This is a genomic window from Rhodococcus sp. MSC1_016 (assembly GCF_023667485.2).
Lineage (GTDB): Bacteria > Actinomycetota > Actinomycetes > Mycobacteriales > Mycobacteriaceae > Rhodococcus_F > Rhodococcus_F oxybenzonivorans.
This window is the reverse complement of the sequence record NZ_JAMOZI020000001.1, coordinates 6,714,189-6,771,859: the sequence shown is the minus strand read 5'-3', so window position 1 is coordinate 6,771,859 and position 57,671 is coordinate 6,714,189. Positions and strand designations below refer to the sequence as shown.

The following is a 57,671-nucleotide window of genomic DNA, read 5'->3' as shown; positions in this document are numbered from 1 at the left end:
CCGGGCCTCCAACACCCTGTCTCGTCGAGTACCCCACCGAGCGGCCCTGTTACAGGCCGCTCCTGTAGTTGGCACTCCCCGAACCCTGACTCGCGCGACCGGATTGGTTCTTCTCGAGTGTTCAAAGTGTTCATGGGACAAGGCGATCTGGAGGATTCCGCCGACGGGCCGGATTCCTGTCGACGTCAGTAGTTGCTCGCTTCTGATTGCCGACTTCTGCCCATAGTGATTCGGTAGGTGTAGTTCTCGGGTAAGTAGTAGTTGACCGCCAGCTCCACTACCTGACCGTCCGAGTCGAGGTACAAGCGATCGGCACGCAACAAGGGGTGCCCGGTGGGGCAGCCGAGATAGTGGGCGATGTCCTCGGCGGCCGGTGCGACCGTGATCGACTGCACAAGATCTGCCACGGGTGACGCCAGATGAGGTTCAAGAAGGCCAATGATCGTCTGCGACCCGATCTCACCTGATTGCATCTCCGTGCCACCGGACAGGTGGCGCGCGTGCGCGTCGGGAAGGTGAACAGTCGTCGTCACGAACACACCACCTGCATGGCGACGTACGTACGTGATCGTGCTGACGAAATCGCTGTCGAGGCGCAGTCTGCTTGCGGCTTCGATGTCAATCCGGCGCCGAAGGGGCGCAACTATTTCGGTGGTGGTATCAGAAGGGAGGTTGGTCAGTGCCTCAATGTGTCCGAGACGGCGAAGGCGCATACTCGCGCCTTCGGAGACGAACGTACCCCGGCCCGGAATTCGGTACACAAGGCCATCCGCTACCAGGTCGTAGAATGCTCGGCGCACCGTCTGCCGACTCACAGCAAATTCTTCGGCAAGGGAAAGTTCAGTGGGAAGCTGTCGGCCACCGTGGAAGTGACCTGCAGCAATTTGCTCGCGCAGCGCAAGAGACACCCGTCGATGTGCTGGCTCATTTCCATTGTTGCGGTCACCCATGCGCCCGCGCCGATTCGTTCAAGTGTCGCGCTGCGGTGTCCATCGCATACCGATCCGTCGAAAAGGTCCAGCCATCAGAATAGCGTTTTTTGAGACGCTATGCCAGTGTGCGGCACACACGACTTACCGCCTCCGGAAATCCGATGCGAGCCACCCTTGCCAAATGGGCGCTGGCCCGCCGCGTACGCTCCCACGGGAATGCACAGCTCGTGACAGCACCGTTCACCGTTGATCGGAGACTGAACGCTCATCGATCTCGCGCGGCTGAGCGGATACCGTCGCGCCAGCCGAATTCGTGACGTCGCTGTGCGGGAGTCGCCGCGCAGATCGGTGAGACGCACCTCTTTCGGGGATCAGAGCAGTGAGCTCACATTCGCTGCTGTGTCGCTCACTTGCTTTCCCCACCAAGACACTCGCTGTTCGTCGAACCGCGTCTCGGGCATCGAGATTCCGATGCCCCCGACAGGGCATCCGTCCTCCCCCAGCACGGCCGCTCCGACAGCGCACACCCCCATACGATTCTGGTTGATACTGACCGCATATCCGACCCTGCGAATCTCGTCGATCTTTTTCCTGATCGACTCAGGATCGGTGTCGGTCTGCGGAGTCAGCTTTTCGATCGGGCTCGACAGCACTCGGTCCACTTCGTCGTCCGGTAGCTGCGCGAGGATGGCCAACCCGCCCGAAGTATGGGGCAGCTGATACGTGGCACCGACCTTGATGAATGTGCGAACCGCCTGATGTGAGTCCATCCGCTCGATCTGCACGACGCGCTCGGCACCATCACGAACCTGTAGCGTGATGGTTTCGTTTGTCAGATCCCGGAGCTCCCGCATGGGTTCGAGCGCGACGGTACGCAGGTCACCCTTGTCCCATCCACGCCTACCCACCGCGAGCGCCCGGGAGGTCAGCTTCCACCTCGTGTATTCGCTACCGTCGCTACGGATCCAACCCGCCGACGCCAATGCCTGCAAAGTGCGCTGAACCGTCGATTTCGGCAGCTGAAGGGTCCGTGACAGTTCCCCGACCCCCACCGGCTGAGCCTCTGCCACAGCTTCGAGTACCCGCAAACCCCGTTCGATGCCCTGCACTTGCAATCCCTTCGACCGCCGTTGAATGAGCGCCGCTGACAGCACTCGTATCGTCTTGTGCCGATTATCGGCACAGCATGTCGAAATGTCCAGCCCTCAGTCCGGCGCGCTCGCGGTTCAGCGGTATCCACCCTCGACTGCGCCAGATCCTCGTGAAGACGAACTGTTCGCAAGGATCTTGAATACTCCAGTTGCCGTGGCTACAACCGCGTTGTCGACGCGCAGATCCGAATCGGCAAAAACGATTGATGCCGTCCGCCGCACTATGCGCGGCGAACTCGTCAGTAGGTCGCCCACCAGAACCGGACTGAGGAAGTTGACGTTCAGCTGCACGGTGGCCATGTTCTGCGTGCCGGATTCATGGAGGGCCGTCGAACCTAGGGCCCGGTCAGCGAAGGCCATGATCAGGCCCCCTTGCACTGCTCCTCGTAGGTTGCGGTGTTGCAGCCCGCACCGCAGCCCGTATTCTCGCCCACCGTTTTCTGTATGGCGGCGGAGTAGTGGACCGATCATCCCGATGAACCCGTCGTCGTGTATCTCCGCCCATGCGGCTTCAGTCACCACAAACCCCTATCCCGTTCCTGCTTCGGTCTCGCCTGCCCAGCGCCTTCTCCTACCCAGCGGGCCGGCTGACTGCAACGGCAGAAATGCCAGATCCGCCTTCGGCGGAGGGTGGCGGGGACACCAGCGGCGGGGGTTGGAGGCGCCCCACCGCCGGCGGCCCCGCAGGTTGCGTCGACTTGACCCTCGCGACCACCACGAGTCCGCTGCCGCGCAACCGGTCAGCGGTGTTACTGCGTAGCCGAGAGGACCTGCGACGGGACTGCCGTGTCGCGAATCTCCCAGAGCACCGGCTTGATGCAGCGGAAAAACTGCTCCGCATCCTCGCTCATCGGAAAGTGGCCGAGGCCGCTCATCGGAATTACCTTCGCACCTTTGATCTGCGCACCGAGTTCCTCGGCCTCCTCGGGCCCTGTAGCGAAATCGTATTCACCATTGAGGATGTAGACTGCGGTCTGCGAGGTGTCGATGTCCTTCGCCGTATCCCGAAGATCATGCTCGACGCTGTAGTACTGCAGATCACCCTTGAACACCGGCGGTGACCCCTGACTGTAGACCCATGTCGTCTCCCGGCGGCCGACCTCCGGCGCAGTCGGTGATGTGAGTGCGTACATCGCTGCCGGCTTCGAGTCATTGCTGATTTCGGGGTGAAACCAGTAGTCGAGGTAGTAGCCCGGCGAATACAAGGCCGCTTCCAGGCCGATCACGGCACGGAACTTCCCGGGGTAATGCAAAGCGAGATCCGGGGCGAGATTGCCGCCCATCGAACTACCCATGTAGACCGCATCCGGGCACTCGAGTGCGTCAGCGAGGGCGACCACGAACTTCATGAAGAAATCCTGGGTCAGGGTGTACTCCTGCTCCCACCAGCGTACCGACAGCGGCGGTAGCGACCGGCCGTGATAGGGCAGATCCCATGCGATCACCCGGAAGTTTGCCGTGATCTCCTCGTCCTCCAGTAGATGGCGATACTGGCGGGCATCGCAGCCTGCGGTGTGCTGCAGCAGCAAGGGAATACCCGAGCCGCTCTCCTCGTAGTAGACCCGATACTCGATGTCGTCGATCGTCAGATGCACATACCGTCCAACTGCTTTGTCGAACTTGGTCGTGGTCATTTCGCCTCCTCGGCAACCCTGGTGTACGAACGCATGAAGTCGAACAGCCGCCGTAGGGCGGCGTAGTAGGCGAAAAACATCTTCATGTCCCCGCCATATCTGAAGTTGTGCCGAGAAATCGCGGAAAAGAGGTCCTGATAGAACGGCCGCGGCACTCGCTGGAAGAACCTGTTCCACTCCTCGGCCGGTGCCGAGACCTCTATGTCGTAATTGCGCGAGACTGTCATGAAGTTGTTGCCCGCCGGCGGTGTCATCGACTCCAGCCGCCCCTCGCGGACCACCAATATGTACGTCTCGTCGCCGATCTCCAAACGGATGATGGCGTCCCAGAAGCGTGCCGCAATCTTGAATTCCGGATCCAAGTTGAGCGCTTCGGTGAACCTATCCGTGTCAACAAATGGCATGAGCCTGTTCCTTTCCAGGGGGAAGTCGCTTGCCCGACCGCGAACCACACCGACCACACGGGAGGCTCGGCGACCACGACGTCCATCCTGTGCCGCTGTGCGGTACGCCGTGTCAGTATCGAGTATGTGCACGGTTTCACAGAAAGTCAATGGAGGTCGAGGTGGAATACCGTCGGTTGCCGTCGCGGCGCCTGGGCAGAGTTCATGGCGGAGATTCAGCACTCGCGCATCTCATGAAGGTGTCGAGCACGCTCAGACGGGTAGATGATTCTTACTTCCATCCAAGGAACCTTTGGCGCAACGCATTCCGTAAAGACGGTTTACATCGTGAGGACCATGCGATAGCGCGCCCGTCCTTCCTCCATCGCGGCATAGGCCTCCGCGGCTCGGGCCAGTGGTCGTTCCTCGATTCGGGCGCGCACTCCCGACAAGACAGCGAATTGCATGGTCTCTTCGACGTCTCGGGCGGTACCGGAGGGGTGGCCGGTCACGGTGATGCCCGGAGTGATCAGCTGAAGGGGGCTGATGGGCAATGGCTCGGGCGTGACGCCGACCACCTTGAGTTCGCCGCGCGGAAGCAGCCCGCCGATCATCTCCCCCATCGCCTTCGAGTTCGCGGCAGTCGCCAGAATGACCGCCACGCCCCCCAGTGCCCGCAGAGCTTGACTGACGTCGCCCTCAGTGGAGTCGATGTAGTGATGGGCGCCGAGTGCACGAGCGTCCTCGCGCTTGTCGGCGCCACGGGCGACAGCGATCGTTTCAAATCCCATCGCCCGTGCGAACTGCACTCCGAGGTGGCCGAGACCGCCGATTCCGAGGATGGCAACCCGGTCACCCGCGACAGCCTTGGATTTCCGTAGCGCGTCGTAAGTTGTGACGCCGGCACAGCTCATCGGCGCTGCCTCAGTTAAGGAAAGTTCACTCGGTATCCGGGCGAGTGCGTTGGCAGGCACTGTCACCGACTCGGCATAGCCTCCGGGGTATTGCCAACTCGGCACCTGCAGCTTCTCGCAGTAGATGAAGGCACCTTGACGGCAGGGGATGCATTGGCCGCAATGTCCCCCGAACCAACCTACCGAGACCCGGTCGCCAACTGTGTAGTCGTCGACCCCGGCACCGAGTTCGGCAATCGTTCCGGCAATCTCGTGCCCAGGGGTGAGAGGCCAGGACATGCCGGGAAATGCGCCGTTGACGAAGGCGTGGTCGGTACCGCAGACTCCGCAGGAAGAGACGGCGATCCGCACGTAATTACGTGGGGGTGAAGTGGTTTCGACATCGACCACCGTCATCGGTTCGCCGGCGGACCGAACGTGAACAGCGTGATGAGTAGGCATGCAGATCCTCACTGTCGGGCCGGGCGCCGCTGTGCGCGATTCCCGGCGTGCTCGTCGGAGAATGATGAGCATTCGAATCCACCCTCGAATTGCGGTAGACGCTGCGACGCCACAATCCGGCGCACCGCGCGACGCCACAGGCAGAACTGAGTGGCCGAGCCCGAGTCTCGAGAGGGGACCCAGGCCGGCATCGTGAGCCATCGAAGCCCATACCTCAGTCAAACGCCTGAGCTGCGCTCCTGACAAGAGTGACAGAGATCAAAACATCCGAGAGTGGGCCGAACCTCCGCGGGCATGAGCTCACAGAACATCGCCGTCGGCCGGTTGCCAGTTGAGAACAAGCTCCACGAGGCCGGGGAAACGTTCATTGAGGTCCTCGAGCCGAACGCGGCTACGGCGCTCGAGACCATGCTGCCGCTGCCGGATGACGCCCGCTTCCCTGAGGGCCTTGAAATGATGGGTGAGGCTCGACTTCGGGCGGTCGAAGCCGAACCAACCGCACGTGTGGTCGTACTCCTCGGAGTCCGTCAGGAGTCGCTTGACGATTGTCAGCCGGAGCGGGTCGGCAAGAACGCCCATCACTCGCTCCAGGCGTAGTGCGGACGTTGCCGGTTCAGGGAGCGGCGGCGGCAGAGCCGCCTCGCTGTCTGTCTTGCGGTAAGTCGGTGCGAGGCGAGTCATAAATCCACCATAGCCGAAGTACGAAACTTGTCGTACTATGAAGTACGAATATTTACGTACTGGTACGGTCAGTATCGAACAGGAGGACCTTCGTATGGAGACATCGATCCCCCGAAGGAAGCTGCAATGGTCCCTGGCGGCCGCAAGCACAGTGACAGCCATATTCGTACTATCGAATGCGCCTACGCCGCTGTACGCGCACTGGCAGGCCGCCTGGGGTTTCAGCTCCGGAACCTTGACCATCGTTTTCGGCGCGTACATGGTTGGATTGATCAGCACGCTCGTCGTCGCCGGTAAACTCGCCGACCGACACGGACGAAAGGTCGTTCTCGTTCCCGGCCTGATTGCCGCAGTAGTGGCGTCCTCACTCTTCCTGTTGGCCACCGACGTCTTATGGTTATTCGCGGCCAGACTCTTGGCGGGTGTCGCAGTGGGCGCGGCCGTCACCGCAGGGATGTCGGCAACGATCGATCTTGCACCTGAACACCGCCGCCGAGCAGGTTCCAAGATCGCCTCTGCAGCTATGGTGTTCGGCGCCGGGCTCGGCCCAATGCTGTCCGGTGCCCTTACACAAGCGGTGGCTACGCCTCAGCTCTGGATATTCGGGATCGTGGTTTCCATATCCTTATTTGCACTAGTCCTCGCAACAAAGCTACCGCTTCAACGCGCCATCGTAGAGCGACGCCCTTCTGATCCCCTCTGGACGTGGCCTTCGGCTCCTCGTCCCAATCGACGCGAACTGGCATGGGGGATCGCAGCCTTCGCCCCAGGAATAACGTCGACGTCCTTCTTTCTGTCCCTGGGTCCAACCGTCCTCGTCACTGGGATCGGCAATCACAGCGCCCTACTCGCCGGGGTGACGGCATGCAGCATGTTCCTGGTGGCAACCGGCATTCAGTTCGCCCTTGCCCGTTTCGATTTCCGGACCCACCTGGCGTTGAGTTCGATAGCCGCGATTGCCTCGATGTCGTCCCTCATAGTGAGCATTACCGTCTCCTCGACACCCGCGGTGTTCGTCATTGCTGCGGGTCTTGCCGGTGCCGCGCAGGGCCTGGGGCAGCTGGCCGCCCTGACGCTGATAAGCACCCGGGTCCCACAACGAAACGGCGCGGAATCCAACGCGGCACTCAACATCGCCGGTTACATCCCGGCTGCTTTACTTCCCGTGGGAACCGGTTACCTCATACAGTTCACCTCCTTCCACTCGGCCGTCACCACCTTCGCTGCAATCGTCATCGTGTGCGCACTCATCGCACTTGTGGCCGTGCGGATCAGTACAGGTCGGCACTCAGATAACGCTGTCCGAGGAAATGTAGCGATCTGCGAACAGGCCGACGACGCGATTCTGGTCTGAGTCGGCATCCATGACGGTCGGTACCGGCGCTGCAGGTGCGAGGTTCTGCTCGTCACTACTCCGGAGGCCGGCCGGCAACCCACGCGGCGATCTGCGTTCGCGACGTGAAGCCGAGCTTGGACAAGATATGTTCGACATGCCCTTGCGCCGTGCGTTGTGCGATGACCAACCGCTCGGCGATCTGTCTATTGGTCAACCCCTCTGCGACGAGGTTCGCCACTTCGCGTTCACGGCGGGTCAATGCGACCGGGGTATCCGACAGAGACGTCTTTGCACCCTGCGACTGCCTGCCGAGGGCGAACGCGACTGCCTCGTCGTCACCCAAATTCCGGCCATACAGAAGTTGCCGTTGGTATTCCCGCTCGGAAAGCGCCCGGCGGGTCCATTGTTCACACTCCCGCTGATAGTGAGTCTTGTCGAGGAAGGTCGAAACCGACCCGCCGATCTCGCGCCACATGCCTTCCGCTGCGCCGAGCAAGGTCGCGGCACGAACTGCATGGCGTTGGTCGGCTTCCACCCAAGCCAAGACTTGGAGGCACCGAGCGACGCCGACCTGGTCATCCACTTGGCTCGACAGCCGCAGACCCTCCTCGAGCACAGCCACAGCACCCGCCAGCTCACCTTCGATCCACAATGCCCATCCGCCGGTCATACATGATCGTCCGCGGTACACGATTTCGCCGTGTTGTTCGGTCAGCGAATACATTTCCTCATGACACTGGTACCCCGTTCGCGCGTCACCTGTCGAGATGCTGCAAAACTCGAGACCTAACAGACTGGCGATACGACAGAAAAGGTAGTTCTCGTCCACTGCAGCGGTGACGGCGTTGTTGAACGAGGCAGCCGCGCGCACCGGGTCGGCGCTGTACAGCGCCAGACATCCGGCGGCGAAATGTGCCAACGCGGGGAGCGAGCTATCGGGGCCTTGATCGGTCCCAGCATCAGCCTCGGCGAGTAGCGCCGCCTCGTCAGCGGTGTCGCCTTGCATGCCGGCGAGAACACTGGACTGGTAAAGAACTTTGGTGCGATCAGCTGTGGGCTGCCTGTCGTGCGCCTGCAGAAGCCGTCCGAACCAGAGGCGGCCTTCGCTGAGGTGTCCCCGGGAGATCCAGTAAGGGAAGAGCGCGGACGCGATGTGTAGACCGGTTTCAGCTCCTTCCGGTGATTCTGAACAGAATCGTAGGATGTCTCGTAGGTTGGGCTGTTCGCGGTCGAGCCGGCGAATACAGTCCAGTTGCCGGGGGCTCACCCAGTCCGTCTCCGCTCCGACGACCAGTTTCTGGTACCAGCAGCGATGCCGTTCCCGCAGAACTGCGAGGCCGCCTAGTCCCTGGAGTTTTTCCCGCCCGTAGTCTCGCAGGGTTTCGAGGAGGCGGTAGCGGACCACCGAACCTGCTTCTTCCTTGATCACGATCGATTTGTCGACCAAGGCTGCAAGCAGGTCGAGTAGATCGGCCGACGCGATGGCGCCGGCACAAATGTCGTCGGCCGCATCGAGTTCGAAGCTGCCGGCGAATATCGTCAACCGCGCCCACAGTTGCTGTTCGTCGGGCGAGCACAGCTCGTAACTCCAATCGATAGACATTCGGAGTGTCTGCTGGCGACTCGGCGCTGCACGACTGCCAAGTTTCAACAACTGAAGTCGATCGGTCAGTCGATCGAGCACTTGCTGCACGGACATCGCTCTCAAGCGCACCGCTGCCAGCTCGATGGAGAGCGGAAGCCCGTCCAGCCGCTGACAAATCGCAGTCACGGCGGACTGGTTCTCGGCCGTCAGTTCGAAGTCGGGTTGAACTGTCGTTGCCCGCTCGACGAAGAGCATGACGGATTCGTATTGTGGTAGCTCTCGAAGCGATGGAACACGCCGGTCATCCGGGACCGAGAGCGGGGGTACGCGCAGCACCACCTCCCCGGCAAGTCCTACAGGCTCGCGACTCGTCGCCAGGATGCGCAGTCCCGGGCACGATCGCAACAGCGTATTTGCCTGTGCAGCCACCGCTTCGAGCAGATGCTCACAATTGTCGAAAACGAGAAGCAGCTGCTTGTCGGCGAGATACTCGGTGAGCGCCGACAGGGCGGAGTTACCCGATTGGTGGCGGCACCCCAGGGCCTCCGAGATGGTATTGGTCACCAGCTGTGCATCCCGCAGCTCCCCCAGCTCGACCAACCAGACTCCGTTCGCAAATCCTCGCCGCGCATCGTGGGCGACCCGAAGAGCAAGCCGCGTCTTGCCGACGCCGCCCATACCTGTGAGTGTGACGATCCTGGAGGCCGCGAGCTGTCGGCGTGTCTCAGCAATCTCGTGTCGGCGACCGACGAAGCCGGTCAAATCAAGGGGAAGGTTTCCAGCACTACCACGCCGCCGCGGCGAAGAGTCAGCACTGTTTCCGACTGCTGAGGCCACTTCTGCAGTATTCGGCGTTGCGTGGCCTGGAAGTGTGCGCCCACTCACCAGCCCGCCGGGCGAGGGAGGACCGACTGAGTCCTGCCGAGAACCGTTTGGAATGGCCATGTCGTCGACACGAAGGCCGTGTCGTGCCTGTGCAGTCTGCAGTTGGTGCCCGAATTCTTCGGCGGTGGCAAACCGGTTCGCCGGGTCGCGAGCCATCGCTCGTTCGACGATCTCCCGGACGTCACCTGGAACCTCCTGATCCTCGAGGCGAGGTACGGGTGCCGTGGTGATGCGAAGAAACTGGGCGACTACTTGCTCACCCTCTTGCCGTTCGAACGGTGCGTGCGCGGTGATGACGCAGAAAAGTGTCGTACCTAAGCTGTAGATGTCGGAAGCCGCGTTAGGGGGACCGCCGGCGAGGACCTCGGGGGCGGTGAAAGCCGGCGAGCCGGTGATAGTACCTTCCACGGTCTGGAAGGCACCGGCGATGTGAGCGATGCCGAAGTCGGTCAGCTGAGGGTCGTCGTAGTCGGTGAGCAGGATGTTCGCTGGCTTGACGTCGCGGTGCAGGACACCGACCCGGTGCGTGGCCTCCAGTGCACCCGCGATCTTCACGCCCAAGCGGAGTGCTTCGGACCAGCCCAGCGGGCCGGATAGTCGAAGCCGGGCCTGGAGTGAGTCTTGTGGATGGTATTGCATCACCAGGTAAGGACGCCCGCTGGCGGTCGAACCGACATTGAGAACGCTGACGATATTCGGGTGTCCTGTGAGGCGTCCCATCGCGCGTTGTTCGCGAAAGAAGCGGGCTCGGTTCTCTTCGTCCAAATGCGCGGTCAGGACCTTCACCGCCACCGTTCGATCCAGCATCGGTTGTCTACAGCGGTACACCACGCCGAATCCACCGCGGCCGATTTCTCGCACGTCCTCGAAGCCGACCGCAGTCAATTCACCTGCGACCGCGTCCAGGTCGGCGCGCTGTGTATCTTGCGATCCAGGTTCCGTCATCGGACTGCTTCAATCCGGAGGCTGACACAGCTTCCTCAGGAAATCCAGCGTACATTCACGCGGGTTCCAGAAGGACCGGTCACCCGATCTGCGATGCTAGGCGAGTTCGTTCCCGCTCCGTCGCAGTTCTACATGCCCAAGGTGCGCCGGGCCGTGAAGTCTCTCGTATGCCGCCTTTTCTGCTTCGTGCTGAGAGGCCTTCTTCGGATTCTCGAGATCGGGCGGTAATCCGTGACGCTCGAGTCGTCGTGCACGATTCTGGGCCATGTAGGACACCGCGTAGAAGAGGGCGAGCAGGAGGCCGAGCAGAATCATCGAGCCGCGCAACCACAAGGGACCGGGAAAAAGCAGGAAGGCGGCGAAGACGGGGATGAACGGCACCATGCTGCGTACGAGGTGCCGTGGAACCGCCCGATCCCCTGTCAGGTCGTTTCGAACCCAGTCCTGCATCGAGTGAGGGAGTTTGCGGCCTAGCGCGTATCCGAGCCATTGGATCGGGCTCGGCCGTGTGCGTTCGGTCTGTCGCGACATCACGAATCCTGTTCACATTGCGCTGAGGTTGATATCGACGCCTGGGCCGTCAGTGGTCCAGCGCTCCCGCTCGAAGCGCGGCTTGATTGATTCGGGTGAGGATCTTGTGGAGTTCTTCGAGTTCGGTCAAGCTGACGCCGAGCTTGTCGATGACGGCCGGCGGAATTTTTTCGGCCTCGGCACGGAGTGCAACTCCGGCATCGGTCAACTCGACGTTCAGTTGCCGCTCGTCGGCCCGGCTGCGGGTCCTCGTGATCAATCCGGAAGCCTCGAGGCGTTTGAGGAGCGGCGAGAGGGTTGGGGAATCGAGTTGCAAGGCTGTGCCAATCTCCTTGACAGCCATCGGCGACTTCCCCCAGAGGGCGAGCATCACCAGGTACTGCGGATGGGTCAACCCCATCGGCTCGAGCAGTGGACGGTAGACGGAGAGAACGGCTCGGTTCGCGATGGCGAGCGCAAAACACACCTGCCGATCGAGCGCGAGCAAGTCGTTACCCGCGATTCGCTGGTCACTGTCCAAGGTCATAAGATCACGATACCAGAATGGTTAGTGCGATAATTAATATTGCACTAACCATTCTGGCCGGTTCACGGGAGTGAATCGATGAGGACGCCCAGCTCCGTGCGAGGCCCCGAGAAGAAGGGCGTCTCCAGCCGAACATGACGACGCGCGTCCGTCGCGCGCAAATCCCGCATCATGTCCACGATTCGACTGGGATCGGACGCCTCGAACGCCAGGATCCATTCGTAGTCACTCAACCCGAAGGAACTCACGGTATTGGCCCGCACGTCCGCGTAGTTGCGGGCCGCACGACCGTGCTCGGCAAGCTGGCGGCGCCGTTCCGGGTCCGGCAGCAGATACCACTCCAGTGACCGATTGAACGGGTACACACAGACGAACCGCCCCGGTTGCTCATCGGCCACGTAGGCGGCGATGTGACTGCGGTTGAATTCGGCGGGCCGGTGAAGCGCGGCCGCACTCCACACCGGGGCGCATGCGCGCCCGAGGGAGCAACGCCGAAAATGCGAGTACGCGCGTTGCAATTCCTCGACGGACTCGGCATGCGTCCAGACCATGAAATCAGCGTCTGCGCGCAGACCCGAGACGTCGTAGATACCGCGGACGGTGACACCCAATTCTGCGAACCCGTCGAAGGCGGCCTGCGCGTCCTCGGCAACGCCGCCCCGCAGGTCCGGAAGTGCACCTGCGGTCACCTTGAAAACCGTGAACATCATATAGCGGACCCGTTGGTTGAGTTCGTTGATGCGAGAGCGCGACACGGCTGATTACTTCTCGACCGGTACGCCGACCAACGAGCCGTATTCGACCCACGAGCCGTCGTAGTTTCGAACTTCGGAATAGCCCAGCAGTTCGTGGAGTACGAACCAGCTGTGTGCCGAACGTTCTCCGATCCTGCAGTAGACGATGATGTCGTTCACCTCGTCGAGACCCGCATCGGCGTAGAGAGCACGGAGATCGTCCTCCCCCAGAAACGTGCCGTCGTCGGCTGCCGTCTTTGACCACGGAACGTTGACAGCCGTCGGAATATGCCCGGCAACCTGCGGTTGTTCTTGCGGGTAATGCGCCGGGGCGAGGATCTTGCCAGAGAATTCGTCGGGAGAGCGGACGTCGACAATGCTTGACCCTCCGATCTGCTCGATAACCTCGTCGCGGTGCGCGCGAATCCCGGACACTGGTTCCGAGGCGACGTAGTTGGTGCCCGGTCGGCTGACGTCGTCGCTCGAGAGCGGGCGTCCGTCGAGTTCCCACTTCTTGCGTCCGCCGTCGAGCAGCCGCACGTCTCGGTGCCCGTATAGCTTGAAGTACCAGTAGGCGTAGGCGGCGAACCAGTTGTTGTTTCCGCCGTACAGAATCACCGTATCGCTGTTCGCGATACCTTTGGCGGACAGAAGCTTTTCGAACGATCGCTTGTCGATGAAGTCGCGGCGGACCGGATCTTGCAGATCGCGCTTCCAGTCGATACGAACAGCGCCGTCGATGTGGTTGATGTCGTATTGCGCGGTGTCCTCGTCCACCTCCACCAGTACGACATCAGGGTCCTGCCCGTGGTCGACGACCCAGTCGGCGTCGACCAGAAAAGTACTTCTGCTCATGTTCATCCTTCACTCGGGCAAATAGGTAGCGCATACATAGTTAGCACACGATCTATTCGTGCGCTATATTTTGGGTCACCTACTTGGAGGACCATCGATGACGACACCGAGAACCCGCCCCACCGCGGTGAAGCCCCTACGAAAAGAGGGGCAGTGGGCACAGGGCGAACGCGAGCCCCTCAACGTGAACGAAAAGGTGAAGCAGGACGACGACGGCCTCAATGTCCGCAAGCGGATCGAGGAGGTGTACTGCCACACCGGTGTCGCCGGCATCGACCCGACTGATCGACGCAGTCGCTTTCGCTGGTGGGGCCTCTACACCCAGCGAGCACCAGGCATCGACGGTGGCCGAACCGCCACCCTGACCCCTGAGGAGCTCGAGGATGAGCACTTCATGCTCCGGATCCGAATCGACGGTGGGGCTCTGACAACCGAGCAGCTAAGGGTCGTCGGCGAAGTCTCCAGGCAATTCGCCCGCGATACAGCGGATTTGACCGACCGTCAAAATGTTCAGCTCCACTGGATTCGAGTGGAGGATTTGCCGGAGATCTGGCGTCGACTCGAAGGTGTCGGCCTGACGACCGCAGAATCCGCGGGGGACACTCCCCGTGTCGTACTCGGTTCACCCATGGCCGGAATCGCTGCCGACGAAGTCCTCGACGCTACGCCGGCCGTACATGAAATCACCCGACGGTTGATCGCCAACCCCGAATACTCCAACCTGCCTCGCAAGTTCAAGACCGCCATCTCCGGACTGCAGGACGTGGTTCACGAGATCAACGATGTCGCGTTCATCGGGGTAGAACACCCGGACTTCGGCCCAGGACTCGACGTCTGGGTCGGCGGTGGACTCTCGACTAATCCTCGGATCGGCGAGCGCCTGGGTGCCTGGGTGCCGCTCGAGGACGTGCCCGACGTGTGGATCGGCATCGTGTCCCTCTTTCGTGACCACGGGTACCGACGCCTGCGGGCGAAGGCGCGGCTCAAGTTTCTGGTGGCGGACTGGGGCGTCGAAAAGTTCCGCAACGTGCTGGAGCAGGAGTACCTCGGACGGCCGATGGCAGACGGGCCCGCACCGGAACCGCTCGACGAACCACGCGACCACGTCGGTATTCAGCGCCAGAAGAATGGTCTCCACGCGGTAGGAATCGCACCCGTCGTCGGCAGGGTCGGCGGAACCATGCTCATCAACCTCGCGGATGCGGCCGAAGCCGCCGGGTCGCGTCGAGTCCGCATCACCCCGATGCAGAAACTGGTAGTACTCGACGTGCCTGACGAGCACATCGGCTCACTGCAATCCGACCTTTACACCCTCGGATTCCCGTCGCGGCCGACGCCGTGGCGACGAAGCACCATGGCATGCACCGGCATCGAATTCTGCAAGTACGGAATCGTCGAGACCAAGGCGCGGGCGGCCACTGTCATCACCGAGGTCGAACAACGCCTGACCGATATCGAGGATCAGCTCGAACACCCGATCACTGTGCATTTCAACGGTTGCCCGAATTCCTGTGCACGGATACAAGTCGCAGACATCGGACTCAAAGGAATGATCGTCACCGACGCCAACTCGAACCAGGTAGAGGGATTCCAGGTGCATCTCGGGGGCAGCCTCGGCTTGGACACAAGCTTCGGGCGCAAGTTGCGTGGCCACAAACTACCTGCGACCGAGGTCGCCGACTACGTCGAACGCGTGGTTCGCCGCTATGTCGCCGATCGCGTCGAAGCAGAGAAGTTCGCGTCCTGGGTGCAGCGTGCCGCCGAATCTGATCTCACATGATTCGGCATCGCGCCGGCATCCTCAAAATGGACGGTTACGTACCCGGGCACGTCGGGCCACTCGCTCGCCAGGTAGCGATGCTTGCCTCGAACGAATCACCCTTCCCCCTGCCGGAGAGGGTGCAGGCAGCGATCCGCTCCAGCATCACGCACACGAACCGCTACCCCGACTTCGCAAGCAGCGACCTGACCGGCGCTCTCGCGCAACGATGGCATCTCCCGGCCGATCACGTCGTCGTCGACAGTGGATCGAGCACCCTGCTGCGCAACATCGTCATCGCCTGCGCCGGCCCCGGAACCGATGTGCTCTACCCGTGGCCGTCCTTCCCGAGTTACGAACACGCGGCGCAATTAGTGGGCGCAACCCCCATTCGAGTCGCGCTCACCTCCGAGTACCGACTTGACCTGAACCGCATCGCCGCCGCAATCACCGACCGCACACGTGTGGTGTTCCTGTGCCTTCCCAATAACCCCACCGGCACGACCGTCGATCATGCCGCCCTCGAATCCTTCTTGGAGGCTGTGCCCGACGATTTGGTCGTCGTGGTCGACGAATGCTACCGCGAGTTCGTCACCGATCCGAACGCGGCCAGCGGTCCCAGACTTCTCGGGCGATTTCCCAACGTTGTCGTCCTGAAGTCACTGTCGAAGTCAGCAGGTTTGGCCGGGCTGCGTATCGGATATGCACTGTCGTCCCCGGAAGTCTGCGCCCTCCTCCGGGCGGTACAGGTTCCCTTCTCCGTCTCGTCTGTCGCCCAGGCTGCTGCCCTCGCATGTCTCGAGCCCGAGGTGACGAGTGCACTCGAATCCCGAATCACCGCAACGGTCTCGGAGCGAAGACGGATTTCTCGTGCGTTGTCGGCCGAGGGAGTCGAGGTCGTTCCCAGCCAGGCCAATTTCTTGTTCCTCCCCCGGCAACACTATGCCATGGCGAAGGTTCGACAGCTGGCGGATCGCAGTGTGCTCGTCCGACAGATCGGACCCGAGGGAATTCGAGTCTCCATAGGCAGCCGGCGCGACAACGACCATCTACTCGCGTGCGTTGACGTTTTGATCGACCGGCAGGCCATGGGCGGTTAGACACCAGATGAGCGCCCCCTTCCGCGGACAATCGCAGTCGAGCCAGAGCGGAATCCAGGGCGGTCTTCTACCGGCGCACAGCCGCGGCATGATGTGCGCCGACGGGCCGACCGCGTCGGTCTAGGGACACCATCCAGGCACTTCCCGCGCCTGGCATTCCGCACCGAAACTGAGACCGCGCGCCTTCGACCGCGCGGGGAGCGCTGCGGCAGAACGGTCGAAGTTTTCGAGCCGTGGCCCCATGGCACCGACCGGACGCGGCACTGAGACTGTCGACCTGTCTCTGATAGACATACCGTGCTAACTAGCGGCACGATTCCACCGCCCCACCTCCCCGTTTCGGATACTTGGGACGAGACCCTCGCACGCCTTGACGCGCACAAAAACACCTTTGCAGTCGCTGTAGCCATGCTGAACGGGGTTGACTCCATCGACGTTCGTACGGCATTCTTATCTGTATCGGAACACTGTGCCGCTAGACGGCACACACGAAGGGTTGAGTCTTATGACTGCTGTAGTTGGCGACGTCGAGTCGCCCGGAAGCGAATATCTCACCGAAGAGCGTCTCGCGATTCAGGCAATGGCACGGGAATTCGCCGCCAAGGAAGTACTGCCGGTGGCGAACGAACTCGACCCGGTCAAGGGCGACATCCCAATGGAACTGCGCCGGAAGATGGCGGATCTGGGATTCTTCGGTGTCCTCATTCCGGAGGAGTACGGCGGACTGGGCCTCGGGGTCTTCGAGTACGCCGTCATCGTCGAGGAACTCGCACGCGCGTGGATGAGTGTGTCGAGTTTGATTGCTCGTGGGCAGCAGTTCACAGCGGGATTCACCGAAGAGCAGCGCCGAAAGTATCTACCGCGCATGGCGACTGGAGATTTCCTCAGCGCGTTTGCTCTTTCCGAGCCCGATGCAGGATCCGATGTGGCCGCTCTGTCGACAAGGGCGTCCAGGGACGCAGACGGGTGGCGGATCAGCGGCCAGAAGATGTGGTGCACGTTCGCCGACGGAGCCGACTACCTCCAGGTTTTTGCGCGTACCGCACCGCTCGATCGGGAACATCGCTCCCGAGGAATCAGTTGCTTCATCATGCCGAAACCTCGCGGGGAGCTGCCTGAGGGCGTCACAGGTACCCCGGTGCGCAAGATCGGTTACCACGGATGGCGAACGTGGGAGCTTTCGTTCGACAACGCATACGCCGCATCCGATGCCCTGGTCGGGCCGGAGGGCGAAGGTTTCAAAGTCGCCATGGGAGACCTGGAGACCGCCCGGGTCCATACCGCCGCACGAGCGATCGGTGTCGCCCGGGGGGCCCTCGAGGACTCGATTGCCTATGTGCAGCAACGTGTTCAGTTTGGCCGGCCAATCGGGGACAACCAGGCAATACGATTCAAGATCGCACACATGGCCACCGAGGTAGAGGCAGCGCGTTCACTGATGTATCGCGTATGCGCGGCAGTCGACGCGGGGAAGTCGAGCCCGGTGGAGGCGTCCATGGTCAAGTACTTCGCGACGGAAATGGCCGAGCGGGTAACCAGCGAGGCACTTCACATTCACGGTGGTGCTGGCTACACCACCGATTTCGCCGTCGAACGGCACTGGCGGGACGCGAAGCTGACAAAAATCTTCGAGGGCACCTCAGAGATCCAGTTGAAGATCATCTCGGACTCGATCCTCGGAAGGCCGGCGCGATGAAATCCCCGACCGAGGGACCACTGAACGATGTGGTGGTGGTCGACCTGACCACAATGCTCGCCGGCCCTTTCGCCACCATGGTTCTGGCGGATCTGGGCGCCGACGTGATCAAGGTCGAACCGCCTCACGGTGATTTCATCCGAGCACAGGGACCGTTCGCACCCGACGACGAATTACGCGCGTTCGGCGGATATTTCCAGAGCGTCAATCGCAACAAACGCGGGGTCGTGCTCGACCTCACCACCGAAGCGGGTCGCTCCTCGCTGCTCGAACTCGTCGCCCACGCCGACGTCGTCGTGGAGAACTTTCGTCACGGGGTCATGGACCGGCTCGGACTGTCGTACGAGCGTCTCCGCGAAGCCAATCCGCACCTGGTGTACGCGGCGATCCGCGGATTCGGTGACGAACGCACCGGCAGCAGCCCGATGCGGGACTGGCCCGCCTACGACATCACCGTCCAAGCTCTCAGTGGCCTGATGGAAATCACAGGTGAACCCGGCCGCCCCCCGATCAAGACGGGTCCCGGGCTCGGTGATACCGTGCCGGCACTGTTTGCGGCTATCGGCGTGCTTTCGGCCGTGCACCGTGCGCGTCGCGACGGGGTGGGTAGTTTCGTTGACGTATCGATGTACGACGCCATGCTGGCAATGTGCGAACGAACCGTGTACCAGCACTCCTACACAGGGGATGTGCCGACGCGTCAAGGAAATAGCCATCCCCTGCTCTGTCCTTTCGATGTTGTCCCCGCCGCTGATGGGTGGGTCAGTATCGCTGCGCCGGGCGATAATCACTGGAAGCAACTCTGCGTGGTAATCGGTCGCCCCGAGTTGGCAACCGACAGTCGCACATCGGACAACGTCAGGCGACTCGCGAATCGTGACTTCACCATGTCTGCGATCACCGAGTGGACCACCACGCGGACCAAGAATCAGATCGTAAAAGCACTGAGCGGCAAGGTGCCTGTCGCGCCGGTCAATACCGTCGAGGACATCTACACCGATCCACATGTACACGCCCGAAACATGCTGGTCGAGGTCGAGCATCCCGGCGTACCCCGTCCGCTGACGATTGCCAATACCCCGATCAAATTCGCGGATGCTCCCCCGACCCGCCTCCGGCGAGCGCCACTGCTCGGCGAGCATACCGACGAAGTGTTGGGCCGGCCCGAGAGCACCACAGCCATCTACCAACTCGAAGAAACAAGATAAGGGAGATTCAATGACGAAAACGCAACGACCGCGGCGGTCCTGCCTCGCCGTCCCCGGCTCGAGCCCGAAGATGATCGAGAAGGCGAAGGGCCTCGACGCTGATCAGGTCTTTCTCGACCTCGAAGATGCCTGCGCACCACTCGCGAAGCCCGGCGCACGAAAAACCATTGTCGCCGCACTCAACGAAGGCGGCTGGGGATCGAAGATCCGCGTAGTGCGAGTCAACGACCTCACCACCCATTGGACCTACCGAGACGTGGTGGAGGTCGTCGAGGGAGCGGGTGAGAACCTCGACTGCATCATGCTTCCCAAGGTGCAGTCCGCAGCACAGATCGCCTGGCTGGACCTGACTTTGACGCAGATCGAAAAGACTATGGGGTTCGAGGTCGGGCGTATCGGCATCGAAGCGCAGATCGAGGATGCCGCCGGACTGATCAACGTCGACGAGATCGCGGCCGCTTCGGCGCGCACCGAAACAATTATCTTCGGACCGGCAGACTTCATGGCAAGCATCAATATGAAGTCACTGGTCATCGGTGAGCAGCCCCCAGGCTACGAGATCGGGGATGCATTCCACTACCCGCTGATGCGGATCTTGATGGCGGCTCGGGCGAACGGGTTACAGGCGATCGACGGTCCCTACGTGCAGATCCGAAACGTCGACGGCTTCCGCCAGGTAGCCGGCCGCGCCGCCGCCCTCGGCTACGACGGAAAATGGGTGCTGCACCCTGGCCAGATCGAGGCGGCCAACCATACCTTCAGTCCCGCACAAGCCGACTACGACCATGCCGAGAACATTCTCGCCGCCTACGAGTGGTTTACCTCTGATCGAGGGGGCCGCAAGGGCGCCGTCATGCTCGGCGACGAGATGATCGATGAAGCTTCCCGCAAGATGGCCCTGGTCATCGCAGGTCAGGGCCGCGCCGCGGGCATGGAACGCCTCGACGTGTGGCAGGCCGAACCCGAAACCGTGAAGACTGGAGTCTGAACATGACAACCATCGAAAAAGAACAGAACATGCAGTTCGGCCGTTACCTGGAGGACTTCGAGGTCGGCGCCATTTACAAGCACTGGCCAGGCAAGACCGTCACCGAGTACGACGACCACTTGTTCTGTCTCCTCACGATGAACCACCATCCCTTGCACATCAACAGTCACTTCGCCGGCGAGACGACCGATTTTGGCCGCAACGTGGTGGTGGGCAACTACATCTACTCGCTGCTGCTCGGCATGTCGGTACAGGATGTCTCCGGCAAGGCGATCGCCAACCTCGAGATCGAATCACTGCGGCACGTCAAACCCACGTTCCACGGTGACACGATCTACGGTGAAACCCAGGTCCTGGAAGTTACCCCCTCGAAGTCGAAGGCGGACCGGGGCGTCGTGTACGTCGAAACCCGTGGCTACAAGCAGGACGGGCAAATCGTGTGCATTTTCAGACGCAAAGTGCTCGTACCCAAGCGAAGCTACGGTGACACACACGGCGGCGATCAACCCGCTCGCCCCGCGCCACACGCGTAGTCGACTACGCGGGATCATTCACACCCTCGTCGTCGGTGACCAACCGGCAAGCTCGATTGTGCCGGACCGATATGGGTATTTTCGTTTCCCCCCGATCGTCCCGGGAGTGGGCTGGGTGTCCACCCGATCAGTGAAGCACCCAGCCCGCCCCATGGACGTTCATACGCCAGCCGCACCGAACCCCGATTCGGCTGTGCTTGACAGAGATCGCTGAGGCGATCGACGCTATAAAGCAGAAACGCTGTGCCGATGTGCGGCCTCACCGAGACGTGACCGGCGGCCACGCGGTGCACACTCGAAGAAGGAAGCACCATGCGAGAACGGTACGGAGCGTTCGTCGGCGGACATGACGAGCCCACCAAGGGTGGGCAGTACTTTTCCACCCGCGACCCCGCAACAGGCGAGGTCATCGCCGAGGTTGCGCTCGGTCAGGCGGAAGACATCGACTCAGCTGTTGCCGTAGCGCAGGGCGCCTTCGCCTCATGGCGTGATACTCCGGCCGCCAACCGCGGTCGTATCCTGCTCGAGATAGCTCGCACACTGCGACTACACGCGGAGGACCTCGCCCGAATCGAAACGCTGGACACTGGTCAGACGCTCTCACAGTCGAAGATAGATATCGAGACCGCCGCACGATACTTCGAGTACTACGGTGGAGCCGCAGACAAGGTCCACGGCGAGACGATCCCACTCGGACCCGACTATCTCTCGTATACCCGTAATGAACCGTTCGGTGTCATCGGTGTCGTCACCCCATGGAACGCGCCGATCAACCAGGCCGCGCGGGCGATTGCCCCGGCGCTCGCGATGGGCAATGTGGTGGTTCTCAAACCCGCGGAAGACACACCACTGTCTGCCCTCGAGATGAGCCGCTTCGCCGTGGAAGCCGGATTACCCGCAGGTATCCTGAATGTCGTCCCCGGGTTTGGCGCCGACGCAGGCGCTGCGCTGACAGGCCACGCCCTCGTCCGCAAGATTGTCTTCACCGGTTCAGTCGAAACTGGCCGGGCCATTATGCAAGCCGCCGCCCGACGACTGATTCCGCTAACCCTCGAGTTGGGCGGTAAGTCGCCCAACATAGTTTTCGGCGACGCCGACCTCGACGCCGCGGCGGCAGGCGCGTGGACTGCCTTCACCACCAAGGCTGGACAGGTGTGTTCTGCCGGCAGCCGGTTACTTGTGCATTCATCAGTGCACGACGAGTTGGTCGACAGGCTCGTCCTTCAAGCGAAGACTACGGTCATTGGACCGGGCATCGAGGACCCCGACATCGGATCCTTGGCCACCCGCGGCCAATTCGACAAGGTCCGCTCCTATCTCGAGCTGGGACCCCGTGAAGGTGCACGCGTCGCGGCAGGTGGAAAAGTGGCCGACATCGGACGGCTCGGCCGCGGGTTGTTCATCGAGCCGACAGTCTTCGTCGACGTCGACAACACCATGCGCGTGGCCCGCGAAGAAATCTTCGGCCCAGTGCTGACCGTGCTCCGATTCGATTCTGACCGAGAGGCAGTCGAAATCGCCAACGACAGCGACTACGGACTTGTCGCGGGCGTGTGGACCCAAGATCTCGGCCGCGCTCACCGTGTCGCCGGTGCCATCGAGGCGGGCCAGGTGTTCATCAACGAGTACTTCGCTGGTGGTGTCGAAACCCCGTTCGGAGGCTATAAAACAAGCGGGTTCGGGAGAGAGAAGGGCTTTGAGGCACTCAAGCACTACTGTCAACTGAAGACAGTCACCGCCCGCCTGTGATGGCGTTCGAAAACACCGCTGCGCCGCGAGCCGGAAAGGTCAGGCGCCGAGAGGACTAACGCCGCCGCCCGTACCGAATGAGCAGTGGAGCCACGGACGTGAGCTCGAATGCGCCTACTTCTCGTGTTGTCGGTTCACCATCTCGGTGATCCAGACCGGCGCGAAGGGTGAGGTGCAGTTCGGGGGCGTCGGGTAATCCTCGAGCACGTGCAGCCGCTCGCCGATGTCGATGGCGCGGGCGCGGTGCTCGGCGTGCTCGATTCCGATCTGCGCCAAGCAGTGATTCATCGCCCACTGCAAGCGATCCGGGGCATCCTTCATCTGCGCTTCGATGATGTCGAGCAGTCCTGCGAGGTCGAGGCCCTCGGGTTTCTTCGCCACGCGATCGGTGGTCAACGCCCACCCGGCACTCGCGACCACCGGATCCGGATCGGCGAACCAGGCCAGGCGCAGTTCCTCGGCGTGCGGGTTCTTCTTCACGACGTAGTTGACGAGCCAGTCGTGCACCTTGGGTGTGCGCGCCTGACGCAACATGGCATCCAATTCGTCACGCTCGAACGCCTTCGGGCGACAGATCAGGATCGCCAGCAGTCTCGCCGCGCTGTCATCGGTCTCCCAGAGCTCGCGGGCGAGTTCCTGCTGGGTCTCGAGCCGCTTGGCAAGTGCTCGCAGTTTGCCGAGGTTCACGCCGTGGTCGTCACCGTGCTTGACGTTCACCTCGCGGGCCCTCGGGTCCTCGAGCTCTGCCAGCTCGGCCAACACCTCGGCCACCGTTGTGGGGTTCGCCGTCGTCCGAGCCAAGTCTCTCTCCTGTCCGTCGCGTGGAAACAGCCTACGACGAGGGGTCGACACGTTGCTGACCTGCACTATCGACGGCTGTAGTGTTGCCGAGGTTGGTGGCGGCCCAGTTGGCGAGCAGGGTCATGGCGTCGGCCGACGGACTGCCGGGTTCGGGACTGTAGAGGGTCAGCACCAGACCGGGGTCGGCGGGCAACGGCATCGTTTCGTAGCCGATGGTGATGTCGCCGACGACGGGATGGTGAAAATTTTTGGATCCGGTGTAGTGCAGGCGCACATTGTGTTTGGCCCAGCGAACCCGGAATTCCTCGCTGCGGATGGACAATTCGCCGACCAGGTCGGAAATGCTGCGATCGTAGGGGTCGCGGCCGGCGTCGGTGCGCAACAGGTTGACCGAGCTGTCGGCCATCAGGTCCCAGTCGGGGTAGAACTCGCGTGCGCGGGGGTCGAGGAAGCAGAACCGCACGAAGTTGACCGGCTGACTGGGGTCGGGATGTAGTGGGTCCGCGTACAGCGGGCTATAGAAGGCGTACGCCAGCTGGTTTCCGCAGACGAGATCGTGGCGGGCGTTGCGCACGAACGCGGGCCCGAGGTAGTTGTCACACAGCCGCTGCACCATCGGCCGGATGGTCTTGGTGCGGCGGGGTCTGCTCCGCTGTGGTCCGGTAGTGACGGCACGGTGCAGGTCGAACAGGTGGGAGCGTTCGGCGTCGTCGAGTTCCAGGGCACGCGCGATGGCGTCGAGCACCGATTCGGAAACCCCCGTGACCTTGCCGCGCTCGATCTGGGTGTAGTAATCCACCGAGAGCCCGGCCAGGGTGGCGACCTCCTGGCGGCGTAGGCCGGGAACACGGCGTTTTGCGGCGTCGTAGACGGGCAGACCGACGTGCTCGGGGGTGATCTTGGCCCGCCGTGACGCCAGGAACTGGCCGATCTCGGCCGCTCGTTCGGTGGACTCCATAGATGCGACGTTACGACCCACGTGCCGGTGATTGCCAGGTTCTAGCGAGAGGGGTGTCGCCGGCACCCCTCTCATCTTCGCCTCCCACAGCGGCCGTGCGCGGCGTTGCATGGATGCCGGAGCGCACAGGTGCTCCGGATCCGAGCAATGTCGAGACAACGAGGTGACATGACCGCGCAGCCGGCAATACGAATGAAGCCGAACACCAGGCTGCCTGTCCTGGTGTACGTGTTGGCGGCCGGGATCTTCCTGATGGGCACCACCGAATTCATGGTCGCCGGACTTCTGCCCGATGTCGCCGCGGATCTGGGTGTGGATATCGCACAGGCCGGATTGCTGGTCACGGCGTTCGCGGTCGGCATGATCGTCGGGCCACCGGTGATGGCGCTGGCCACGCTGCGCTTGCCTACACGGGTCACCCTGGTGGGTGCGCTGGTGGTGTTCGCGGCCGGGCATATGGTGGCCGCGATGAGCGAATCATTTACCGTGGTGACCGCCTCGCGGGTGGGGACTGCGCTGGCCACCGGCGCATTCTGGGCGACCGGTGCGGTGGTGGCGGCCGCGGTCGCCGGGCCAGGAGCCAGCGCGCGTGCGCTGGGGGTGATGTCGGGCGGGCTCAGCCTGGCCGTGGTCGCGGGTGTGCCGCTAGGCACGTTTGCCGGTCAGTTCAGCGGCTGGCGGGGCCCGTTCTGGATGCTGGCCGTGCTGACAGTTCCGGCGATCGTCGCAGTCGTTCGGTTCACTCCAGCGACCGCGCCCGGGGGTGCCGTGAGGGTGTCTATGCGCTCGGAGATCTCGGCGGTGCGTCCATGGCGCGTGTGGGTGCTGCTGAGTGTGATCGTGCTCGCCCAGGCCGGGTTCCTCGGCGCCTACAGCTTCATCAGCCCGCTGCTGACCGACCGCGCGGGCATCTCCCCCGCGCTGGTGCCGCTGGTACTCGTCGGGTTCGGTGTCGGTGCCCTCGTGGGCACCGCCCTGGGTGGTCGAATCGGCGACCGGTGGCCGCTGCCGACCATCGCCGCGGCGGTGACGCTGACCTCGGTTCTGCTGCTCGTCCTCGCGGCGACCGCAAGCCACTCGGCGATCGTGGTGGGCCTGATCGTTGTTCTGGGTGCCTCCGGGCTCGGGGCGAACCCGGTTCTGATTGCCCAGACCATGCGATTCGCCGGACATGGCTCACGGCTGGCCTCGTCGCTGGCGACCGCGGCCTTCAACCTCGGCACCGCCACCGGATCGGCGTTGGCCGCGACCACCTTGTCGACCTCACTGGATGCGGTCGGCCCGGCGGTACTCGGCGCCGCGATCACCGCCACAGCACTGATACCGATCGCGCTGCTGGCGACCGCCCGGGCGCGTCCTGCCGCTGCCCACACACCTTCCCGACCGTCCGACAAGACGCAGCGGGTCCCCACGTCAGTGGGCTAGAGCGCGGCTGAACACCGGTATCGATAGGAGAAACACAATGCGCCCCAGAATCACCGGGCTGGTCGTCCTCGCACCCTGCACGCCCTCGGCGGTCGCGAGAAGGCCGGACGACTGCCTCGCGAACTCGCGGTGAGATCGACACCGGACTCGACGCCGTCACCGACGCCGGCGGCAACGCCACCCTCACCACCACCGCAGCCTGACCACCCAACAACAGAAGAGGACCACCAGTATGCGTGGAGTAATGATGTATGCCCCCGGCGATGTTCGCGTCGTCGAGCGGGAAAACCCGAAGATCATCGAGCCGACCACCACGATCACCCCGCGCCGAGGCCATCACCGCTGGACCAGAATCGCCGGCGCCGGCATTGCCACGCTCGCCGTCCTGGCCGCATCGGCCTGCTCCGGCGCCGACTCGACCACCTCCGCCGCAGCTCCCGCCTCGCCGGTGGCGAACGTGGCCTCGGGGGACCTGTCCCACGGTGCCGACAACTTCTACACCAGTGACCGGGTCACCATGCAGCCAGTGATTTTCAAGAACCAGTACCAGATGGACGTCTCCGGCAACCTGTTCGTCCCCAAGAACCTCGCCCCCGGCACCCGCGCAGCCGCGATGGTCGTCGGCCACCCCATGGGCGCGGTCAAAGAGCAAAGCGCCAACCTCTACGCCACCAAAATGGCCGAACAAGGCTTCGTCACGCTCGCCCTGGACCTGGCGTTCTGGGGCGGCAGCGCGGGTGAACCCCGCAACGCCGTCGCCCCCGACCTCTACACCGAAACCTTCTCAGCCGGCGTGGACTTCCTGCGCACCCAGGACACCGTCGACCCCGAACGTATCGGCGCACTCGGCATCTGCGGCAGCGGCAGTTTCGTCATTTCCGCCGCCAAGATCGACCCCCGTATCAAAGCCGTCGCCACCGTCAGCATGTACGACATGGGCGCTGCCAACCGCAACGGGCTGGGCCACTCCGTCACCCCCGAGCAACGCCAGGCAATGCTCGCCCAAGCAGCCACGCAGCGTGATGCCGAATTCACCGGCGGCCCCACCGAATACACCAGCGGCACCGTCCATGAACTGGCCGCGGACTCGACCCCTATCGAACGCGAGTTCTACGACTTCTACCGCACACAGCGCGGAGCATTCACCCCCGAAGGCACCACCCCGGACCTGACCACGCACCCGACGTTGTCGAGCAACGCGAAGTTCATGAACTTCTACCCCTTCAACGACATCGAGACCATCTCGCCCCGCCCGATGCTGTTCGTCACCGGTGAAAATGCCCACTCCCGCGAGTTCAGTGAAGAGGCCTATCGCCTCGCCGGTGACCGCAAGGAACTGGTGATCGTGCCCGGCGCCGGTCACGTCGACCTCTACGACCGCACTGAATTGATTCCGTTCGACAAGCTGTCCGAGTTCTACACCCAGAACCTCGCCTGACGGCATGTGAGCAGTCATCGAGCCCCGGTGAGGACACCTATGACCCGGAATAGAAGTCCCGACAATCACGATCGAGCAGGAACCGGTGCGATCGGGCTGGCCATCGCGATCACCGCCATCCTGACCTACCTGGATTCACTGGTCTGTTGACCGGCACGGTGGGGCGTTCACCCTCACCCTCGATCTTCGAGGTATCGCGTCAGCACGGGTCCGATGACGGCGAGGGACTGCGGCTCGATCATGTCGTTGTGGCCGCAGTCGACCGGGTGCTCGTCGATGTTCCCGGTGACGAGGGGTTGCCATTCCTGCGCCGACCGCGGTCGCGTGGTGGTGTCGTCGGCGGCGGTCGCCGGGAAGATGAGCAGGCTGCCGTCGTACACCTGGGGCACGAAGCGGTGGACCAGGTTCCGGGAGTTCTCGTACCCGGCGTTGATCCGCTCGAGATGCTCGGCTCGCACCCCGGAGTCGGTTCCCCAGGATTCGTTGAGCAGCCGGGCCGCTTCTTCGTAGGTGAGGTCGCCCTCGATGTCGACGACGAGGCCGAGTCCGCGTAGGAGATCGTTCATGTCGAGCTTCCCGAACAGCGGGTCCTCACCGTTGTCGGGATAACTGTCCATCACGGCCAGCACCCCGACCTCGTCACCGGCGTGTTGCAGTTCGACGGCCATGGCGTGGGCGATCACGCCGCCGAGCGACCAGCCGAGCAGGTCGTACGGGCCCTCGGGCTGGACGGCCTTCATTTCCTCGACGTAGCGGTGCGCAAGTTGCTCGAGAGACGAGTATTCACCGTCACCGCTGATCGTGGGCAGTTGCAGTCCGTAGACGGGGCGGTCGGCTGGCAGGTGACGGACGAGGCCGGCGTACCCCCAGGAGAGTCCGATGCCGGGGTGCACGCAGAACAGCGGGCGCCCTGTGCCCTCATTGCGCAGCGGAATCAGCACCGCCAGCACATCCTCCACTCCTCCCGCGGCAGTCGGCAGGGCGAGTCGGCGGGCGATCCCGGACGGTGTCGGGTCGAGGAACATCCACTGCAACGGGATCTTTCGGTCCAGTCTTTGCTGAAGTGTCCCGGCCACCTTGGTGGCGAGCAGTGAGTTGCCGCTCCTCTCGAAGAAGTTGTCGTCCGCACCTATTTCGTCGACGCCGAGGATCTCGGTGAAGACGTCGACGACCACCGCCTCGAGATCGTTCGCGGGCAGCCGGAACCGGTGCCCGGAGAGGAACTCCGGCGCCGGAAGGGCGGCCCGGTCCAACTTTCCCACCGGGGTCAGCGGAATCTGATCGAGCACGACGATGGCGGCGGGCACCATGTGGGCGGGTAGCCGCTCACCGACGAAGCGGATCAGTTCGGCGGTGTCGACGTTCGCGCCTCCCGCCGGGCGCACATAGGACACGAGCAGTGTCTCGCCACTCGGCCCGGACCGGCCGATCGTCACGGCATACCCGACCGTGGGGTGATCGGTGAGAGCGGCGTCGATCTCCCCGGGCTCGATGCGGAAACCGCGGATCTTCACCTGGAAGTCACTGCGGCTCACATACTCCAGCGTTCCGTCCCGCCGCCACCGCACCACGTCCCCGGTGCGATACATCCGCTCCCCCGGAGCACCCCAGGGGGCGGCCACGAAACGCGACGCCGTCAACGCAGGCCGACGGTGATAACCCGCGGCCAGTGCCCGCCCCGACACGTACAGCTCACCAACCACACCCACCGGAACCGGCCGCATCCGGGAGTCGAGGACCACCTCCGACACACCCCGGGTGGGCGCTCCGAGGGTGATCGGCTCACCCGGCACCAGAGCGGCACTGATGTTCGACATGATCGTGGTTTCTGTGGGCCCGTAGGCATTGAACATCCGGCGGCCCGGTGCCCAGCGGGCGACGAGTTCCGGTGGGCAGGCTTCTCCGGCAACGACCAGCGTGCGCAAGGATTCGAAGCCGACGGGGTCCATCGACGCCAGCGCCGTGGGAGTGACGAACCCGTGGGACACTCGTTCGCTGCCGAGAAGTTCGGCAAGTTCCATGCCGCCATAGATCGTGGGCGGCGCGATCACCAGGGTGGCACCCGCACAGAATGCCATGACCAATTCGAATACCGACGCATCGAAGCTCGGCGACGCGAAGTGCAGCACCCGGGAGTGGTCGGTGACAGCCAGCACGTCGCGTTCCTCGGCGGCCAGATTCGCCAGGCCACGGTGGGTGACCGTCACACCCTTCGGCATTCCGGTCGAGCCCGACGTGTAGATCAGGTAAGCGGGATGCCATTCGTGCAGCGGTGCAGTGCGATCAGCATCGGTGACCGGGTCGGGCGACTGTGCGGCTATCCGGTTCTCTTCATCCGGATCGTCGAGCACGAGCCAGGTCATGAGGTCGGGCAGGCGATCTCGATGTGCGCGGACCGTGATGCCGGACACCGCGGCGGAGTCGGCGAGCATATGCTCGATCCGTTCGAGGGGATATCCCGGATCGACCGGCAGGAACGCCGCGCCGGTCCGGGCGACGGACCACACCGACAGCACCGACTCGACCGACCGCGACACGCTCAGGGCCACCGAAGTTCCCGGTCCGACACCCAGCTCGATCAGTCTGTGCGCCAGACGGTTCGAGGCCTCGTCGAGCTCGCGGTACGACATCGACCGACCCTGATAACGGATCGCTGCCGCAGCCGGGTTGTGCTCGGCTGCCGCAGCCAGCAGGTCCGGCAGCAACAGAGCGGGCGCATCGAGCGGTCCCCGGGCAGGCGTCAGTTCCGCGACCTCGTCGGCGCGGAGTATCTCGATGTCGCCGACGGGGATCCGCGGGTCCGCCGTGACGGAGGTGAGGATACGCACGAACCGCTCCGCGAAGCCCTGTACCGTGCTCGCGTCGAACAGGTCGGTGGCGAAGTCGATGGCACCGTCCATCCCCTCCGCCGCGCCGTCCGCATCGAATTTCTCGGCGAGAATTACCTCGAGGTCGACTTTCACGACGTCGAGGGCAGGGTCGAGGCCCTCCACCCGCAGTCCCGGTAATGCCAGCACGGGGCGCTCGTTGTTCTGGAACTCCAGGGAAACCTGGAAGATCGGTGAATGAGCGGTAGAGCGCACCGGTCCCACCGCGTCCACCACGCGCTCGAAGGGAACGTCGGCATGCGCGAACGCAGCGAGGTCCGCGTCCCGCACCTGCGCGAGGAGACCCGAGAAGCGTTGCCCCGGTTCGACGGTACTGCGCAGGGCGAGCGTGCCGACGAACATCCCGACCAGATCGTCGAGTGCCGCTTCGCCGCGTCCGGCGATGGGGGTGCCGATCACGACGTCCCCGGTACCGCCGAGGCGGCCGAGTAGCACGGCCAGCGCAGCGTGCACGATCATGAACTCCGTCGAGTGATGCAGACGCGCCGCTGCCCGGATTCGCTCATGCAGATGGGCGTCCACCACGAACCGCACCCGGTCGCCGATGAACGACTGCTGAGCGGGCCGGTGACGATCGGTGGGAAGTTCGAGGAGTTCGGGGAGCCCGGACAGGTTCGACTCCCAGAAGGCGAGTTGCCGCGACAGCAACGACTCGGGATCGTCCTCGGAGCCCAGCAGTCGCCGCTGCCACAGCGTGTAATCGGCGTACTGGACGCGCAGCGGCGTCCAGGCCGGTGGCAGGCCCCGCACGCGGGATTCGTACGCGATCATCACGTCGCGCACCAGCGGCGCCATCGAGAATCCGTCCGCCGAGATGTGGTGGACCACCACGGCGAGTATGGAAGTGGCGTCGCCGAGCGAGAACAGGGCGATGCGCAGCGGCGGGGCGGTGGTGACGTCGAAGCCGGTCGACACGAGCCGCGTCAGTTCCTGTCCGAGCACGGACTCGTCGGTGAGTGCGATCGGCGCGAGATCGGGGACCGCCGGTTCGAGTATTTCCTGCACGGGCTCACCGTCCCTGAGCGGGAAGCGGGTGCGCAGCGATTCGTGTCTCGTCACGACGTCGGTGAGCGCGGAAGTCAGTGCGTCGACGTCGAGTTCGCCGGTGAGCCGCACCAGCATCGGAATGTTGTACGCCGGCGACGACGTATCGAACTGGTTGATGAACCACATGCGTTGCTGGGCGTACGACAGCGGGATGCGGTCGGGGCGCGGCCCCGCGGTGAGGGCGGGGCGACCCGACGGGCCGGCGCCCGCGTGTTCGATGCGGGCGGCCAACGCGGCGACCGTCGGCGCCTCGAACAGCACCCGGACACCGACATCGGCGCCAAGGGCACCGCGGAGACGGGCCACGGCGCGGGTGGCGCTGAGGGAGTTGCCGCCGAGGTCGAAGAAGTTGTCGTCCGCACCTACGCGGTCGATGCCCAGGACCTCGGCGAACGTGTCGGCCACCGTCTCCTCGACCGGATTCGCCGGTGCGCGGTATTCGCCTGCGGCAAGTCCGAAATCGGGTATCGGCAGGGCCCTGCGGTCGAGCTTGCCGACCGCGGTGAGCGGAATCTTCTCCAGCACGGTGATCGACGACGGCACCATGTGGCCGGGCAGACGTTCGGCGAGGCGCCGGCCGATCTCGGCGGTGTCGAGGTGGCGGCCGGGTATCGGCACCACGTACGACGCCAGGAGCGTGTCGCCCGCCGGACCGCGATGCGCGACGGTGACCGCAAACCGGACGTCCGGCTCGTCCGCGAGGGTGGCGTCGATCTCGCCGAGCTCGATGCGGAATCCACGAACCTTCACCTGGAAGTCGCTACGGCCCACGTACTCGATGGTCCGGTCGGCCGTCCAGCGCACGATATCGCCGGTGCGATACATGCGTTCGCCGGATCCTGCGGGGTCGGCCACGAAACGTTCCGCGGTGAGCCCTGGACGGCGGTGGTAGCCGCGAGCCAGGCCCGCCCCGGCCACGTACAGCTCTCCCGGGACACCGACGGGCACCGGCTGCAAGCGGGCGTCCAGTACCAGCTCGGTGACCCCGCGGATCGGCCCGCCGATCGTGACGGGCTCACCGGCGACCAGGGGCTCGCTGATGTTCGACATGATCGTGGTCTCGGTCGGCCCGTAGCCGTTGTACAGCCGGCGGCCGGGCGCCCACCGGGACACGAGGTCGGGTGGGCACGCTTCCCCGCCGACGGTGACGTCGGTGAAGTGTTCCAGTCCGGCCGGATCGAGGGACGCGAGCGCCGAGGTGGTGACGAACGCATGGGTGACACGCCTGCGTGCGATGAGGTGGGCGAGTTCGTCACCGCCGAACATCGTGGGCGGTGCGATCACTATCGTCGCTCCGGCTCCGAACGCCAGCAGGTATTCGAACGCGGCCCCGTCGAAACTCGGTGTCGAGAAGTGCAGTGTGCGGGATCCCGGACCGGCGCTGAAGCGGGCGAGTTGTTCGCGCGCGAAGTTGTCGAGGCCGCGATGCGATACCACCACACCCTTGGGCAGGCCGGTGGAACCCGACGTGTACACGAGGTAGGCGGCGCTGTCGAGTGTGACCGGAGCGGCGCGTTCGGTGTCCGTCACCGGTGCCGCGGACGCCGCCGCGCACTCGTCGACGAACGACGGTTCGTCGAGAACGAGCCAGGTGGTGTCGCCGGGCAGCCGGGGCCGATGTTCTGCCGTCGTCAGGCCGAGGGCACATCCGGAATCGGTGAGCATGTGCGCGATGCGCTCGTCGGGATAATTCGGGTCGACCGGGACGAAGACGGCCCCGGCCTTGGCCACCGCCCACAGGCACAGCATCGACTCGACCGATCGCGGAATGCCGACGGCCACAGCGGTTTCGGGGCCGGCGCCGCGGGAGAGGAGGACGCGCGCAAGGCGGTTCGACAGTTCGTCGAGCTCCCGGTAGGACACGTCGCGGTCGCCGGACGAGAGCGCCACCGCATCGGGATCCTGCGCGGCCGCGTCCGCGAACAGTTGTGCGAGCGTTCGAGTGGAGACGCCCGGCGCGCCGCGCACCGGCACCAACGTGTCGCGCTCGCGATCGGTGAGCAGCGACAGTGCCGCGAGCGGTACGTCGGGACCGCCGCAGGCTTCGAGCACCCGCACCACCCGCCCCGCGATGCTCTCGACCGCGGGCGTGTCGAAGAGGTCGGGCAGGTACTCGAACTTCAGGTGCAGCCTGGCCTCGGCCGAGGCGACGAGACTCAGTGGGTAGTGGGCAGCGTCGGCCGCCTCCACGCCGATTACCCGCAAGCCCGCGATATCGGTGTCTTCCGACATCCCGGCGCGGTCCACCGGATACGACTCGAACACCGTCAGCGTGTCGAACCCCACGCCCGCCCCCGCGACTTCCTGTATCTGCGCGAGACCGGTGTAGTGGTGGTCGAGCATGGCCGCCTGTTCGGCCTGCACCCGCTCGAGCAGCGCGCCCAGCGTGTCGTCGGGGCGCAACGTCACCCGTACCGGCACGGTGTTGATGAACAGGCCGATCATCGTCTCGATGCCGGACAGCTCCGGCGGCCGCCCGGACACGGTCGCGCCGAATACGACGTCGTCCCGTCCGGTGAGCATCCCGAGCACGATTGCCCAGGCGGTCTGCACGATGCTGTTGAGGGTCAGCCCCCGCGAACGCGCGTACTCGCGCAACCGGTCGGTCTGGTCCTCGTCGAGGTCGAACACCCACTCCCGCGACACGGTGGACAGGCGCCGGGCCCGGTCCCCGGGAACGAGCAACGTCGGTTCCTCCACGCCGGCAAGGGCATTCGCCCACGCCCGGGCCGATGCGTCGGGGTCACGTCCGGTCATCCACGCGAGGTAGTCGCGATAGTCGCGCACCCGCGGCAACGGTGACAGGTCGGCGTCCGTGGCATACAGCGTGAGCAGTTCCCGGATCAGCAACGGCATCGACCAGCCGTCGAGGAGGATGTGATGGTTCGTCGACACCAGCCGGTATCGACCGCCCGGCATGGTCACGAGCAGGAACCGGATCAGCGGGGCCGTCGCCATGTCGAACGGGGTGGTCCGGTCGGCGGCGAGCAGCCGCTCGAGTTCGACGACGGCTCCCTCGTCACCGAACGTGCTCAGGTCGATCTCCCGCCATGGCACGGTTACTCCGCGTTCCACGACCTGGACGGCCCGCCCTTCGGTGTCGTGGACGAAGGCGGTGCGCATATTGGGGTGCCGCTCGAGGAGTGCGGCGGCCGCCCGGTGCAGCCGGGACGCGTCCACGTGGCCGCCGAGTTCGAGGCTCAGTTGGACGAGGTAGGCATCCACCGACTCGTCGGCCAGCTCGGCATGGAACAACATGCCCGCCTGCAACGGCGACAGCGGCCACACGTCGACCATCGACGGGTAACGCCGCTCCAGGTCGTCGATCGCACCCTGATCGAGACGGACCAGGTTCAGATCGGACGGGGTGAAACCGCCGCCCCCGGACTTCACCTGCGTGGTCAGGGCGGCGAGGGCAGACACCCACAGCTGCGCCAGTTCACCGACATCCGCTGTGGTGAGCACCCCGAGCGGGAACGCCCACGTGGCGGCCAGTTCGGGGCCCGCGGCGGAGTCGGTGGTTCTGGCGTTCACGTCGACGGCAGCAGGCACGGGCAGACCCGTGTGTGCGGCCTCGGCCAGTCCGGCCTCGGATATCGGCATCCAATCGCCGTCCCCGGAGGCGGCGGCTCCGAGCCTTCCGAGGTAGTTGAAGCTCAGCTGCGGTGCGGGCAGAGCCGACAGCGGGAGCGCCGTCTCGGGATTGAGATACCGCAGAAGGCCGAAACCGATGCCGTGGTCGGGGATGGCGTGCAGTTGTTCCTTCACGGCCTTGAGCGCGATCGCCGCCGCCGGGCCTCCGGCGAAGGCGTCGTCCACGTCCACCCCGGTGAGGTCGAGCCGGACGGGGAAGATGCTGGTGAACCAGCCCACCGTCCGGGCGAGATCCGCCCCCGGTACCACCTGCTCCTCACGTCCGTGTCCTTCGAGAGTGACGAGGGCGCCGTCGGATTCGATTCCGCGGTCCCGCCGCCATCGCACGAGTGCCAGGCTCAGGGCCGTGAGTAAGCCGTCCCCCACGCTGCCGTGGAAGGCCTGCGGGACCGCGGTCAGCAGCGCCTCGGTCACGTCCACCGGCACCCGGACCTCGACCTCGGCGGTCCGGATGTCGGATGCGGTGAGGGTTCGGGAGCCGAGCAGGGGGTCCGGTGCGCCGAGCATCCCTCGCCACAACGCGAGTTCCTCGATGCGACTCGGTTCCAGCGCCGCGTCGGCAAGCCCGTGCGCCCACCGGCGCATCGACGTTCCGACGGCGGACAGGGCCGGCGACACCCCCGACTGCACCTGGGCGCACGCCGTGGCGAGGTCGGGGATCAGGATCCGCCACGACACCCCGTCGACGACGACGTGATGGGCGACGATCAACAGCCGTCCGGCGGTCCGGGGGCTGGCCGCGCTCTCTAACAACACCACCTGAACCATCACGCCCGACTCCGGGTCGAGCCGGTCGGTGGCCCCGTCGAGTTCCCGCGCAGCGATGTCACCGAACGTCTCCTCGGTTCCTCGCTCGGTGTCCGGGAGGTCGAGGGGCACCGTGCGCACGACCGCGGTGGCCCGCATCCAGCCGGTCGGCTGCACCACCATCGACCAACCGTGCTCCGCCCGTTCGCTTCGGGACAGCCGGGCCCGCAGTATGTCGTGACGGTCGAGGACCGCCTGCAGGGCCGCCGTCAGCGTGGCCGCGTCCAGGTCGGCGGGGGTGGTGAACAGTGCCGCCTGCGAGTAGCGGCGGAAGTCTCCTCCCCGGCCCAGCATCCACTGCACGATCGGCGTGAGGGGAACCTCGCCGACACCTCCCCCGGGCAACTCGTCGAGGGTGATCGCCTGCTCTCCCGCCGTCGCGATCTCGGCGAGGGCGGCCACGGTTTTGCGCTCGAACACGTCCCGCGGGGTGATGCCCACCCCGGACGCCTTCGCCCGGGTGACGAGCTGGATCGACATGATGGAGTCGCCGCCGACGGCGAAGAACGAGTCGTCGACGCCGACCGACTCGAGACCCAGCACCTCGGCGAACAGATCTGCGAGTATGCGTTCCGTCTCGGTTGCCGGAACACGCCCGATCGACACCTGCCGCCCGAAGTCGGGATCAGGCAGCGCACGCCGGTCGAGCTTTCCGTTCACCGTGAGCGGCAGGCTCTCGAGCACCACCACGGCGGCCGGAACCATGTGCGCGGCCAGCCGGCCGCCCAGCGTTTCGATGATCCACGACGGGTCCAGCGACCGGCCTGCCTCGGGTACGACGTATCCCACCAATCGTTCACGGCGCGACAATACGACCGACTGCGCCACCCCTTCGCAGGCGAGGAGCGCGGATTCCACTTCACCGAGCTCGATCCGGAAGCCCTTCACCTGAACCTGGAAGTCGTTGCGGCCGAGGTACTCCAGCTGCCCGTCCGCATTCCACCGACCCAGGTCGCCCGACCGGTACATCCGGGAACCCGGCGCGTACGGATCTGCGACGAACCGGGTGGAGGTGAGGGCGAACCGGCCGAAGTATCCGCGCGAGACCTGCGCGCCCGACACGTAGAGCTCGCCCACCACTCCCGGCGCCACCGGGTGGAGTCGCCCGTCGAGCACGTACACGCGCAGTCCCGGGAGTGCCCGCCCTATGACGGACGCCGAGGCCCCGGCGGCGAGCGCCTCGGTCATCGGCAGGTGACTGACATGCACGGTCGTCTCCGTGATGCCGTACATGTTGACCAATGTCGGCGCCGAGTCGTCGTGCCGGCTGTACCAGCGGGTCAGTTGCGCCAGGTCGAGGGCTTCACCGCCGAAGATGACGTAACGCAGTGCCAACTCGGCGCCGCCGGCCACCCGGTCCTCCTCCGCCAGTTGGTAGAAGGCGGTAGGCGTCTGGTTCAGCACGGTCACCCGCTCGTCGCGGAGTAATCGCAGGAACGTGTCGGGTGTCCTCGTGGTGAAGTAGTCGACCACCACGAGCCGTCCGCCGTGGAGGAGGGCCCCCCACAACTCCCACACTGAGAAATCGAACGCAGCAGAGTGGAACATGGTCCACACGTCGGAGGCATCGAACCCGAATAGCGGCTGAGTGTGTGCAAAGAGGGTGCCGACGTTGCGGTGCGATACCTGAACGCCTTTCGGTTGCCCCGTCGACCCCGAGGTGTAGATGACGTACGCGACGGAATCCGGGTGCAGTGGACCGGTCCGCTCCGCGTCGGACACCGGCTGGGCCGACACACCACCCAGTTCGGCCTCGACGTCGGGGCTGTCCACAGCGATGGTCGGAAAGCCCTGCGCGCGCACCGATTCGGCTTCTGCCTCGGTGGTCAGCACGCACACCGGCCGGGCGTCGCCGAACAGGAAAGCCAGCCGCTCGGCCGGGTACGTGACGTCGACCGGAACGTACCCCGCGCCCGACTTCACCACCGCAAGCAACGCCACCACGAGATCGAGGGATCGCGCTGTGGCCACCGCTACCAGCGATTCGGGGCCTGCGCCTCGAGCGATCAGGAGCCGTGCGAGGCGGTTCGACCTCGCGTCGAGTTCTCGGTACGTGAGCGCAGCGCCCTCGTACACGACGGCCGTCGCTGCGAGGTTCCGTTCCGCGGCACGGGCGAAGAGCTCCGGCAGTGTCGCCACCGGCTCGGCCGGCTCGGCCTCGGCAGGGACGGCGACGGGCAGGAGGCGGTCGCGTTCGCCCGGGTCGAGGATGTCGATGTCCCCGACGGGCGTGTACGCGTCGGAGGTCACCGATTCGAGTAGACGCACGAAGCGCTCCCCGAGACGGAGGACGGATGCGCGATCGAGTACGTCGGTGGCGTATCGGAGACCCGCGCCGATTCCGGCCGGGGCGCCGTCCTCGTCGACGTGTTCGGCGAGACTCAGTTCGAGGTCGAACTTCGCGACGCCCAGATCGACCTCGAGCGAGTCGACGACGAGGCCGGGCAGCTCGAGGCGGGTGCCGGTGGCGTTGCGGAACTCGATGAGTACCTGGAACAGCGGGGCGTGAGCGGTCGACCGCTCCGGGGCGAGCTGATCGACCAGCCGCTCGAACGGGATGTCGGCATGCTCGAATGCACCGAGGTCTACCGAGCGCACCGCGGTCAGCACCTCGGAGAAGGATGCCCCACCGTCCACCGGAGTCCGGAGAACCAGGGTGTTGACGAACATCCCCACGACGTCGTCGAGTACCGCCTGCCCCCGGCCGGCGACCGGTGTGCCGATCGGAACGTCGTCCGTTCCCGACAACCTCGACAGCAGCACGGCGAAGGCGGCATGAACCACCATGAACAGCGTCGAATTATGCTCGGAGGCCATCTCGTTCAGCGCTGTGTGCAGCCGCGCGGGCACGGTGAACTCCACGACGTCGCCCCGGTACGAGCGCTGGGCCGGGCGCGGCCGGTCCAGCGGGATCTGCAGCACCTCCGGTAACCCGGCCAGGGTGCGGGTCCAGTACCCGAGTTGTCTCGACAGAACAGAGTCGGGGTCCTCCTCGGCGCCGAGAACGCTCCGTTGCCACACGCTGAAGTCGGCGTACTGCACCGGCAGCGGAGTCCACGCGGGTGTCTCCCCCATGGTTCTGGCGGTGTACGCGAGCATGATGTCGCGGGCCAGCGGCATCATCGAGAACCCGTCGGCCGCGATGTGATGGACGACGATGGCGAGGACGTGCGACTCGGCGTCGACCTCGAAAAGAGTTGCCCGGAAAGGCACGTCGACGCTCACATCGAAGCCGGTGGCCGCCAGGGCGGCGATCGCGTCCCGCAGGTCACGCTCACCGGACACGGTGACCGGGTGCAGGGATGGGGTTGCCCGCCCCGGATCGACGATGACCTGGTGCGGCCCGTCGATCGAACCGGGAAACACGGTGCGCAGGGATTCGTGCCGCTCCACGACGTCACCGACCGACGCGAGCAGGGCAGCACGGTCGAGTACACCGGTCAGTCGCAGTGCGATCGGAATGTTGTACGCCGGCGACGAGGTGTCGAACTGGTTGATGAACCACATGCGCTGCTGAGCCAGCGACAACGGTATCCGCTCGGGACGCGGCCGGGCGGTGAGAGCCTCCGAGGGAACACTCGCGGTGGCCGCCGACTCGATCCGCACGGCGAGGTCTCCCACTACCGGTGCGTCGAACAGGGCGGCCACCCCGATCCCGGCGTCGAGTGCCGCGTTGATGCGTGCGACCGCGCGAGTGGCGCTGAGTGAATCGCCGCCCAGTTCGAAGAAGCTGTCGTCGACCCCGACCCGCGCAATTCCGAGGACCTCCGAGAAGACCCGTGCGACAGCTTCTTCGACCGGTGTGGCAGGCGCCCGGAAACCCGCGGACGTCGACGCGAAGTCGGGTGCCGGCAACGCTTTCCGGTCGAGTTTGCCGACGGGTGTCAATGGGATCTCGTCGAGTACGACGACGGCGGCGGGAACCATGTACTTGGGCAGGATGCGTCCCGCGAACGCGAGTACCTCCGGCGCCACCACTTCCTCGCCGTCGTGCGGCAGGACGTACGACACCAGCGCCGTGTCGCCGAGCGGGCCGGGCCTGCCCACGGTGGCGGCGAAGTCCAGATTCGGGTGGGTGGTGAGGACGGAGTCGATCTCCCCGAGCTCGACCCGCTGCCCGCGAATCTTGACCTGGAAGTCGCTGCGCCCGAGGTACTCCAGGGTGTGGTCGCGGCGCCACCGCACGACATCACCGGTACGGTACATCCGGCCGGCGCCGTGGGGATTGGCAACGAACCGTTCGGCGGTGAGTGACGGACGACGGTGGTACCCGCGGGCCAGGGCCGGTCCTGAAATGTACAGTTCGCCCGGCACCCCGGCCGGCACCGGCTGCAGTCGCGGGTCGAGAACGGACAGGGTGATGCCGCGCACCGGGCTGCCGATCGTGACCGGCTCACCCGGCATCATCGGCCGGCTCAACGTGGTGAGAATCGTGGCCTCGGTGGGCCCGTACCCGTTGAACATGGCCCGGCTCACACCCCAGTTGGCCACCAGTTCGTCACCGACCGCATCGCCGGCCACCACGAGCACCTCGAGGTGCTCGATGCCGTCGCGGTCCACCGTGGCGAGTACCGCCGGAGTGATGCAGGCGTGGGTGACGCGTTCGCGCCGCAGCAGCGCCGCGAGTTCCGCACCGCCGTAGATTCCGGGTGGCGCGATGACCAGCGTCGCCCCGGCGGCGCACGACTGGATCAGCTCGAGGATGGCCACATCGAAACTGGGAGAACAGATGTGGAGGCAGCGCGCCTCACGGGAGATGCTGTAGTGCGTGCTCTGCTCGGCGAGAAGATTCGCCAGCCCGCGGTGGGTGACGACGACACCTTTCGGTCGGCCGGTCGAGCCGGAGGTATAGATCGCGTACGCGGCGTGGTCGACAACGAGCAGTGAGCGGCGATCGACGTCGGTGACGCGAGCGCAGGACGCGGCGGCCAGAGTGTCGTCGACATCCGGGTCGTCGAGCACCAGCCACGGCACCGAATCGGGTAGGCGGTGGCGGTACGCGGAGGTCGTCACCCCGAGCGCCGCACCGGAGTCGGCGAGCATGTGCTCGATGCGGTCGGCGGGATAGTTCGGGTCCACCGGCACGAACGCAGCACCAGCCTTGGCGACCGACCACACCGACAGCACCGACTCCGGTGAGCGTGGAAGGCCGAGTGCCACGAACGTTTCCGGTCCGGCGCCCCGCGCGAGCAGCACGCGGGCCAGGGCGTTGGATCGCTCGTCGAGTTCGCGGTAACTCGTCTCCCGTCCCTCGAAGAGGAGTGCGGCGGCGCCGGGACGCTCGCCGGCAGCCTGGGTGAGCAACTCGGGCAGCGTGCGTGGTGCACCGGACGGTGCGCCGGACACGGCGGTGTATTCCTGCAGTTCCGCCTCCGACAGCAGGGTCAGCCGGGCGAGCGGAATGTCGATGTCCGACAGCATGATCTGCAGAACCCGGGCGACCCGGGCCGCCACCGACTCGGCGAACTCGCTGTCGATCACGGCCGGCTGGTACCGCAGGCGCAGATGCAGTGCCGTGTCCACATGCGCGATCAGGGTGAGGGGATAGTGGGTGGCGTCGATCCCCTCGACCCCCGCGAGCCGCATGCCGTCGATGTCCGTGTTCTCCGACAGCCCCATCCGGTCCACCGGATACGACTCGAACACGGTCAACGTGTCGAAGACGGCACCGTCTCCCGCGGCGCGCTGGATTTCTGTCAGGCCCACGTAGTGGTGGTCGAGGAGGGCCGACTGTTCGGCCTGGAACCTTTCGAGGAGTTCGGCAAGTGTCTCCTCGCGGCGCAGGCGCAGCCGGACGGGCACGGTGTTGATGAACAGGCCGACCATCGACTCGATGCCGGCGATCGCGGGCGGACGTCCGGACACCGTGGCTCCGAACGTGACGTCCTCGCGGGTGCTCAGTGTCGCGAGTACCAGCCCCCAGGCGACCTGCACGAGCGTGTTGGTCGTGAGACCGCGCGCGCGGGCGAGTGCCTCGAGCACCCGGGTCTTCTCGTCAGCCACGTCCAGGCGCACGTCCTCCGGGTCGGCGAAGCTCTGCTCGCCGCGCGCGGCGGGTGCCACGATGGTCGGCTCGTCCGCACCGGCGAGTGCGGACACCCAGGCGCCGGTGGACCGTTGGGAATCCTGTGTCGCAATCCACTGCAGGTAGTCACGGTAGGAGGTGACCGCCGGGAGCGCGGTGGTGTCGCCCGCGGTGGCGTACAGGACGAGCAGGTCCTTGATCACCAAGGGCGTCGACCACCCGTCGAGAAGGATATGGTGGTGCGTGAGCACCAGTCGGTAACGCCCGGGTGCGGTGTGCAGCAACGTAAATCGCAGCAGCGGCGCCGCGGACATGTCGAACGGGAGTGCGCGGTCCATGGCCATCGCCGCCGCAACTTCCGCGGTGATCCGGGAGCTCGGCTGCCCGGACAGGTCGATGTGCGACCACGGCGCCGTGACGGATTCGAGGACTACCTGCACCGGTCCCGTGCTCGTCTCGGCGAATGCCACTCGCAGGTTGGAATGCCGGTCGAGCAGGCCTTGCGCGGCACGGTGCAGGCGACCGGCGTCGACGACGCCGTGCAGGTCGAGGACCAACTGGACCATGTAGGCGTCGACGTGTTCCTCGGACAACTGGGCATGGAACAGCAGGCCCGCCTGCAACGGCGACAGCGGCCAGATGTCCGCGAGTGCGGGATACGTGTTCTTCAGGCGGTCGATATCCACCTGCCCGAGGGACACCAGAGCGAGATCGGACGGTGTCAGGCCGCCGGCGTCGGGCCGGTTCGCATGTTCGGCCAGCAGGGTGAGGGTCCGAACCCAGAGGTCGGCGAGCTCTTCCACGTCCGCACTGCGGAGCACACCGGTCGGGAACGTCCACGTTGCCGTCAGCACGGGGTCGCCGTCCCGGACGGTCGTCGCGGCGTTGACATCCACGACCCACGCCACAGGCATGTCGGGGTTCTGTGTTCCCCCGAGATCGGAGCTGCCCTCGACGGGAAGCCAGGGCACGTCACCCGCGCTGGTCGCCACCCGGCCGAGGTAGTTGAAGCTCACCTGCGGCGGCGGGAACCGGCGGAGCATCTCCCCGGTCTCCGGGTACAGGTACCGGAGCAGCCCGAACCCGATCCCGTGGTCGGGGATCGCGAGGAGTTGTTCCTTGACCGTCTTGATCGCGGTTCCGGCAGCGGCACCGCCGGCGAGGACGGCATCGACATCGATACCGGTGAGGTCGAGACGTGCGGGAAACAGGCTGGTGAACCAGCCGACGGTCCGGGACAGGTCGGCACCGGGGACGACGTGGTCCTCGCGACCGTGACCTTCGAGATTGATCAGGGCATCGGTCGTGTCGACACCGCGCTGCCGACGCCAACGAATCAGGGCCAGCGCCAGCGCGGTGAGAAGGCCGTCACCGACGGCGCCGTGGAACGCCGCGGGAAGAGTGGTGAGCAGGGCGCCCGTCACGCTCGGCGGAACCTCGACGGTGATACTGCCCTGTGCAGTGTCGACGTCGATCGCCGGATCCAGCGGCCGGGAACCGAGAAGTGGGTCGGCGCCGTCGAGCATGGCTCGCCACAGCTCGACTTCGTCGCGTCGTCGTTCCGCGGCGTCCACCAATCCGTGCGCCCATCTCCGCATCGACGTGCCGATGCCCGGCAACGCCGTGGTGAAGCCTTCGGCGATGCGTGCGTGCGCCGCAGCCAGATCGGTGATCAGGATGCGCCACGACACCCCGTCGACCACCAGGTGATGGGCGACCAGCAGCAGACGTCCGAGCCCGCCGGGGCCGTCGAACCACAGCACCTGCACCATGCTCGCGGTGGCCGGATCCAGGCGGTCCGCCGCCGCATCGAGTGCGGCGGCCGCGATGGCGGCGAACTTCTCGCCGTCGAGCGACGTGACGGGTACGCGGTGGATCACCGCTTCCGGGGACACGGCCCCCGACGGCAGCACCGTCATCCCCCACTGCCCGCCCAGGCCTTCCTGCCCGTCGTCCCGGGTGAGTCGTGCACGTAGCATGTCGTGCCGATCCAGCACCGCGCCGACGGCACCGACGAGATCCTCGTGGGTGAGCCCGGGGGGCGCCGTCACCAGCACCGCCTGGGAGAAGCGGTTCAGTGTACCCCCGCTGCGGTCGAGCATCCACGCGACAACGGGCGTCGGCGGTACCGCACCGACACCGCCACCGGGAAGCTCTTCGAGGACAACAGAATCCGCTCGCTCGCGGTGTGCCGCCTCAGCCAGGCCCGCCACGGTGCGACGCTCGAAGACATCACGCGGCGAGAGGATCAGCCCCGCCGCCTTCGCCCGCGCCACCAACTGGATGGACATGATGCTGTCGCCGCCCAGCGCGAAGAACGAGTCCTCCACCCCCACCGACTCCAGTCCCAGCACGTCCCGGAACAACGCGGCCAGCAATTCCTCCGTCTCCGTGCCGGGCGCCCGCCCGCCGGTGGCGACAGCACCGAAATCCGGTTCCGGCAATGCCTTCCGGTCGAGCTTTCCGTGAACGGTCAGCGGCAGCGCCTCGATCACCACGATCGCGGCAGGCACCATGTACGACGCCAGGCGAGAACCGGCGAAGTCGAGGAGCGCCCCCGTGTCGAGGACGGCCCCGGGCACCGGAACCACGTACCCGACCAGGCGATCGGCCGACCCTGCACTGTGCCGCACGTCCGCGACGGCGGCCGCCACATCCTCGTGTGCGAGCAACGCCGAGGCCACCTCGCCCAGTTCGATCCGGAAGCCGCGGATCTTCACCTGGAAGTCGGTGCGCCCCAGATACTCCAGTTGCCCGTCCTTCATCCACCGCACGAGGTCACCGGTCCGGTACATTCTGCTGCCGGCCGGCCCGAACGGGTTGGCGACGAAACGTTCGGCGGTGAGGGCGTAGCGGCGGTGATACCCGCGCGCGAGCGCCGGACCGGCAAGATACAACTCGCCCGCGATTCCCACCGGCACCGGCTGCAACCGCGCGTCGAGGACGGCCTCACCGAAGCCGAGAGTGGGTGCCCCGATGGTCACCGGCTCACCCGGCACCATCGGGGAACTGATACTCGACACCACCGTCGACTCCGTCGGCCCGTACGCGTCGAACATGTTCCGGCCCGGCGCCCAGCGTGCCACCAGCTCGGGCGGGCAGGCTTCGCCGCCCGTGACCACACAGACCAGGTCGTCGAGCCCGGCAGGGTCGACGGAGGCCAGTGCCGCAGGTGTCACGAAGCAGTGGGTGACCCGCTCACGACGGAGCAGGTTCGACAATTCCTCGCCGCCGAACACGGACGGCGACGCGATCACCATCGTCGCGCCCGGCCCCACCGCGAGCATCAGCTCGAGGATCGAGGCGTCGAAGCTCGGGGAGGCGAAGTGCAGCGCTCGTGCCGTCGACGTCGTGGCGAACGTGCGCTGCTGCGCCGCAGCGAAATTCGCCAGTCCGCGGTGTGTGGTCACCACTCCCTTCGGCCTGCCGGTCGAACCCGAGGTATAGATCAGATACGCGGGGTGATCGACCTGCAGGGCCGACGTCCGGTCGGTATCCGACACCGCCGTCGCCGGGAGAAGCGCCAGCTCCGCCTCCATCCCGGGATCGTCGAGCGCCAGCCACGGAAGCGCACCAGGAAGGGACGGCCGGAGCTCGGTCGTCGTGAGGCCGGCCACGGCGCCGGAGTCGTCGAGCATGTACTCGATGCGCTCGGCGGGATGGTTCGGGTCGACCGGCACGAAGGCGGCGCCGGACTTCGCCACCGCCCACACCGCCGTTACCGACTCGATCGACCTCGACAATGCCAGCGCAACCACATGTTCCGGACCCACCCCGCGTGCGATCAAGAGCCGCGCGAGCCGGTTCGACCGGTCGTCGAGGTCACGGTAGGTCACGCGCTGCCCCTCGAAGGACAGCGCCTCGGCGGCCGGATCGACGGCGGCGGCGTCGATCAACAGTTCGGGCAACGTGCGCGCGGGCACGCCGGGGCCACCGGTCACCGAGGTCAGGGCGGCCCGCTCCGGTGGGGCGAGCACGTCGACGTCGCCCACCCGGACGTCGGGATCGGCGGCGACTGCGGCCAGGATCCGGACCAGGCGCTCCGCGAAGCCGGCCACGGTGCCTTCGTCGAAGATGTCGGTGGCGTACCCGAGCGCGGCAGTGATACCGGCGGGAGCGCCGTCACTGTCGGTGTTCTCGCGCATGCTTACCTGCAAGTCGAAGTTGATCGTGTCGAAGGGGAGGTCCAGCGCTTCGACGTGCAGTCCCGGCAGTTCCAGGACGGGCCGCTCGGTGTTCTGGAATTCGAGCATCACCTGGAACAGCGGCGAGTACTCCGTCGACCGCGAGGGTCGCAGGCTTTCGACGACCCGCTCGAACGGGACGTCCGCATGGGTGAACGCACCCAGGTCGGTCTCGCGTACGCCGGCGAGGAGTTCGGCGAACGTGCGGGCTCCGTCGACGCGGGTGCGGAGCACGAGGGTGTTCACGAACATTCCCACCACGTCGTCGAGCGCGGCCTCGCCTCGTCCCGCGATCGGGGTGCCGACGGCGATGTCGTCCGAGGCGCTCAGTCGCGACAGCAACACCGCCAAGGCCGCGTGCAGGGCCATGAAGACGGTGGAGCCGTGGGTGCGCGCGACCTGCACGATGTCCTGGTGGAGTTCGGGAGGAATCCTGAACTCGACCCGGCCGCCCTCCAGAGAACGGGCAGGCGGACGCGGCCGGTCCGTGGGAAGTTCCAGCACGTCCGGAAGGTCGGCGAGCGTCGCGGTCCAGTAGCCGAGTTGACGTGCCAGCGGCGACGACGGATCGTTCTCGGGACCGAGCCAATCCCGCTGCCACAGGGTGTAATCGGCGTACTGAACCGGCAAGGGCCGCCAATCCGGTGCGGTCTCATGGTGTCTGGCGGTGTACGCGGCCAGAACGTCGCGGGCCAGCGGCACCATGGAGAAGCCGTCGGCGGCGATATGGTGTACCACGACGGCGAGCACGTGTTCGGCCACGCCCCGCTCGAACAGCCGGGCCCGTAGCGGGGTTTCGACGGTCACATCGAAACCCGTCGACAGTAACCGGTCGACCTGCTCACGAAGGTTGTCCAGGCCGGTGGTGGGCTCCGGGTGAAGAATCGGCACCACCTCGGCGGCGGGCAGTATCACCTGCCGCGGCCCCCGATCGGTCAGCGGAAAGACGGTGCGGAGCGACTCGTGCCGCTCGACGACGTCGGTGATCGCCGCCTGCAGGGCAGGTACATCCAGCGTGCCGGCGAGCCGCAGGGCGATGGCCACGTTGTAGGCCGAAGACGCGGTGTCGAATTGGTTGATGAACCACATCCGCTGCTGCGCGAGCGACACAGGGACCTCGCGCGCCGGATCCCTCGGGGTCAGTGCCGGCCGCACCCAGTCCACCGCGATCCCCGCCTCGGCACGGGCGGCGAGCCCGGCCACGGTGGGAGCGTCGAACACGTCGCGCACGCCGAGACGGTCCCCGACTGCGGCATTGATGCGTGCCACCAGCCGAGTGGCGGTCAGCGAGTTCCCGCCCAGGTCGAAGAAGTTGTCGTGCGCGCCCACTCGCGCGATGCCGAGAAGGTCGGCGAACACCGCGGCGACGATCTCCTCCACCGGGTTGCGGGGAGCGACGAACCCTACCGTCGCCGTGCCGAAGTCCGGTTCCGGCAGCGCTTTACGATCCAGCTTGCCGTTCACGGTCAGAGGCAGCGCGTCGAGAACCACCACTGCCGACGGCACCATGTACGTGGGTACCGACGCCCCGACCGCATCGAGTACCGCTGCCGGGTCGACGGCGGCGCCCGCCTCGGGAACGACGTACCCCACCAACCGATCGCCGTCACGGTCGTCGACGCGGACCACGACCACCGCTTGCGCCACCCCAGCACACGCGGCGAGGGCCGCCTCCACTTCGCCGAGTTCGACTCGGAAGCCGCGAAGCTGTACCTGGAAGTCGCTGCGGCCCACGTACTCGAGCCGACCGTGGGAGCCCCACCGCACGATGTCGCCGGAACGATACATGCGCGCACCCACCCGGTCGCGGGCGAAGGGGTCGGCAACGAAACGGTGTGCCGTCAGCTCGGATCGGCCCGCGTACCCGCGGGACACCTGTTCGCCGGACACGTACAACTCGCCGACCACACCGGGCGGCACCGGATGGAGGCGGCCGTCGAGGACATACACCCGCAACCCCGGGAGCCCGCCGCCGATCACCGACCCGGACGCGGCGGACACCAGCGCGCGATCGAGTGCGAGGAAGCTGACGTGCACCGTGGTCTCGGTGATGCCGTACATGTTGACGAGTACGGGTGCACGGTCGTCGTGCCGGGAGTACCACCGGCCGAGCTGACCGAGGTCGAGCGCTTCACCCCCGAAGATCACGTACCGCAACGACAGAGCCGACCCGTCGGCGTCCTCGACTACGCTCGCCGCACGATCCGCCTCCATCAGCTGGTAGAAGGCGGTCGGCGTCTGGTTCAACACCGTCACCCGCTCCCGGTGCAGCAGTTCGAGGAAGGTATCGGGCGAGCGTGCGGTGAAGTAGTCGACCACGACCAGCCGGCCCCCGTGGACGAGTGCCCCCCACAGTTCCCACACGGAGAAGTCGAAGGCGTACGAATGGAAGAGGGTCCACACATCGGACGAGTCGAACCCGAACAGGTCCTGGGTGTTGGCAAGCAACGCGACCACACAGCGGTGCGATACCTGAACACCTTTCGGTCGTCCGGTCGAACCCGACGTGAAGATGACGTAGGCGACGGCGTCCGCCCGTAGCGGACGCAACCGGTCCGAGTCGGTGACGGGCAGGCCCGAGAAGCTGTCCAGGGCGCGGTGCGTCGCCGGATCGTCGATGACCACCAGCGCAGTGCCGTCCGGCGCCAGGGCCCCGAACTCCGCACTCACCACAGCACACACCGGGTGCGCATCCTCGAACATCGCGGCCACGCGCTCGGCCGGATAGCTGACGTCGACCGGGACGTAGCCGCCGCCGGCCCCGAGTACCGCCAGCAACGCAACAATCAGGTTCGGTGTCCTGTCCACCATCACGGCGACCAAAGATTCGGTACCGACACCACGCGCAATCAGCAATCGGGCTAAACGATTTGCGCGTTCCTCGAGTTCGGCGTAGGTAATACTGTCTTCGCCGCACACCACCGCGACGGCATCCGGGGTCCGGGCCGCCGCGCGTGCGAACGCTTCGACGAGGGTCAGCGACCCGGCGCCGACGCCCTCGTGATTCCACTGGTCCAGCACGAGGCCGCGCTCGACCGCGCCCATGACGTCGATGTCCCCGACCGTCGTGGCCGGATCCGTCACGACCGCCCGCAGTACGCGGAGGAGCCGTTCCCCGAATCTGATCACCGACGCGCGCTCGAAGACGTCGGTGGCGTACAGGAAACCCGCCGACATGCCTGCCGCAGAACCCTTGTCGTCGTAGTGCTCCGCCAGGGAGAGTTGCAGGTCGAATTTGGCGACACCCGGGTCGACGTCCACCGCTTCGACTGTCAGACCGGGCAGCTCGAGGTGCGCTCGCACTGTGTTCTGGAACTCCAGCAACACCTGGAACAGCGGTGAATACGACGTCGAACGCACCGGAGCGAGCTCGTCGACAACGCTCTCGAACGGCACATCGGTATGCCCGAACGCAGCGAGGTCCGTGTCACGGGCCTGGGCGAGCACGTCGATGAAGGAGGCGTCCGGCCGGACCCGGGTCCGGAGCACCAGCGTGTTGACGAACATCCCCACCAGGTCGTCCAGCGCCGCCTCACCGCGCCCCGCGATCGGTGTGCCCACGGCCACGTCGCCCGATCCCGACATGCGTGACAGCAACACGGCGAAGGCCGCGTGCATCACCATGAACAGCGTCGCATTGTGCTCGCGCGCAAGCAGAAGCAGTTGCCGGTGCAAACCGGCGTCGATGGGGAACGACGCGCACCGACCCTGAAGTGACCGTGCGGCGGGCCGGTTCCGGTCGAGCGGCAGATCGGTGACCTCGGGCAGTTCCGCCAACGTATCCCGCCAGTACCCGAGCTGCCGGGACATGAGACTGCCGGAATCCTCGGGGCTACCGAGGAGCGCACGCTGCCACACGCTGTAGTCGGCGTACTGCACCGGCAACGGTTCCCAGTTGGGCCGGGCACCCGCCCGCCGGGCGGAATACGCCACCATGAGATCGCGGGCCAGCGGTGCGAGCGACGCACCGTCGGCCGAGATGTGGTGCACCACCATGACGAGCACGTGTTCGTCCGGGCCGATCCACAGCAACGCGGCGCGCAGCGGCACGGCCCGGCTGACGTCGAACCCCACGGCGAGAAGCGTCTCGATCCGCTCGTTCAGCGACTCGTCGCCATCGACCCGCGGAGTGAGGTCGGGAATGACCTGTGCTGCGTCGACGATCTCCTGGTACGGGCCGTCCGCCGACGCGGGGTACCTGGTCCGCAGCGCTTCGTGCCGCTCGATCACGTCACCGACCGCGTCCCTCAAGGTGTCCGAGTCGAGCGGACCGAGGAGCCGCACCGCCATCGGAATGTTGTAAGCCACCGAACCCGTGTCGAACTGATTGAGGAACCACATGCGCTGCTGCGCCAGTGACAGCGGAATCCGGTGCGGCCGCTCACCCCGAACGAGAGGCCGGCGATCCGCGAGTTCCATACCCGCACGCCGGATATGCGCGGCCAGCAGTTCGGCGGTGGGTGCATCGAACAGGGCACGCACGCCCACGTCCGATCCCAGAGCGGCATTGATCCGCGCGATCACCCGCGTCGCGACCAGCGAGTTGCCGCCGAGGTCGAAGAAACTGTCGTCGACGCTGATCCGCTCGACACCGAGAATCTCCGTGAAGACCTCGACGATCGACTCCTCCACCGGATCGGCAGGCGCCCGGAACTCCGCGGCGGCGGACAGGAACTTCGGTTCCGGCAACGCTGCCCGGTCCACCTTCCCGACCGGGTTCAACGGAATGTCGTCCAGCACCACGATAACCGCGGGCACCATGTACGCCGGCAACCGATTCCGCACCTGCCGCAACAGCTCGGCGGTCTGGATCGGCCTGCCGGCCGCCGGCACGACGTACGACACCAGCACGGTGTCCCCGGACGGGCCCGGCCGCCCGATCGTGACCGCGAACCGCACGTCCTGATGCGCCTGCAGTAAGGCGTCGATCTCGCCGAGCTCGATCCGGAATCCTCGAACCTTCACCTGGAAGTCGCTGCGCCGCAGATATTCCAGCGTGTAGTCGGGCCGCCAACGCACTACGTCGCCGGTGCGGTACATCCGCCCGGGGCCGTACGGGTCGGCGACGAACCGCACAGCGGTGAGCGCGGGCCGTCCGTGATAACCCCTGGCCACACCGGCACCGGTGATGTACAACTCGCCCGGTGCGCCGACGGGTACCGGATGCAGCCGAGCGTCCAGGACCACCTGCTGGGTGCCGCGGATCGGCCCACCCAGGGTGATCGGGCCGCCGGGTGTCATGGGCGCACTGATGTTCGCCATCACGGTGGTCTCGGTGGGGCCGTACGCGTTGTGCAGCCGGCGGCCCGGCGCCCACCGGGCCACCAGTTCGGGCGGGCAGGCCTCCCCGCCCACGACGACGTCGAGGAAGTCGCCGAGCGAATCCGGCGGAATCGTACTGAGCGCCGCCGTGGTGATGAAGCCGTGGGTGACGCGCTCCGATCGCAGTACATCGGCGATCTCCGTGCCCCCGTAGGTGGTCGGCGGCACGATGACCATCGTCGCCCCCACCCCGAATGCCTGCAGGTACTCGAACACGGACGCGTCGAAACTGGGCGTCGAGAAGTGCAGCGTGCGAGACGATCTGGTGGCGCCGAACCGCTCTCGTTGGTCGACCGAGAAGGAGTCCAGACCACGGTGCGTGACGACCACGCCTTTGGGCCGCCCCGTGGAGCCCGACGTGTAGATCAGGTACGCGGCGCTGTCGAGCGACACCGGCCCATTGAGGTCTCCCTCGGTCAGCGGCGCGTCGGACCGGGCGGCGCACTCGGACCGGAAATCGGGATCGTCGAGCGCCAGCCAGGGGATCGAGTCGGGCAACCGCTCACGCAGTGCTTCTTCCGTCAGACCGACCACCGCACCGGAGTCGCCGAGCATGTAGTCGATTCGGTCGGCGGGATAGTTCGGGTCCACCGGCACGAACGCCGCACCCGTCTTGGTGACCGCCCAGACCGAGGCCACCGACCGGAACGACCGCGGCAATGCCGTCGCCACGAACGACTCCGGGCCCACCCCAAAATCGATCAGCACTCGCGCGACCCGGGTCGACCAGGTGTCCAATTCCCGATAGGACACCTTCTCGCCCTGCTGGTACAGAGCCGTCGCCGCCGGATCGAGCGCCGCAGCGTCTGCCAACAGGGTGGGCAGGGTTCGCTCGGACCGGCCGGGTAGGCCCCGCACCGGAGTCAGCGCGGCACGTTCCTGGTCGGACAGGATGGCGATGTCGCCGATCGGAACGTCCGGGTCCGCGGCCACCGCGTCGAGGATGCGGCCGAAGCGCTCGGCCGCGATGTGAATGGTGTGAGGGTCGAACAGGTCGGCTGCAAAGCCGAATTCGACGGTGACACCCGCCGGTTCACCCGACTCGTCGATCGCCTCGGTGACCGACGCGCACAGATCGAGGCCGGCGACGGGCGCACTGCGCGCGCTGTCCTCCCGGGTGTCGAGGAGCACCTGGAAGATCGGCGCGTACGCATCCGACACGGAGATGTCGAGTTCCCGCACCAGCTGCTGGAACGGGACCTCGGTGTGTGCCGTCGCCTCGGCGGCGACGTCCCGGACCTGATGCAGGAAGTCCCGGAACGACGCCTCGCCCGCGTACCGGGTCCGGACCACGACGACATCGGTGCGCTCGCTCACGTCCACCGGAATTCCCACTGCGAGGTCCTCGCTGCCGGTAACCCGGCCGAGCAGAACCGACAGAGCCGCGAGGAACACCGTGCGGGTGGTGGTGCCCGCGGCCGCGGCGAGTCCGGCGACACGTCGGTGCAGCGCACCCGTCAGCATCACGGACACTCGATCACTCGCCTGCGACAGCTGCGCGGGCCGCGGCCGGTCACTGGGCAACGGCAGCAGGTCGGGCAGCCCACCCAGCTGCCTACGCCAGTACTCCACTTCCGCCGCCTCGCGCAGCAGGCGCTCACCGGTGCGGGCACTGATCCGGTGAACACTGTCCACCCGCGACTGCGGATCGGCGGTGGCGAGTTCCTCGAGCAGCTCCAGGAACTGTCGATGATGCTCCCGCAGCTCGGTGCGCTCGTAACGGCTGGGGTTGGCCCGGAAGTCGACGAAGATCTTGGTCGGGGTCCCGCTCTGGTACACGTTGATCAGCAGGTCTTCCACCGGACCGGACGTGACGATGTGGAAATCCCCCGTCAAGGGGCCCAACGCGACCTCCTGACGGAACAGCATGACGTTCACCATGGGCCCGTACAGCTCCGCCGCCTTGTCGCCGGCATCGCGGCGGATGTCGTCGAGACTGCACCGCTGATGCCGCAACGCACCCACCAGTTCGCGCTGCACCCGTTCGACGAGCTCGCCGACGGTGTCCTCCCCGCGAACACTGACCGGCAACGGCGCCACGTTGACCAGCATCCCGCCCGAATTGCGCAACACCGCTGTGGTCCGCGCCGACACCGGGATGGTGACCAGCACATCGGTCCTGCCGGTACGCCGCGACAGATAGCAGGCGGCAGCCGCGATGAGGGTGGCCGCCGACAGACTGTCGCGGGAATCGAGCACCGCCACCACGGCCTCGGACAGTGCGGCGCTCTCGACCGTGCTGGTGGCCGACACGTGTCCCGTCGTGCGAGCCAGGGTGGTCCCGTCGACCCCGGCCACCCGCTGCGCCCAGTACTCCCGGTCGCTGACGAATCGGTCGGACGTGCGGTACCGGTTGTCGAGGTCGTACAGCTGCCGCAGGCTCACCGCACGGTTCGCATCCGGCGCCCGACCGGCAACCGACGCGGAGTAGCGGTGCGCGATGCGGCGCAGCATCGTCATGGCACCGTAACCGTCGAGCGCCACGTGGTGAATCCGGCTGTACCAGAGGAAATGCGTGTCACCGATCTGCAGGATGGACGTCTCCACCAGGCGATCGGTGCTGAGGTCTATCGGGGTGACGTAGTCACGTTCCATCCAGTCGTGCGCCGCCGCCTCGGGATTGTCTTCGCCGCGGAAGTCGAGGTAGGCGATCGACGTGTCGGTCGCGTGGTCGACGTACTGCAGCGGCTGACCGTCGATGTCGTCGACCTTGAGCAATGGGGACTCGAACTCGCGAGCCGCCTCGACCGTCTCCCGCCGGAGCAGGTCGACGTCGAGTGCGCCGGCGAATTCGACGTACTGGGCGATGAAGATCGGGACCCTGGGTTCGAGTTGCTGAGCGAACCAGGTGGCCCGTTGCGCTGCCGACAGGGGGAACGGTTCCGCGTGACCCGGACCCGAACTGGCCGTTTTCTGCGATTTGGCGGGTGCCACTGTCTTTCCCTTCGGAAACGGATCCCCGACAGGATCAGCGCGCGCGGTGAGTCTGCCGAGACAGAGGGAGGCGGGAGCCGGCGCTCTTCTCCCGTCTCCGGAATGGGTACCTCACGTAGTCCAGGGCACACTCGAACTCAACCTCGCCCCGCCCTCACCAGGACGGACACACTATTTACGAGTATCCGCCCCGCGGAGCACCGGCGTCCAGAAAACGGCAGGTTCGGCACCGATGGATACTGAGGCCATGCCCGAGCGACTCGACACCCCAGGGATCGATGCGGCGGACTTCCGGGTCCATGTCGTCACGCAGGCCATTCGTCTCTTCGCCGAGAACGGCTACGAGGCCACCACCGTCGAGCAGATCGCGACGGCCGCGGGCGTGTCCCGCCGCACCTTCTTCCGTCAGTTCCGCTCCAAGGAAGACGTGATCTTCGCCGACCACGAATCGTTGCTCCAGCAGGCGGGCGACTACCTGACGTCGGAATCCGACGACCCGTGGGCGGCGGTCTGCAGCACCGCCTGCCTGGTGTTCGACCGGTTTCAGGAAAACCGGGAACTGTCCGAGCGCCGGTACCGGGTGGTGCAGCGCGTCCCGGCGCTGCGCGACCGTGAGATCGTGACCGGCGTGCGGTACGAGCGATTGTTCGTCGACTACCTCCGGAACGTGGTCCCTACCGAGCCGGTGTTGAAGGTGATCGGATTCGCTGCCGCCGTCACCGCGTGCCACAACCATCTCCTGCGAAACATGATCAAGGGTGACCCGGCGGCCACCGCGGATGCGCTGGAACGCGCCCTGCTCGACGTTCGCCGGACGTTCGGGGTCGCCGCGGGCGCGCCGTCGCGGGAACAGAATGCGGTGGTTGTCGTGTCGTATCCGCCGGGGACCCCGGTGGACACAATTACGGATGGCATCGCGGCGCAGTTGTCGCAGCGTCATCCCTGAGGCGCCCGTCACTCTTGACTGGCACTCAGTGCCGTGGTTGACTGCACAGTACTAGCAGTACTATGCCCGACGACGAACATTGTGGCACGCGTGGCCGAAGATAGCCCTGGCACGGAGTGCCGCTCGAGTTCGAAGCCGTTGCAATCGACAAGGAGCGCCAACATGGCCGGAAATCCGGACTTCGATCTGTTCAAGCTCGCAGAAGAGCACGACGAACTGCGGTCCGCGATCCGCGCGCTCTCCGAGAAGGAGATCGCGCCATACGCGAAGGAAGTGGACGAGGACTCGCGGTTCCCCGAGGAAGCGCTCACCGCTCTCGTGAACTCGGGTTTCAACGCCATTCACGTTCCGGAGCAGTACGACGGCCAGGGCGCCGACTCGGTCGCCACCTGCATCGTGATCGAAGAGGTCGCCCGCGTCTGCGGCTCCTCCTCCCTGATCCCTGCAGTGAACAAACTGGGCACCATGGGCCTGATCCTCAACGGTTCCGAGGAACTCAAGCAGCAGGTGCTGCCGCAGCTGGCTTCCGGTGAGGCGATGGCCTCGTACGCCCTCTCCGAGCGCGAAGCCGGATCGGACGCCGCGAGCATGCGCACCCGCGCGAAGCAGGAGGGTGACGACTGGATCCTCAACGGGTCCAAGTGCTGGATCACCAACGGCGGCAAGTCGAGCTGGTACACCGTCATGGCCGTCACCGACGCCGACAAGGGCGCCAACGGCATCTCCGCGTTCATGGTGCACAAGGACGACGAGGGCTTCGTCGTCGGCCCCAAGGAGAAGAAGCTCGGCATCAAGGGCTCACCCACCGCGGAGCTGTACTTCGAGAACTGCAAGATCCCCGGAGACCGCATCATCGGCGAGCCCGGCACCGGCTTCAAGACGGCGCTGCAGACCCTCGACCACACCCGGCCGACCATCGGCGCGCAGGCCGTCGGCCTCGCGCAGGGCGCTCTCGACGCGGCGATCGCGTACACCAAGGACCGCAAACAGTTCGGCAAGTCGATCAGCGACTTCCAGGCCGTGCAGTTCATGCTCGCCGACATGGCGATGAAGGTCGAGGCCGCGCGCCTCATGGTGTACACCTCCGCCGCCCGCGCGGAGCGTGGCGAGAAGAACCTCGGTTTCATCTCCGCCGCTGCCAAGTGCTTCGCGTCGGACGTCGCCATGGAGGTCACCACGGACGCAGTCCAGCTGTTCGGTGGAGCCGGCTACACCACGGACTTCCCGGTCGAGCGCATGATGCGGGATGCGAAGATCACCCAGATCTACGAAGGCACCAACCAGATCCAGCGCGTCGTCATGTCGCGTGCCCTGTTGAAGTAGGCGGCTACGCCGCCCGTGCGCCTTTTTGGTAGCTGCCGCTACCAAAAAGGCGCACGGGCATGACTAAGGAGAATCGTGGAACTAGTAGGAGTGATCGGCGGCGGCACCATGGGCGCCGGCATCGCCGAAGTATGTATCAAGGCCGGTAGCTCGGTGCTGATCCTCGAAACCAAGCAGGAGTACGCCCAGGCCGCGCAGGGCCGGATCGAGAAATCGCTGGCCCGAGCGGTGAAGGCAGGCAAGCTCGACCAGGACGCCGCGGACGCCGCCCTCGCCCGCGTTCGCGTCACCCTCGACATCGACGACTTCGCGGACCGCGACCTCGTGATCGAGGCCGCACCGGAGATCGAGTCGCTCAAGACCGACATCTTCCAGAAGCTCGACAAGATCGTGAAGCCGTCCGGCATCCTGGCGTCGAACACGTCGTCCATCCCGCTGATCAAGATGGCCAACGCCACGCAGCGCCCCGGACAGGTCGTCGGTATCCACTTCTTCAACCCGGTTCCGGTGATGCCGCTGGTCGAGATCGTGGTCAGCCTGGTCACCTCCGAGGAGACCGTCACCGTAGTCACCGACTACGTCAAGAACACCCTGCGCAAGAAGACGGTGCGTGCCGGCGACCGCGCGGGATTCATCGTCAATGCGCTCCTCATCCCGTACCTCACGTCGGCGGTCCGCATGCTCGAGTCGGGCTACGCCACCGCCGAGGACATCGACGAGGCGATGAAGGGCGGCTGCGGCTACCCGATGGGTCCGCTGACCCTCATCGACACCGTGGGCCTCGACATCACCCTGGCCGCGGCGGAGTCGCTGTATGCCGAGTTCGCCGAGCCCCACTACGCCCCGCCGACGCTGCTCAAGCGCAAGGTCGATGCGGGACACCTGGGCAAGAAGAGCGGTAAGGGTTTCTACGACTACAGCTAGTTCCGTGTCTGCGGGAGCCCGTCGCGACGTCGCGGCGGGCTTTCGCCGTTCTTGACCGCGTACCCCATATAGGAGATGGCGGTGCTGCGCACCTGCCCGAAGTCGAGTCGCCGGCTCAGCTCTCCGTAGGTCAGTGTTCGTCCGCCTGCCCGGGCGAGGTCGAGGAGGCGCAGTGGATTTTTCGACCGCGGCCCAAGTCCGACGACCTCTCCGAGTCGCAGCCCGTGCCGCTTCATCACGGATTCCAGTTCCTGCGGCCGCACGCACATGGACCAGTCGTGGATGGGTGTATCGAACATTCTGGTCATACGCCATTCCTGCATGATCTTGATGGCCACCAGTTTGCTGACGAAGGTCCGGTTGATGGTGTCGAACAGGTACAAACCGCCCGGCTTCAGCGCCCTGGCCGTCTCGGCGATCACGCCGTCG

At 65.6% G+C, this 57,671-nt stretch carries 29 protein-coding genes (1 of these 29 only partly in view); 13 read left to right on the top strand and 16 right to left on the bottom strand.

Annotated features, from left to right (window positions below; genetic code table 11):
- Positions 1-185: 185 nt before the first annotated feature.
- From L1080_RS31600 to L1080_RS31570, 7 genes are all read right to left on the bottom strand, one after another.
- Positions 186-950 (bottom strand): GntR family transcriptional regulator, encoded by a 765-nt coding sequence (locus tag L1080_RS31600; protein ID WP_159924010.1) that lies wholly within the window; start codon positions 948-950, stop codon positions 186-188.
- 353 nt (positions 951-1,303) lie between these two features.
- A complete protein-coding gene (locus tag L1080_RS31595) occupies positions 1,304-2,041 on the bottom strand; it encodes an IclR family transcriptional regulator (protein ID WP_159924008.1) in 738 nt (245 codons plus the stop codon).
- Positions 2,042-2,158: 117 nt separating this feature from the next.
- Positions 2,159-2,602: a PaaI family thioesterase gene (locus L1080_RS31590; RefSeq protein WP_250769483.1), complete on the bottom strand. Its 444-nt coding sequence runs from the start codon at positions 2,600-2,602 to the stop codon at positions 2,159-2,161.
- A 230-nt stretch (positions 2,603-2,832) separates the two neighbouring features.
- Positions 2,833-3,717, bottom strand: coding sequence for an alpha/beta fold hydrolase (locus L1080_RS31585; protein WP_250769485.1), 885 nt, complete (start codon positions 3,715-3,717; stop codon positions 2,833-2,835).
- Positions 3,714-4,121, bottom strand: coding sequence for a hypothetical protein (locus tag L1080_RS31580; RefSeq protein WP_250769487.1), 408 nt, complete (start codon positions 4,119-4,121; stop codon positions 3,714-3,716). Before L1080_RS31580 ends, L1080_RS31585 begins: the two co-directional genes overlap by 4 nt.
- Before the next feature lie 320 nt (positions 4,122-4,441).
- Positions 4,442-5,455, bottom strand: a complete 1,014-nt coding sequence (locus L1080_RS31575; protein ID WP_250769489.1) for an alcohol dehydrogenase catalytic domain-containing protein — start codon at positions 5,453-5,455, stop codon at positions 4,442-4,444.
- Positions 5,456-5,755: 300 nt separating this feature from the next.
- Positions 5,756-6,136 carry an ArsR/SmtB family transcription factor gene (locus L1080_RS31570; protein ID WP_159924000.1) on the bottom strand — a complete coding sequence of 127 codons (381 nt, stop codon included), beginning with the start codon at positions 6,134-6,136 and terminating at the stop codon, positions 5,756-5,758.
- A 37-nt stretch (positions 6,137-6,173) separates the two neighbouring features.
- On the opposite strand from L1080_RS31570, the gene L1080_RS31565 reads away from it, so the two are divergent.
- A complete protein-coding gene (locus L1080_RS31565) occupies positions 6,174-7,490 on the top strand; it encodes an MFS transporter (RefSeq protein WP_250769491.1) in 1,317 nt (438 codons plus the stop codon).
- 55 nt (positions 7,491-7,545) lie between these two features.
- Here the strand turns inward: L1080_RS31565 and L1080_RS31560 are convergent, their stop codons facing one another.
- The 5 genes from L1080_RS31560 to L1080_RS31540 form a co-directional block, all read right to left on the bottom strand.
- Positions 7,546-10,887 (bottom strand): protein kinase domain-containing protein, encoded by a 3,342-nt coding sequence (locus L1080_RS31560; RefSeq protein WP_250769494.1) that lies wholly within the window; start codon positions 10,885-10,887, stop codon positions 7,546-7,548.
- 96 nt (positions 10,888-10,983) lie between these two features.
- Positions 10,984-11,418 carry a DUF5313 family protein gene (locus L1080_RS31555; protein WP_109333442.1) on the bottom strand — a complete coding sequence of 145 codons (435 nt, stop codon included), beginning with the start codon at positions 11,416-11,418 and terminating at the stop codon, positions 10,984-10,986.
- A gap of 49 nt (positions 11,419-11,467) precedes the next feature.
- Positions 11,468-11,944, bottom strand: a complete 477-nt coding sequence (locus L1080_RS31550; RefSeq protein ID WP_109333444.1) for a MarR family winged helix-turn-helix transcriptional regulator — start codon at positions 11,942-11,944, stop codon at positions 11,468-11,470.
- 62 nt (positions 11,945-12,006) lie between these two features.
- The gene (gene hemQ / locus L1080_RS31545) at positions 12,007-12,699 is read right to left on the bottom strand and encodes a hydrogen peroxide-dependent heme synthase (protein ID WP_250769497.1); all 693 of its coding nucleotides are present in this window, start codon (positions 12,697-12,699) and stop codon (positions 12,007-12,009) included.
- 6 nt (positions 12,700-12,705) lie between these two features.
- Positions 12,706-13,533 (bottom strand): sulfurtransferase, encoded by an 828-nt coding sequence (locus L1080_RS31540; RefSeq protein WP_159923994.1) that lies wholly within the window; start codon positions 13,531-13,533, stop codon positions 12,706-12,708.
- A 97-nt stretch (positions 13,534-13,630) separates the two neighbouring features.
- On the opposite strand from L1080_RS31540, the gene L1080_RS31535 reads away from it, so the two are divergent.
- The 7 genes from L1080_RS31535 (at position 13,631) to L1080_RS31505 (ending at position 22,566) form a co-directional block, all read left to right on the top strand.
- The gene (locus tag L1080_RS31535) at positions 13,631-15,313 is read left to right on the top strand and encodes a nitrite/sulfite reductase (RefSeq protein ID WP_159923992.1); all 1,683 of its coding nucleotides are present in this window, start codon (positions 13,631-13,633) and stop codon (positions 15,311-15,313) included.
- Positions 15,310-16,392, top strand: a complete 1,083-nt coding sequence (hisC, locus tag L1080_RS31530) for a histidinol-phosphate transaminase (protein WP_250769499.1) — start codon at positions 15,310-15,312, stop codon at positions 16,390-16,392. Before L1080_RS31535 ends, hisC begins: the two co-directional genes overlap by 4 nt.
- Before the next feature lie 505 nt (positions 16,393-16,897).
- Positions 16,898-18,088, top strand: coding sequence for an acyl-CoA dehydrogenase family protein (locus tag L1080_RS31525; protein WP_159923988.1), 1,191 nt, complete (start codon positions 16,898-16,900; stop codon positions 18,086-18,088).
- Positions 18,085-19,296, top strand: a complete 1,212-nt coding sequence (locus tag L1080_RS31520; RefSeq protein WP_159923986.1) for a CaiB/BaiF CoA transferase family protein — start codon at positions 18,085-18,087, stop codon at positions 19,294-19,296. The genes L1080_RS31525 and L1080_RS31520 overlap by 4 nt, the downstream gene beginning before the upstream one ends.
- A gap of 10 nt (positions 19,297-19,306) precedes the next feature.
- On the top strand, positions 19,307-20,284 hold the full coding sequence (locus L1080_RS31515) for an HpcH/HpaI aldolase/citrate lyase family protein (RefSeq protein WP_109333456.1): 978 nt from the start codon (positions 19,307-19,309) through the stop codon (positions 20,282-20,284).
- Positions 20,285-20,286: 2 nt separating this feature from the next.
- Entirely contained in the window at positions 20,287-20,817 is a 531-nt protein-coding gene (locus L1080_RS31510) for a MaoC family dehydratase (protein WP_201453405.1), read from the top strand.
- A 312-nt stretch (positions 20,818-21,129) separates the two neighbouring features.
- Positions 21,130-22,566, top strand: a complete 1,437-nt coding sequence (locus L1080_RS31505) for an aldehyde dehydrogenase family protein (RefSeq protein WP_159923984.1) — start codon at positions 21,130-21,132, stop codon at positions 22,564-22,566.
- A 114-nt stretch (positions 22,567-22,680) separates the two neighbouring features.
- On the opposite strand, the gene L1080_RS31500 is transcribed toward L1080_RS31505, so the two are convergent.
- A complete protein-coding gene (locus tag L1080_RS31500; RefSeq protein ID WP_250769503.1) occupies positions 22,681-23,367 on the bottom strand; it encodes a DNA alkylation repair protein in 687 nt (228 codons plus the stop codon).
- Between the two features lie 31 nt (positions 23,368-23,398).
- On the bottom strand, positions 23,399-24,325 hold the full coding sequence (locus L1080_RS31495; protein ID WP_250769506.1) for a helix-turn-helix transcriptional regulator: 927 nt from the start codon (positions 24,323-24,325) through the stop codon (positions 23,399-23,401).
- A gap of 168 nt (positions 24,326-24,493) precedes the next feature.
- Between L1080_RS31495 and L1080_RS31490 the strand changes: the two genes are divergently transcribed.
- Together L1080_RS31490 and L1080_RS31485 are read left to right on the top strand one after the other, a co-directional pair.
- Positions 24,494-25,750 (top strand): MFS transporter, encoded by a 1,257-nt coding sequence (locus tag L1080_RS31490; RefSeq protein ID WP_250769509.1) that lies wholly within the window; start codon positions 24,494-24,496, stop codon positions 25,748-25,750.
- Positions 25,751-25,982: 232 nt separating this feature from the next.
- Positions 25,983-27,188: an alpha/beta hydrolase gene (locus L1080_RS31485; RefSeq protein ID WP_250769512.1), complete on the top strand. Its 1,206-nt coding sequence runs from the start codon at positions 25,983-25,985 to the stop codon at positions 27,186-27,188.
- A 173-nt stretch (positions 27,189-27,361) separates the two neighbouring features.
- On the opposite strand, the gene L1080_RS31480 is transcribed toward L1080_RS31485, so the two are convergent.
- Positions 27,362-54,049 (bottom strand): non-ribosomal peptide synthase/polyketide synthase, encoded by a 26,688-nt coding sequence (locus L1080_RS31480; RefSeq protein ID WP_250769514.1) that lies wholly within the window; start codon positions 54,047-54,049, stop codon positions 27,362-27,364.
- A 247-nt stretch (positions 54,050-54,296) separates the two neighbouring features.
- Here L1080_RS31480 and L1080_RS31475 point away from each other — a divergent pair, with 247 nt between their 5' ends.
- The 3 genes from L1080_RS31475 to L1080_RS31465 all read left to right on the top strand — a co-directional run bounded on the left by L1080_RS31475 (position 54,297) and on the right by L1080_RS31465 (position 57,242).
- Positions 54,297-54,995, top strand: coding sequence for a TetR family transcriptional regulator (locus tag L1080_RS31475; protein WP_213576311.1), 699 nt, complete (start codon positions 54,297-54,299; stop codon positions 54,993-54,995).
- A 162-nt stretch (positions 54,996-55,157) separates the two neighbouring features.
- Complete coding sequence (locus L1080_RS31470) at positions 55,158-56,318, top strand: acyl-CoA dehydrogenase (protein WP_109333462.1); 1,161 nt, start codon at positions 55,158-55,160, stop codon at positions 56,316-56,318.
- Positions 56,319-56,393: 75 nt separating this feature from the next.
- Positions 56,394-57,242, top strand: coding sequence for a 3-hydroxybutyryl-CoA dehydrogenase (locus L1080_RS31465; RefSeq protein WP_159923974.1), 849 nt, complete (start codon positions 56,394-56,396; stop codon positions 57,240-57,242).
- Here the strand turns inward: L1080_RS31465 and ubiG are convergent.
- Positions 57,239-57,671: the 3' portion of a bifunctional 2-polyprenyl-6-hydroxyphenol methylase/3-demethylubiquinol 3-O-methyltransferase UbiG gene (gene ubiG / locus L1080_RS31460; protein WP_236603213.1), read on the bottom strand. Its footprint extends 392 nt past the window's final position; the window shows 433 of its 825 coding nt (coding positions 393-825); the start codon falls outside the window, past its right edge; the stop codon is at positions 57,239-57,241. The genes L1080_RS31465 and ubiG overlap by 4 nt on opposite strands.

Coding starts and splice junctions, on each gene's coding strand:
- L1080_RS31600 (WP_159924010.1), bottom strand. CDS start 950: ATGGGTGACCGCAACAATGGAAATGAGCCAGCACATCGACGGGTGTCT.
- L1080_RS31585 (WP_250769485.1), bottom strand. CDS start 3,717: ATGACCACGACCAAGTTCGACAAAGCAGTTGGACGGTATGTGCATCTG.
- L1080_RS31580 (WP_250769487.1), bottom strand. CDS start 4,121: ATGCCATTTGTTGACACGGATAGGTTCACCGAAGCGCTCAACTTGGAT.
- L1080_RS31575 (WP_250769489.1), bottom strand. CDS start 5,455: ATGCCTACTCATCACGCTGTTCACGTTCGGTCCGCCGGCGAACCGATG.
- L1080_RS31570 (WP_159924000.1), bottom strand. CDS start 6,136: ATGACTCGCCTCGCACCGACTTACCGCAAGACAGACAGCGAGGCGGCT.
- L1080_RS31565 (WP_250769491.1), top strand. CDS start 6,174: ATGAAGTACGAATATTTACGTACTGGTACGGTCAGTATCGAACAGGAG.
- L1080_RS31560 (WP_250769494.1), bottom strand. CDS start 10,887: ATGACGGAACCTGGATCGCAAGATACACAGCGCGCCGACCTGGACGCG.
- L1080_RS31555 (WP_109333442.1), bottom strand. CDS start 11,418: ATGTCGCGACAGACCGAACGCACACGGCCGAGCCCGATCCAATGGCTC.
- L1080_RS31550 (WP_109333444.1), bottom strand. CDS start 11,944: ATGACCTTGGACAGTGACCAGCGAATCGCGGGTAACGACTTGCTCGCG.
- L1080_RS31540 (WP_159923994.1), bottom strand. CDS start 13,533: ATGAGCAGAAGTACTTTTCTGGTCGACGCCGACTGGGTCGTCGACCAC.
- L1080_RS31535 (WP_159923992.1), top strand. CDS start 13,631: ATGACGACACCGAGAACCCGCCCCACCGCGGTGAAGCCCCTACGAAAA.
- hisC (WP_250769499.1), top strand. CDS start 15,310: ATGATTCGGCATCGCGCCGGCATCCTCAAAATGGACGGTTACGTACCC.
- L1080_RS31525 (WP_159923988.1), top strand. CDS start 16,898: ATGACTGCTGTAGTTGGCGACGTCGAGTCGCCCGGAAGCGAATATCTC.
- L1080_RS31520 (WP_159923986.1), top strand. CDS start 18,085: ATGAAATCCCCGACCGAGGGACCACTGAACGATGTGGTGGTGGTCGAC.
- L1080_RS31515 (WP_109333456.1), top strand. CDS start 19,307: ATGACGAAAACGCAACGACCGCGGCGGTCCTGCCTCGCCGTCCCCGGC.
- L1080_RS31510 (WP_201453405.1), top strand. CDS start 20,287: ATGACAACCATCGAAAAAGAACAGAACATGCAGTTCGGCCGTTACCTG.
- L1080_RS31505 (WP_159923984.1), top strand. CDS start 21,130: ATGCGAGAACGGTACGGAGCGTTCGTCGGCGGACATGACGAGCCCACC.
- L1080_RS31495 (WP_250769506.1), bottom strand. CDS start 24,325: ATGGAGTCCACCGAACGAGCGGCCGAGATCGGCCAGTTCCTGGCGTCA.
- L1080_RS31490 (WP_250769509.1), top strand. CDS start 24,494: ATGACCGCGCAGCCGGCAATACGAATGAAGCCGAACACCAGGCTGCCT.
- L1080_RS31485 (WP_250769512.1), top strand. CDS start 25,983: ATGCGTGGAGTAATGATGTATGCCCCCGGCGATGTTCGCGTCGTCGAG.
- L1080_RS31475 (WP_213576311.1), top strand. CDS start 54,297: ATGCCCGAGCGACTCGACACCCCAGGGATCGATGCGGCGGACTTCCGG.
- L1080_RS31470 (WP_109333462.1), top strand. CDS start 55,158: ATGGCCGGAAATCCGGACTTCGATCTGTTCAAGCTCGCAGAAGAGCAC.